This window comes from Amycolatopsis sp. N2S4-7 (assembly GCF_058119595.1).
The window spans coordinates 5,265,742-5,320,508 of sequence record NZ_CP172299.1 but is presented as its reverse complement, the minus strand read 5'-3'; the positions used below and the strand labels follow the sequence as shown (position 1 = coordinate 5,320,508).

The 54,767-nt window shown below is 72.1% G+C and carries 57 protein-coding genes and 1 pseudogene (2 of these 58 only partly in view); 30 read left to right on the top strand and 28 right to left on the bottom strand.

Annotation, left to right across the window (positions count from 1 at the left end):
- Positions 1-34, bottom strand: partial view of a winged helix-turn-helix transcriptional regulator gene (locus tag ACH54P_RS24685; protein WP_489905753.1) — the 5' portion only. The gene continues 326 nt to the left of window position 1, outside the view; the window shows 34 of its 360 coding nt (coding positions 1-34); its start codon is at positions 32-34; its stop codon lies off the left edge, out of view.
- 82 nt (positions 35-116) lie between these two features.
- Between ACH54P_RS24685 and ACH54P_RS24680 the strand changes: the two genes are divergently transcribed.
- Together ACH54P_RS24680 and ACH54P_RS24675 are read left to right on the top strand one after the other, a co-directional pair.
- Entirely contained in the window at positions 117-977 is an 861-nt protein-coding gene (locus ACH54P_RS24680) for an NAD(P)-dependent oxidoreductase (protein ID WP_489905752.1), read from the top strand.
- Positions 974-1,723, top strand: coding sequence for an SDR family oxidoreductase (locus ACH54P_RS24675; protein WP_489905751.1), 750 nt, complete (start codon positions 974-976; stop codon positions 1,721-1,723). Before ACH54P_RS24680 ends, ACH54P_RS24675 begins: the two co-directional genes overlap by 4 nt.
- Here ACH54P_RS24675 and ACH54P_RS24670 read toward each other — a convergent pair.
- Positions 1,707-2,483 carry an NAD(P)H-dependent oxidoreductase gene (locus tag ACH54P_RS24670; protein ID WP_489905750.1) on the bottom strand — a complete coding sequence of 259 codons (777 nt, stop codon included), beginning with the start codon at positions 2,481-2,483 and terminating at the stop codon, positions 1,707-1,709. The two genes, ACH54P_RS24675 and ACH54P_RS24670, sit on opposite strands and share 17 nt — an antisense overlap.
- Before the next feature lie 71 nt (positions 2,484-2,554).
- Here ACH54P_RS24670 and ACH54P_RS24665 point away from each other — a divergent pair, with 71 nt between their 5' ends.
- Both ACH54P_RS24665 and ACH54P_RS24660 read left to right on the top strand, forming a co-directional pair.
- The gene (locus tag ACH54P_RS24665; RefSeq protein WP_489905749.1) at positions 2,555-3,553 is read left to right on the top strand and encodes a GlxA family transcriptional regulator; all 999 of its coding nucleotides are present in this window, start codon (positions 2,555-2,557) and stop codon (positions 3,551-3,553) included.
- Between the two features lie 20 nt (positions 3,554-3,573).
- The gene (locus tag ACH54P_RS24660; RefSeq protein WP_489905748.1) at positions 3,574-4,458 is read left to right on the top strand and encodes a transglutaminase-like domain-containing protein; all 885 of its coding nucleotides are present in this window, start codon (positions 3,574-3,576) and stop codon (positions 4,456-4,458) included.
- Here ACH54P_RS24660 and ACH54P_RS24655 read toward each other — a convergent pair.
- On the bottom strand, positions 4,415-5,314 hold the full coding sequence (locus ACH54P_RS24655; RefSeq protein WP_489905747.1) for a LysR family transcriptional regulator: 900 nt from the start codon (positions 5,312-5,314) through the stop codon (positions 4,415-4,417). The two genes, ACH54P_RS24660 and ACH54P_RS24655, sit on opposite strands and share 44 nt — an antisense overlap.
- 96 nt (positions 5,315-5,410) lie before the next feature.
- Here ACH54P_RS24655 and ACH54P_RS24650 point away from each other — a divergent pair, with 96 nt between their 5' ends.
- Positions 5,411-5,794: a nuclear transport factor 2 family protein gene (locus ACH54P_RS24650; RefSeq protein WP_489905746.1), complete on the top strand. Its 384-nt coding sequence runs from the start codon at positions 5,411-5,413 to the stop codon at positions 5,792-5,794.
- Positions 5,795-6,035: 241 nt separating this feature from the next.
- Here the strand turns inward: ACH54P_RS24650 and ACH54P_RS24645 are convergent, their stop codons facing one another.
- The 3 genes from ACH54P_RS24645 to ACH54P_RS24635 form a co-directional block, all read right to left on the bottom strand.
- Positions 6,036-6,638 (bottom strand): TetR/AcrR family transcriptional regulator, encoded by a 603-nt coding sequence (locus ACH54P_RS24645; RefSeq protein WP_489905745.1) that lies wholly within the window; start codon positions 6,636-6,638, stop codon positions 6,036-6,038.
- A gap of 24 nt (positions 6,639-6,662) precedes the next feature.
- A complete protein-coding gene (locus ACH54P_RS24640; protein ID WP_489905744.1) occupies positions 6,663-7,481 on the bottom strand; it encodes a class I SAM-dependent methyltransferase in 819 nt (272 codons plus the stop codon).
- A 69-nt stretch (positions 7,482-7,550) separates the two neighbouring features.
- Positions 7,551-8,426, bottom strand: coding sequence for a sigma-70 family RNA polymerase sigma factor (locus ACH54P_RS24635; RefSeq protein ID WP_489905743.1), 876 nt, complete (start codon positions 8,424-8,426; stop codon positions 7,551-7,553).
- 65 nt (positions 8,427-8,491) lie between these two features.
- Here ACH54P_RS24635 and ACH54P_RS24630 point away from each other — a divergent pair, with 65 nt between their 5' ends.
- Positions 8,492-9,541, top strand: coding sequence for an alkene reductase (locus ACH54P_RS24630; RefSeq protein ID WP_489905742.1), 1,050 nt, complete (start codon positions 8,492-8,494; stop codon positions 9,539-9,541).
- Here the strand turns inward: ACH54P_RS24630 and ACH54P_RS24625 are convergent.
- Entirely contained in the window at positions 9,499-9,897 is a 399-nt protein-coding gene (locus ACH54P_RS24625) for a nuclear transport factor 2 family protein (RefSeq protein ID WP_489905741.1), read from the bottom strand. The two genes, ACH54P_RS24630 and ACH54P_RS24625, sit on opposite strands and share 43 nt — an antisense overlap.
- 106 nt (positions 9,898-10,003) lie before the next feature.
- Between ACH54P_RS24625 and ACH54P_RS24620 the strand changes: the two are divergent.
- A pseudogene (locus tag ACH54P_RS24620) lies at positions 10,004-10,630 on the top strand (transposase).
- 9 nt (positions 10,631-10,639) lie between these two features.
- Here the strand turns inward: ACH54P_RS24620 and ACH54P_RS24615 are convergent.
- Together ACH54P_RS24615 and ACH54P_RS24610 are read right to left on the bottom strand one after the other, a co-directional pair.
- The gene (locus ACH54P_RS24615) at positions 10,640-10,978 is read right to left on the bottom strand and encodes a VOC family protein (protein WP_489905740.1); all 339 of its coding nucleotides are present in this window, start codon (positions 10,976-10,978) and stop codon (positions 10,640-10,642) included.
- Between the two features lie 10 nt (positions 10,979-10,988).
- A complete protein-coding gene (locus ACH54P_RS24610; protein ID WP_489905739.1) occupies positions 10,989-11,336 on the bottom strand; it encodes a DUF6223 family protein in 348 nt (115 codons plus the stop codon).
- A 192-nt stretch (positions 11,337-11,528) separates the two neighbouring features.
- On the opposite strand from ACH54P_RS24610, the gene ACH54P_RS24605 reads away from it, so the two are divergent.
- Genes ACH54P_RS24605 through ACH54P_RS24595 form a run of 3 tightly spaced genes read left to right on the top strand, consistent with a single transcriptional unit; the run spans position 11,529 to position 13,943 of the window.
- On the top strand, positions 11,529-12,626 hold the full coding sequence (locus ACH54P_RS24605) for a sensor histidine kinase (RefSeq protein ID WP_489905738.1): 1,098 nt from the start codon (positions 11,529-11,531) through the stop codon (positions 12,624-12,626).
- Entirely contained in the window at positions 12,623-13,270 is a 648-nt protein-coding gene (locus tag ACH54P_RS24600; RefSeq protein ID WP_489905737.1) for a response regulator, read from the top strand. Before ACH54P_RS24605 ends, ACH54P_RS24600 begins: the two co-directional genes overlap by 4 nt.
- Before the next feature lies 1 nt (position 13,271).
- Positions 13,272-13,943 (top strand): DNA alkylation repair protein, encoded by a 672-nt coding sequence (locus ACH54P_RS24595; protein WP_489905736.1) that lies wholly within the window; start codon positions 13,272-13,274, stop codon positions 13,941-13,943.
- Positions 13,944-13,948: 5 nt separating this feature from the next.
- Here the strand turns inward: ACH54P_RS24595 and ACH54P_RS24590 are convergent, their stop codons facing one another.
- On the bottom strand, positions 13,949-15,088 hold the full coding sequence (locus ACH54P_RS24590; protein ID WP_489905735.1) for an epoxide hydrolase family protein: 1,140 nt from the start codon (positions 15,086-15,088) through the stop codon (positions 13,949-13,951).
- Positions 15,089-15,140: 52 nt separating this feature from the next.
- On the opposite strand from ACH54P_RS24590, the gene ACH54P_RS24585 reads away from it, so the two are divergent.
- Complete coding sequence (locus tag ACH54P_RS24585; RefSeq protein WP_489905734.1) at positions 15,141-16,118, top strand: helix-turn-helix transcriptional regulator; 978 nt, start codon at positions 15,141-15,143, stop codon at positions 16,116-16,118.
- On the opposite strand, the gene ACH54P_RS24580 is transcribed toward ACH54P_RS24585, so the two are convergent.
- The gene (locus ACH54P_RS24580) at positions 16,091-17,110 is read right to left on the bottom strand and encodes a C40 family peptidase (protein ID WP_489905733.1); all 1,020 of its coding nucleotides are present in this window, start codon (positions 17,108-17,110) and stop codon (positions 16,091-16,093) included. The two genes, ACH54P_RS24585 and ACH54P_RS24580, sit on opposite strands and share 28 nt — an antisense overlap.
- An 81-nt stretch (positions 17,111-17,191) precedes the next feature.
- Here ACH54P_RS24580 and ACH54P_RS24575 point away from each other — a divergent pair, with 81 nt between their 5' ends.
- From ACH54P_RS24575 to ACH54P_RS24555, 5 genes are all read left to right on the top strand, one after another.
- The gene (locus tag ACH54P_RS24575) at positions 17,192-17,989 is read left to right on the top strand and encodes a biotin--[acetyl-CoA-carboxylase] ligase (protein WP_489905732.1); all 798 of its coding nucleotides are present in this window, start codon (positions 17,192-17,194) and stop codon (positions 17,987-17,989) included.
- Between the two features lie 85 nt (positions 17,990-18,074).
- Positions 18,075-18,659 carry a PH domain-containing protein gene (locus tag ACH54P_RS24570; RefSeq protein ID WP_489905731.1) on the top strand — a complete coding sequence of 195 codons (585 nt, stop codon included), beginning with the start codon at positions 18,075-18,077 and terminating at the stop codon, positions 18,657-18,659.
- Positions 18,659-19,588, top strand: a complete 930-nt coding sequence (locus ACH54P_RS24565; protein WP_489905730.1) for a hydroxymethylglutaryl-CoA lyase — start codon at positions 18,659-18,661, stop codon at positions 19,586-19,588. The genes ACH54P_RS24570 and ACH54P_RS24565 overlap by 1 nt, the downstream gene beginning before the upstream one ends.
- Positions 19,589-19,697: 109 nt before the next feature.
- Complete coding sequence (locus ACH54P_RS24560; RefSeq protein WP_489905729.1) at positions 19,698-20,603, top strand: TNT domain-containing protein; 906 nt, start codon at positions 19,698-19,700, stop codon at positions 20,601-20,603.
- Positions 20,603-20,863, top strand: a complete 261-nt coding sequence (locus ACH54P_RS24555) for a hypothetical protein (RefSeq protein WP_003105220.1) — start codon at positions 20,603-20,605, stop codon at positions 20,861-20,863. Before ACH54P_RS24560 ends, ACH54P_RS24555 begins: the two co-directional genes overlap by 1 nt.
- A gap of 119 nt (positions 20,864-20,982) precedes the next feature.
- Here the strand turns inward: ACH54P_RS24555 and ACH54P_RS24550 are convergent, their stop codons facing one another.
- The 3 genes from ACH54P_RS24550 to hisN all read right to left on the bottom strand — a co-directional run bounded on the left by ACH54P_RS24550 (position 20,983) and on the right by hisN (position 25,468).
- Positions 20,983-21,114, bottom strand: coding sequence for a hypothetical protein (locus ACH54P_RS24550; protein ID WP_489905728.1), 132 nt, complete (start codon positions 21,112-21,114; stop codon positions 20,983-20,985).
- A 161-nt stretch (positions 21,115-21,275) separates the two neighbouring features.
- Complete coding sequence (locus tag ACH54P_RS24545) at positions 21,276-24,548, bottom strand: GH92 family glycosyl hydrolase (protein WP_489905727.1); 3,273 nt, start codon at positions 24,546-24,548, stop codon at positions 21,276-21,278.
- A 134-nt stretch (positions 24,549-24,682) separates the two neighbouring features.
- Positions 24,683-25,468 carry a histidinol-phosphatase gene (hisN, locus tag ACH54P_RS24540; protein WP_489905726.1) on the bottom strand — a complete coding sequence of 262 codons (786 nt, stop codon included), beginning with the start codon at positions 25,466-25,468 and terminating at the stop codon, positions 24,683-24,685.
- Positions 25,469-25,510: 42 nt separating this feature from the next.
- Here hisN and ACH54P_RS24535 point away from each other — a divergent pair, with 42 nt between their 5' ends.
- Both ACH54P_RS24535 and ACH54P_RS24530 read left to right on the top strand, forming a co-directional pair.
- A complete protein-coding gene (locus ACH54P_RS24535) occupies positions 25,511-26,206 on the top strand; it encodes a response regulator transcription factor (RefSeq protein ID WP_247063947.1) in 696 nt (231 codons plus the stop codon).
- Positions 26,207-26,218: 12 nt separating this feature from the next.
- Positions 26,219-27,502 (top strand): ATP-binding protein, encoded by a 1,284-nt coding sequence (locus ACH54P_RS24530; RefSeq protein WP_489905725.1) that lies wholly within the window; start codon positions 26,219-26,221, stop codon positions 27,500-27,502.
- Here ACH54P_RS24530 and ACH54P_RS24525 read toward each other — a convergent pair.
- The 8 genes from ACH54P_RS24525 to ACH54P_RS24490 all read right to left on the bottom strand — a co-directional run bounded on the left by ACH54P_RS24525 (position 27,499) and on the right by ACH54P_RS24490 (position 35,046).
- Positions 27,499-27,927 (bottom strand): Pvc16 family protein, encoded by a 429-nt coding sequence (locus tag ACH54P_RS24525; protein ID WP_489905724.1) that lies wholly within the window; start codon positions 27,925-27,927, stop codon positions 27,499-27,501. The two genes, ACH54P_RS24530 and ACH54P_RS24525, sit on opposite strands and share 4 nt — an antisense overlap.
- Before the next feature lie 3 nt (positions 27,928-27,930).
- Positions 27,931-28,563, bottom strand: a complete 633-nt coding sequence (locus tag ACH54P_RS24520; RefSeq protein ID WP_489916610.1) for a response regulator transcription factor — start codon at positions 28,561-28,563, stop codon at positions 27,931-27,933.
- A 119-nt stretch (positions 28,564-28,682) separates the two neighbouring features.
- Positions 28,683-29,336, bottom strand: coding sequence for a response regulator (locus tag ACH54P_RS24515; protein WP_489905723.1), 654 nt, complete (start codon positions 29,334-29,336; stop codon positions 28,683-28,685).
- A gap of 18 nt (positions 29,337-29,354) precedes the next feature.
- Positions 29,355-30,209, bottom strand: coding sequence for an NAD(P)H-binding protein (locus ACH54P_RS24510; protein ID WP_489905722.1), 855 nt, complete (start codon positions 30,207-30,209; stop codon positions 29,355-29,357).
- 14 nt (positions 30,210-30,223) lie between these two features.
- Positions 30,224-31,528, bottom strand: coding sequence for an MFS transporter (locus ACH54P_RS24505; protein WP_489905721.1), 1,305 nt, complete (start codon positions 31,526-31,528; stop codon positions 30,224-30,226).
- A gap of 239 nt (positions 31,529-31,767) precedes the next feature.
- On the bottom strand, positions 31,768-32,295 hold the full coding sequence (locus ACH54P_RS24500) for a GtrA family protein (protein ID WP_489905720.1): 528 nt from the start codon (positions 32,293-32,295) through the stop codon (positions 31,768-31,770).
- A gap of 38 nt (positions 32,296-32,333) precedes the next feature.
- A complete protein-coding gene (locus ACH54P_RS24495; protein WP_489905719.1) occupies positions 32,334-32,834 on the bottom strand; it encodes a GtrA family protein in 501 nt (166 codons plus the stop codon).
- A 10-nt stretch (positions 32,835-32,844) separates the two neighbouring features.
- Positions 32,845-35,046, bottom strand: a complete 2,202-nt coding sequence (locus ACH54P_RS24490; protein ID WP_489905718.1) for a sigma-70 family RNA polymerase sigma factor — start codon at positions 35,044-35,046, stop codon at positions 32,845-32,847.
- 269 nt (positions 35,047-35,315) lie between these two features.
- Between ACH54P_RS24490 and ACH54P_RS24485 the strand changes: the two genes are divergently transcribed.
- The 5 genes from ACH54P_RS24485 to purE all read left to right on the top strand — a co-directional run bounded on the left by ACH54P_RS24485 (position 35,316) and on the right by purE (position 40,608).
- A complete protein-coding gene (locus ACH54P_RS24485) occupies positions 35,316-36,170 on the top strand; it encodes a GGDEF domain-containing protein (protein ID WP_489905717.1) in 855 nt (284 codons plus the stop codon).
- Between the two features lie 72 nt (positions 36,171-36,242).
- Positions 36,243-37,592, top strand: coding sequence for a glycosyltransferase 87 family protein (locus ACH54P_RS24480; protein ID WP_489905716.1), 1,350 nt, complete (start codon positions 36,243-36,245; stop codon positions 37,590-37,592).
- Positions 37,567-38,814: a glycosyltransferase 87 family protein gene (locus ACH54P_RS24475; protein ID WP_489905715.1), complete on the top strand. Its 1,248-nt coding sequence runs from the start codon at positions 37,567-37,569 to the stop codon at positions 38,812-38,814. The genes ACH54P_RS24480 and ACH54P_RS24475 overlap by 26 nt, the downstream gene beginning before the upstream one ends.
- 101 nt (positions 38,815-38,915) lie before the next feature.
- Positions 38,916-40,100, top strand: a complete 1,185-nt coding sequence (locus ACH54P_RS24470; RefSeq protein ID WP_489905714.1) for a 5-(carboxyamino)imidazole ribonucleotide synthase — start codon at positions 38,916-38,918, stop codon at positions 40,098-40,100.
- A 10-nt stretch (positions 40,101-40,110) separates the two neighbouring features.
- Entirely contained in the window at positions 40,111-40,608 is a 498-nt protein-coding gene (purE, locus tag ACH54P_RS24465) for a 5-(carboxyamino)imidazole ribonucleotide mutase (RefSeq protein ID WP_489905713.1), read from the top strand.
- A 265-nt stretch (positions 40,609-40,873) separates the two neighbouring features.
- Here purE and ACH54P_RS24460 read toward each other — a convergent pair whose 3' ends face one another.
- Positions 40,874-42,547, bottom strand: coding sequence for a class I adenylate-forming enzyme family protein (locus ACH54P_RS24460; RefSeq protein WP_489905712.1), 1,674 nt, complete (start codon positions 42,545-42,547; stop codon positions 40,874-40,876).
- 115 nt (positions 42,548-42,662) lie between these two features.
- Here ACH54P_RS24460 and ACH54P_RS24455 point away from each other — a divergent pair, with 115 nt between their 5' ends.
- From ACH54P_RS24455 to ACH54P_RS24445, 3 genes are all read left to right on the top strand, one after another.
- Positions 42,663-43,820 carry an acyl-CoA dehydrogenase family protein gene (locus ACH54P_RS24455; protein ID WP_489905711.1) on the top strand — a complete coding sequence of 386 codons (1,158 nt, stop codon included), beginning with the start codon at positions 42,663-42,665 and terminating at the stop codon, positions 43,818-43,820.
- A gap of 395 nt (positions 43,821-44,215) precedes the next feature.
- On the top strand, positions 44,216-45,157 hold the full coding sequence (locus ACH54P_RS24450) for an esterase/lipase family protein (RefSeq protein WP_489905710.1): 942 nt from the start codon (positions 44,216-44,218) through the stop codon (positions 45,155-45,157).
- 68 nt (positions 45,158-45,225) lie between these two features.
- Positions 45,226-45,651, top strand: coding sequence for a hypothetical protein (locus ACH54P_RS24445; RefSeq protein WP_489905709.1), 426 nt, complete (start codon positions 45,226-45,228; stop codon positions 45,649-45,651).
- A 172-nt stretch (positions 45,652-45,823) separates the two neighbouring features.
- Here the strand turns inward: ACH54P_RS24445 and ACH54P_RS24440 are convergent, their stop codons facing one another.
- The gene (locus ACH54P_RS24440; protein ID WP_489905708.1) at positions 45,824-46,225 is read right to left on the bottom strand and encodes a hypothetical protein; all 402 of its coding nucleotides are present in this window, start codon (positions 46,223-46,225) and stop codon (positions 45,824-45,826) included.
- Positions 46,226-46,305: 80 nt separating this feature from the next.
- Here ACH54P_RS24440 and ACH54P_RS24435 point away from each other — a divergent pair, with 80 nt between their 5' ends.
- Positions 46,306-47,121 carry a DUF1206 domain-containing protein gene (locus ACH54P_RS24435; protein ID WP_489905707.1) on the top strand — a complete coding sequence of 272 codons (816 nt, stop codon included), beginning with the start codon at positions 46,306-46,308 and terminating at the stop codon, positions 47,119-47,121.
- Here the strand turns inward: ACH54P_RS24435 and ACH54P_RS24430 are convergent.
- The gene (locus ACH54P_RS24430) at positions 47,118-48,974 is read right to left on the bottom strand and encodes a GTP-binding protein (protein ID WP_489905706.1); all 1,857 of its coding nucleotides are present in this window, start codon (positions 48,972-48,974) and stop codon (positions 47,118-47,120) included. The two genes, ACH54P_RS24435 and ACH54P_RS24430, sit on opposite strands and share 4 nt — an antisense overlap.
- A gap of 257 nt (positions 48,975-49,231) precedes the next feature.
- Here ACH54P_RS24430 and ACH54P_RS24425 point away from each other — a divergent pair, with 257 nt between their 5' ends.
- A complete protein-coding gene (locus ACH54P_RS24425; protein ID WP_489905705.1) occupies positions 49,232-49,672 on the top strand; it encodes a DoxX family protein in 441 nt (146 codons plus the stop codon).
- 1 nt (position 49,673) lies between these two features.
- On the opposite strand, the gene ACH54P_RS24420 is transcribed toward ACH54P_RS24425, so the two are convergent.
- Positions 49,674-50,384, bottom strand: a complete 711-nt coding sequence (locus tag ACH54P_RS24420) for a TIGR03089 family protein (RefSeq protein WP_489905704.1) — start codon at positions 50,382-50,384, stop codon at positions 49,674-49,676.
- Between the two features lie 107 nt (positions 50,385-50,491).
- On the opposite strand from ACH54P_RS24420, the gene ACH54P_RS24415 reads away from it, so the two are divergent.
- Positions 50,492-51,328, top strand: a complete 837-nt coding sequence (locus tag ACH54P_RS24415; RefSeq protein WP_489905703.1) for an NmrA family NAD(P)-binding protein — start codon at positions 50,492-50,494, stop codon at positions 51,326-51,328.
- On the opposite strand, the gene ACH54P_RS24410 is transcribed toward ACH54P_RS24415, so the two are convergent.
- A complete protein-coding gene (locus ACH54P_RS24410) occupies positions 51,321-52,613 on the bottom strand; it encodes an LCP family protein (protein ID WP_489905702.1) in 1,293 nt (430 codons plus the stop codon). The genes ACH54P_RS24415 and ACH54P_RS24410 overlap by 8 nt on opposite strands.
- Positions 52,614-52,650: 37 nt before the next feature.
- Positions 52,651-54,192: an LCP family protein gene (locus ACH54P_RS24405; protein ID WP_489905701.1), complete on the bottom strand. Its 1,542-nt coding sequence runs from the start codon at positions 54,190-54,192 to the stop codon at positions 52,651-52,653.
- A 188-nt stretch (positions 54,193-54,380) separates the two neighbouring features.
- Here ACH54P_RS24405 and rfbB point away from each other — a divergent pair, with 188 nt between their 5' ends.
- Positions 54,381-54,767: the start of a dTDP-glucose 4,6-dehydratase gene (gene rfbB, locus ACH54P_RS24400; RefSeq protein WP_489905700.1), read on the top strand. Its footprint extends 603 nt past the window's final position; the window shows 387 of its 990 coding nt (coding positions 1-387); the start codon lies at positions 54,381-54,383; its stop codon lies beyond the right edge, outside the window.

Sequence of the window (54,767 nt, the reverse complement as noted above, 5' to 3'; positions counted from 1 at the left end):
CGTCCAGTCCGCAGCGGTACGTCCGAGGCTGCATGCAGGATCCTTACGTTTTGGTGGGTACCTGACTTATTAGTCGGTACTTGTCCAGTGTAAAGCGCGCCCGCAGCATGGAACCCATGGGAGAAAGCAAGAAACAGGTGAGCGTGCTCGGCCTGGGGCGGATGGGTGCCGCCCTCGCCGGAGCGCTCTTGAGGGCGGGACACGACGTCTCGGTGTGGAACCGGTCGCCGCTCAAGGCGGGACCGCTGCTCGACCGTGGGGCGAGGCTCGCCGCCACGCCGGCGGAGGCCGCCGCGTCGGCCGACGTCGTCATCAGCTGCCTGTCCACGTATGACACTCAACAGCCGGTGCTCGACGCCGCTTCGTTGCGGGGCCGGACGCTGGTCAACCTCACGTCCGGGACGCCGGAGCAGGCCCGCGGCGTCGCGAAGTGGGCGGCTTCGGAAGGCGTCGAGTACGTGGACGGCGTCATCATGGCCGTGCCGCAAGGTATCGGGACACCGGAAGCACGGATCCTCTACGGCGGTTCGGAGGCGGCGTTCTCCGCGCACCGCGAGACTCTCTCGGTGCTGGGAGAGCCGGTGTTCCTCGGCGAAGACGCCGGAATGGCGGCGCTGTACGACCTGGCGCTGCTCGGCATCATGTGGTCGACGATGGGCGGCTACCTGCACGCGCTCGCCCTGGTCGGCACCGAGGGCGTCACGCCGGAGCAGTTCACACCCATGGCGCTGGGGTGGCTTTCGGCGGTCGGCGGGTTCCTGCCGGGCATGGGCGCGCAGGTGGCCAGCGGTGACTACGAGACCGACGTGTCCGCATTGGACATCAACGCGGCCGGGCTCGGCCTGCTGGTGGAGACGAGCCGCGCGCAGGGGATCGGCACGGCGGTGCCGTCCGTGCTGCGGGAGTTGTTCGACCGCGCGGTGGCGGCGGGCCACGGCGCGCACGCGATCGCGAGCGTCATCGAGGAGATCCGGTGAAGTACCTGGGGAAGAAGGCCGTCGTCACCGGCGGCACGCACGGCATGGGGCTGGCGGTGGTGCGCGCCCTGCTCGACGGCGGCGCGGAGGTGCTGCTGACCGGCCGGGACGTCTCGCCACTGGCGGGGAAGCTGCCGGGCAAGGCGCACCTGCTGTCGTCGGACGCGGCCCGCCTGGACGACGTCTCCGAGCTGGGCGCGGTGGCCGCGGAAACGCTGGGCGAGCTGGACCTGGTGTTCGTCAACGTCGGGTTCTCGACGCTGACGCCGTACGAGGAGGCGACGCCCGGGCTCTACGACCGGACCTTCGACGTCAACACCAAGGGCGCGTACTTCACGGCGCAGCGGCTGGCCCCGCTGGTCCGGTCCGGTGGTTCGTTCGTGTTCACGACTTCGGTCGCGGCGGAGGCGGGGATCGCCGGCATGGGGCTGTATTCCGCGGCGAAGGCGGCGGTCCGGTCGTTCGCCCGGACGTACGCGGCCGAGCTGGCGCCGCGCGGGATCCGGGTCAACGTGGTCAGCCCCGGGTACACGGACACGCCGACGATGGGCGTGACCGGCGTCCCGGAAGAAGTTCTCGCTTCCTTCAAGGAAACCGGCGACGAGATCACACCGCTGAAGCGCCACGCGACGTCCGAGGAGGTGGCGGCGGCAGTGTTGTTCCTGGCCTTCGAGGCGACGTTCACCACCGGCGCCGACCTCCCCGTCGACGGCGGACTGGGCCAGCGGCTCACAGTGCCCGCGTGAGGTGGGCGGCCAGGCCCGTGACCCCCGGCGCGCGGTCCGGGCGCAGGACGAGGTCGTCGTCGTAGTCGCCGCCGTTCTGGGTGCGGAAGGGGATCGGGTCGGTCGAGTCCAGGGTGCCGAGGCGGGTGCGCAGGTGCTGCCGCGCCTCGGCGAACTGCTCGGCTGACACCCGGTCGGCGCCGCAGACCGCGAACGGCGGCAGGACGGACATCCCCGCGTAGAACAGCGTCCCGTGGTGCAGCGGGAACAGGACGTCGTTCAGCGGGCCGTTCACCCCGCGTGGCCCGAGGGCCGGTTCGCGGGCGCCCGCGGTGAGCACCACCATCGCGCGCTTGCCCGCGAGCCTGCCCTCGCCGTAGCGCAGGGTGCGGCCGTCTTCGGCGCGGACGCCGTAGCCGAATCCCTTGACGAAGACGCGGTCGAACCAGCCCTTGAGGATCGCCGGCAGGCCGTACCACCACAGCGGGAACTGCACGACGACCGCGTCCGCCCAGTCGAGCTTCTCCTGCTCGGCCACGATGTCCGGGCTCAGCTCGCCGCGGGCGTGCGCGCGGGCCGACGTCGCCCCGACGACGAGCCGTTCGTCCCCGGCTTCGCCGCCGAAATCGGCCGCGTCGACCACCGGGTTCCACTTCATCGCGTACAGATCCGACTCCCGGACGTCGTGCCCGAGCTCGCGGAGCGTCCGGAGCCCGTCGTCACGGAGGGCCCCGCTCAGCGAGCGCGGCTCGGGATGCGCGAAAACCCACAACACGTTCATGACCTCGATGATCACGCGGCCGCCGGGCTCGATCGAGTGGCCTGATAGCCAACCTGTGCAAGAATCGAGCCATGGCCGAATTCGTGCACCCGTCCCGGCACCACGTCGCCGTGCTGGTCCGGCACGGCATGCTCGTGATGGAGCTGGGGATCGTCCACCGCCTCTTCGGGCAGGCCCGCTCGGCGTCCGGCGAGCCGCTGTACGAGGTGGTGACCTGCACGCTCGAACCCGGCCCGGTCCGCACCGACGCCGACTTCACCATCCCGGTCGACCGCGGCCCGGAGGTCCTCGCCGAGGCCGACACGGTGATCGTCCCCGCGTCCCTGGCCGAGTACGAGCCGCTGGCGCGCGTGCTGACCCCGCCGTTGGCCGCGGCGCTGAAGCTGATCCCGGCGAGCGCGCGGATCGCGTCGATCTGCACCGGCGCGTTCGTGCTGGCCGCGGCCGGGCTGCTCGACGGCCGCCCGGCCACCACGCACTGGCGCTCGGCCGAGGAGCTGCAGGACCGGTTCCCCGAGGTCGACGTCGACCCGTGCGTGCTCTACACCGACGACGGCGACGTGCTGACCTCCGCGGGCGTCGCCGCCGGCATCGACCTGGTGCTGCACATGATCCGCCGCGACCACGGCGCCGCCGTCGCCAACGAGGTCGCCCGCGGCACGGTGGTGTCCCCGCACCGCGAAGGCGGCCAGGCCCAGTTCGTCCGGCGGCCGGTGCCCGAGCCGCGGACGTCGTCGACGAAGGCGGCCCGGGCCTGGGCCCTGGAGAACCTGCACCGGCCGCTGACGCTGCGCGAACTCGCCGCCCGCGAAGCGATGAGCACCCGCACGTTCACCCGCCGCTTCCGCGAGGAGGTCGGCATCTCGGCGCTGCAATGGCTTACCCAGCAACGGATCGAGCGCGCCCGCCAGCTGCTGGAGGAGTCGGACCTGCCGGTCGACCGCGTCGCCACCGAAGCCGGCTTCGGCACGGCGGCCTCCCTGCGCCAGCACTTCCAGGCGGCCCTGGGGGTGTCGCCGAGCGCGTACCGGTCCACGTTCCGCGGCGAACTGGCGGCGCAGGCCGGATAAATCCCGCTAGCGTGGTGGCCATGGACGACTGCTACGTCAGCCACAGCCGCTTCACCGACCCGGGCGCGCACTCGGACTGGCTCGACGCCACCCCGGGTGACCTCGCGGCCCTGCGCGAAGCGGCGTCCCAGCTCGTGTTCCACTACTGGGCCCACGGCGGCATCACGCAGCACGGCTTCCCGGCCTCGCGCCACGAGGAGATCGACCTGCGGTACGCCTCGGACATGTTCGCGCGCCTGCGCGAGCTCGACCCGGCGCCGCCGGGCAGTCCGCGGCCGCCGCTGCACCGGATCGTCGGGTGCTGCCGCGATTTCACCCTCCTGTTCGTCTCGATGGCGCGTCACCACGGCATCCCGGCCCGCGCCCGCGTCGGTTTCGCGAGCTATCTGCTGCCCGGCTGGTACCTCGACCACGTCGTCGCCGAAATCCACGACGGCGCCGAGTGGCGCCTGGTCGAACCCCAGCTGTCACCGGGGTTCCGCGACCCGGTGGACGGCACGGCGTTCGACCTCCTCGACGTCCCCCGCGACCGGTTCCTGGTCGGCGCGGACGCGTGGACCGCGGCACGCGCGGGCGAGGTCGACCCGGCCCGGCTCGTCGTCTCCCCGGACCTGGACCTGCCCTACCTGCGCGGGCTTCCGTACGCGCGGCACAACCTGGTGCTGGACCTGGCCGCGCTGAACAAGCACGAGATGCTCCAGTGGGACATCTGGGGCGACCTCGACGACGCCGCCTCGCTCACCCCGGCCGCCCTCGACCGCGCCGACGAGCTGGCCGAGCTGATGGCCGACGCCGACCTCGAGCAGCTGCGGAGGGCGTTCGAGGCCGACGACGTCCGGGTGCCGACGACGATCCGTTCGGTCACCCCGCCGGGACGGCTCCCGGCCGAGGTAGTGCTTCGCTGATCTCGACGGCCGTCCGGACGAACCGCGCGATCCGCGCGTCCCGCGCGCCCGATACCCAGCCGAGGGCGAGCGAGTACGGCGTCGCGTCGAGGACCGGCCGGTAGACGACGTCCGCCCGCGAACGCAGTTCGGCGACCGACGCCGGCAGCAGCGCGATCGCCTGGCCGAGCGCGACCGTCTCCAGCAGCTGGGCGCTGTCGTGCACCACCGGCCCCGCCGTCACCGGGCCGCCGGTCACGTCCTGCCCCGACCAGTACGCGCGGTCCGCGGGCGACGATTCCGGCCACAACGGCGTCGGCCGCCCGGCGAAGTCGGCGCAGGTCAAGGCGGGCCGCCGGGCCAGCTCGTGCCCCACCGGCAGCGCGGCGACCCGCGGCTCGGTGAGAAGCACCTCGACGTCCAGGCCGTGGTTGTTGCCGGGGCAGCCGAGCAACGCCACGTCGGCCTGGCCGTCCCGCAGCATCTTCGCCTGCTCGCCGAACCCGCTGACCCGGATCTCGACCGGATCCGGGTGCCGGTCGGCGATCCGCCGCAGCAGATCGGTGGCGACGCCGGGTTTCGCGGTGACGACGAGCGCCGGCGCCTGCTGCGCCGCCCGGCGGGTCCGCCGGACCGCGGCGGTGACCGCGTCCAGGGCCTTCGCCGACTCCGTGAACAGCACGTTCCCGGCCGGGGTCAGCTCGACGTGCCGGCTGGTGCGTTCGAAGAGCTGGACGCCGAGCCGCCGCTCCAGCAACCGGATCGCGCGTGACAGCGGTGGCTGCGCCATCCCGAGCCGCTCGGCGGCGCGGGAGAAGTTCAGCTCCTCGGCGACCGCGCGGAAATAGCGCAGCTCACGGACCTCGACGTCGTCCATACCGGGAGAGTATCGCGGCAGAGTCCATCGGTCTTTCCCTTTCTGTTTCGCGAATGGTGGGCTTGGTGTCGAGAACTCCACAAAGGACGGACACGGATGACGCGACCACAGCACAACAAGGAAGTCGTCCTCGGCTTCCTCCGGCTGGCCTTCACCGAAAAGCGCCCGGCCGACGCCTTCGCCGAATACGCCGGCGAAGACTACGTCCAGCACAACCCCCACGCCCCGGGCAGCGCCGAGGGCTCGGCGCAGCACCTCGCCCGGTTCGTGGCGAGGTTCCCGGAGCTGACCCTGGAGGTGCACCGGGTGATCGCCGAGGACGACCTCGTGTGCACGCACGGCCTGCTCCGCCTGACGCCGGGCTCGCGGGGGAGCGCGGTGGCGGACGTGATGCGGGTGCGGGACGGGCGGATCGTCGAGCACTGGGACGTGGTTCAGGAGGTCCCGGAAACCACGGCCAGCGGCAACCCGATGGTTTAGGGCGCCGAGGTCACGGTCTAGGTGTGATGCCAGGGACGTTGGTCAGCCGGATGACCGGCGGCTTGCCGCCGGTTGAGCTGGGGGGTCGATGATGATTGTAGAAGTGCAGCCAGCCTGGGTAACGCTGCCCGCCGCAGGGTTTCCTCGACAGCTCCACTTCACAACCGGAGGCCTTCCCCTGTCAGCACGACAGGCCGCCACTGGTCACCTCGACTCGGGACAACGTCCTCGGACATCACACCTAGGGCGCGATGCCGTGGAGCACGGCCCTGACCACCGAATCGGGGGTTGGTGGGGCGAGGTGGTCCGTGTGCGGGAAGAACGTGCCCAGCACCGATTCGTGGCAGTAGCCGACCAGCATGGCCGCTGCCGCGTCCACTGGGGACTCCCGGTGCAGCCGGCCGAGTGCGCGCTCCTCCTCGAGGTAGGCCACCAGCCGGTCGCGCCACTGGCCGGACCGCTCGCCGATCTCCGCGAAGCGCCGCAGGACCTCCGGGCGGCCGATCAGGCCGCTGAACGCCGGCACGATCACGCGGTGCAGGGCGAGGCCGTACTCCAGGTGGCGGTGGAGGTTCGCCGCCACCGAGCCTTCGCCCGCCACCGGTAGCTCGCCCAGCGTCCGTTCCGTCGCGCGCACGTGCGCCAGGAGGGCCCTGGCCACCAGCTCCTCCTTGTCGGAGAAGTGGTTGTAGAGCACGCCGTCGGCGACGCCCGCCGTGCGCGCGATCTCGCGCACGGTGAGGTTCGTCGTGCCGTGGCTGGCGATGATCTTCTCGGCGGCTTCGACCAGCAGGTCGTGCAGGGACTGCCCGTCCCGCTGGGCCGCGGCTTTCCTCGGTGACATCACTGCCATCGTACGGCCGCCGTCCTACGCCCTCCTTCCCGTGACCAGCCACGCCGTGCCGCGCAGGCGGACCGCGTCCGGTCCCGCGAACGGCTCGAGCGCTGCCGTGAGGGCTTCGGTCGCCTGGGCCGCCGTCGCGCTGTCGACCAGGCCCAGGTGGTGGCGGACCGGGCCCCAGTCGGCGATGAACCGGGTCGCGTCGGGGACGTCCCGGCCCCAGACCTGGTCGGCTTCGACGTGGGTGCACGCCACGTCCTCGAAGCCGGCTTCGGTCAGCACCGCCCTGGTCCGAGCCGGGTCCGCGAAGGACGTCGGGCCGCTGCCGTCCGGCCCGGTCGGCTGGGGCAGGTACGCCGCCATCGCGCCGAACACCCGGCCGAGATCAGTGCCGGACAGCGCGGTCATGCAGAGGAACGCGAGCCGCCCGCCCGGGCGCAGCGCCCGCCGGACGTTGGCGAACGCGGCCACCGGATCGGCGAAGAACATCACCCCAAACCGGCTGACCGCCAGGTCGAACCCGCCTTCGGCGAACGGGTGGACCTGGACGTCACCCTGCTCGAACGTCGCGTTCGGGAGCTCCGATGCCCGCGCCCGCGCGGCGGCGAGCATCGGCCCGGACAGGTCGACCCCGGTGGCGGACCGGGCCCGTGCCGCGGCGAGCCGCGTCAGCTGGCCGTTGCCGCAGCCGATGTCGAGCACTCGGTCGTCCGCGCCCACCTGGTCGAGCAGGTAGCCGTTGAAGCCGCTGTTCACCGCGTCGTAGCGATCGGCGTGGGTCGCCCAGTGCTCCCCTTCGTAGCCGTTCCACGCCGCGGCCTGTGCGGTGTTGACGATCCCGGTCATCCTCATCCCCTCCGTGGTGAACACGCGTTCATGAACACACGTTCATACTCCGGCAGCCCGGAAGTGCTGTCAAGGCATCCCCGCTTCGATCACCTGTTCGAGTAGTTCGACGCGCAACGCAGCGAGCCGCGCCGGATCGGCGATCACCTCGTAACCCGCCACCCGCTCGCCGTCGACCGTCACCGCGAGGGCGAGCAGCAGCCGTCCACGAGGGGCCACGACGACGCCGACCGCCCCGTCCACCAGGGCGGCTTCCGCGAACCGGGCCCGCTTCCCGAACACCTGCGTCTCCTCCGCCACGGCCCGCGCCCCCCGCACCTCGAGCGCCGCTCCCACCGGCAACGCGGCCGCGTCGGCGCGCCGGACGACGTCCGGGGCCAGCACTTCGAGGAGCGAGGCGAGGTCGCCGCCCCGGGCCGCGGCCAGGAACGCGTCGACCACCCGGCGGTGCCGCGCCAGGTCGGCCGCGGGCAGCGGGGATGTACCCCGCACCCGCTGCCGGGCGCGGCTCGCGAGCTTCTTCGCCGCGACCGGCGTGCGGTCCAGCACCGGGGCGATGCGGTCGAACGGCACCGCGAACAGGTCGTGCAGCACGAACGCGATCCGCTCGGCCGGGCCGAGCGCGCCGAGCACGACGAGCAGCGCCCGGCCCACCGAGTCGGCCAGCTCGACTTCACCGGCCGGATCGGCTTCCGCAGCGGGTTCCGGGACGACCTCGAAAGGGTCCTCGCGGCGCGTCTTCCGCGAGCGCAGCACGTCGAGGCAGACGCGGGAGACGACCGTGGTCAGCCAGGCCGCCAGGTTGTCGACGGAATCCACGCGGTTCAGCCGCAGCCACGCCTCCTGGACGGCGTCGTCCGCCTCGGCCGCCGAGCCGAGCATCCGGAAGGCCAGCCCGCGCAGCCTGCCGCGTTCCGCTTCGAACTCCGCCGCCAGCTCGTCCATCGGTCACCTTCCGCTCGCCGCCACCGTCGCACTCACGACGAATCCCTGCGACCAGAGGTGACCGGATGAGCTTGCTGACCCCTGCCGACCTGGGCGGATGGCGCCTGCCGAACCGCGTGGTGCTGGCCCCGACGACCCGGGCCCGCGTCCCCGGTGGCGTGCCCGGCGAACTCCAAGCCGCCTACTACGCGCAACGCGCGAGCGCCGGGCTGCTCGTCACCGAAGGCACCTGGGTGAGTGACCGGGCCGTCGGCTTCCAGAACGTCCCCGGGGTGCACACCGGGGCGCAGGTCGACGGGTGGCGGCGGGTCGCCGACGTCGTGCACGCACTCGGCGGGCGGATCGTGCTCCAGCTGTGGCACACCGGCGCGGTGTCGCACCCCGACTTCCTCGGTGGGCGGCCGGCCGGGCCGTCGGCGGTGAACCCCGGCGAGACGGTGCACACCGCCGCCGGACGCCGCCCGACGGTCATCCCGCGCGAAATGAGCGTGGCCGAAATCCGGGCCACCGTCGCGGATTACGGTGCGGCGGCGCAGAACGCTCGCCGAGCCGGGTTCGACGGCGTCGAAGTGGCCGCCAACGGCGTCTACCTGCTCGCGCAATTCCTGCACCCGCGGTTGAACCATCGAACGGACGCCTACGGTGGCTCTCCGGTGAACCGCCGCAGGATGCTGACGGAGGTCGTCGAGGCGGCCGCTGAACACGGCCCCGTCGGCGTCCGGCTCTCGCCGTGGTGGACCGGCGGACTGTTCACAGTGGACGAAGCACTCCGCGCCGAGTACGACGCGCTCGTCGCCGAACTCGACGTCGCCTACCTGCACCTCCGAGGGCCGGACAGCGGGCCGGACTTCGCCGCCTTCGCGCGCTACCGGCGGCGGTTCGACGGCCCGTTGATCGTCAACAACGGCTTCGACCGCGACACTGGCAACGCGGTGCTCGAGGCCGGGATCGCCGACGCCGTCTCCTACGCCCGGCACTTCGTCGCGAACCCCGACCTGGTGACGCGGTTCGCGCGCGGCCGGCCGCCGGCACCCGCCGACCCCGCGACCTACTACGGCGGCGGGGCCGCCGGTTACGTCGAGCAGGCGGCCGTGATGGCGGCGGTGTCCCAGTAGAACGGGCGGACTTCGGTGATGCGGCCGCCCGCCACGGTGATCGTCTGCAGGATCGGGAAGGCGAGTTCACGGCCGGTCGCCCGGGCGCGGGCGCGCACGTTCGTCAGCACCACGAGCGGGGACGTGGTGCTGAGGAACGCCTGGTCTCCCAGGTCGAAGACGGCCCACGTGCGGCTCATCGCGGCGAAGAACGCCTCCAGACCTTCGTGACCGCGCCAGAGACCGCCGTACGGCAGTCCTTCGGCTTGGTGCAGCACGAAGTCCGGGGCGAAGAACTGCCGAAGCGGCGCGAAGTCGCCGGTGGTGAAGTACTCGGCTTCGGCGGCGTACATGCCTTCGAGAACGGAGACGCTCATGACGATCACCGTGGCGCACGGGAGGCCCTTGTACTGGCGGGAACCGGACTTCGCGCTAGGGCGTGTCCTCAAAGCTGGTGGGTGACTCCTTTGATCTTGGGTTGTGGTGCGTAGGGATGAGCTGACTGATGAGCAGTGGCCGGTGATCGAGCCGTTGCTGCCCGCTTCGGGGGCGAAGGGACGCCCGCGGGTGGATGACCGGCGGGTGATCAACGGGATGTTGTTCAAGGCCAAGGCCGGGGTGGCCTGGCGGGACCTGCCGGAACGGTATGGGCCGGGAAGCACACCCACCACCAAGATCCCCTCTCGCCTGCGACGGTCACGGACGGCCGTTGTCGGTCGTGCTGACTGGCGGCAACGTCAACGACTGCACCCAGTTCACCGCGGTCATGGCGGGTGTCGAGTTCCGCCGCCCCGGTCCGGGCCGTCCGCCGACGCGGCCGAGCCGGGTGCTGGTGGACAAGGGCTACTCCAGTCGCGCCATCCGCTCCTCCCTGCACCGACGGCACATCCCGGCGACGAACGCCGCGATCAGCAGGCCAACCGGCTACGCCGGGGCCGGGCCGGTGGACGCCCACCCGTCTTCGACCGCACCACCTACCGGCGCCGCAACATCGTCGAACGCTGCGTCAACCGGCTCAAACAGTTCCGTGCCATCGCCACCCGATTCGACAAGACCGCCATCTCCTACCGGGGCCTGATCGACGTGGCCACGCTGCTCATCCGGCTTTGAGGACAGGCCCTAGCTCTCCCGGCACCACACCGCCAGCTCGCTCCCGCCGGGCTCGCGGAAGTGGAACCGCCGCCCGCCGGGGAAGGCGAACGGTTCCGTGGTCACGACGCCGCCCGCCGCCTCCACCGCGGTGCGTGCCGCGGCCAGGTCGTCCGTGCGGATCGTGACCAGTGGGGCGCGGGCCTGCTCGGCCGCGTCCGCCTGGAACCCGAACGTGAGGCCGGGCGCCCGGACGTCCGCGTACTCCGGGCCGTACGGCGTCACCGCCCAGCCGAAGGCGTGCTCGAAGAACCGGCCGGACGCGGTGGCCGACGAGGACGGGAACTCGACGAAATCGACTTCGTACATGCCACCGACGCTAGCGGCGACCACCGACAAAACCGCGACGCGCGCGGGCCAGGACCCACCCGCCGAGACCGGCGGCGAGCAGCCCCACCACCAGAGCCGCGTAGCCCCCGACGATCCCGTAGCCGGTGCCGGGGCCGCCCTTCGCGGCGGCCACGACCACCGCGCCGCCGGCCGCGCCGGCGATCCCCAGCACCGCCGCCGTCATCGCGCTCTTCCGGCCGGCGCCGAACCGGCCGGCCAGGGCCAGCCCGCCGGTGACGACGCCGGCGAGTCCCACCACGGCGGCGAGCACGGACCAGAGCCGCCCGGCGGTCAGGGTGTAGCTGCTGACGGCGGCTTCGAGGTGGTGGACGGACATGAGGTGCTCCTTTGCTCCGACGACTTGCCGGAGAAGCATGTCCAGCGGACCCGCCTCCCGTCGTCGTGCAGCGACAGGCACTTCCCGCTGCCGCGGACGCCGCAGGAACCGCGGAACTACCACGAGCGCGGTAGCCCGGAAATCCTCTTCGTGCGGGAGTCGCCCGCGCTCCTGCCCGGTTAGGGTGCGGGGATGGACCGGGCGCGGATCGTGGACGGGGTGATCGCCGTCGGGGTGGCGGCCGCCCTGCTGGTCGCCGGGCTGTCCGCGCACCACCAGAACGCGCTGGGGTACGCGCTCCTGGTGGCCGGCGGCCTGGCGCTGGTCGTGCGCCGCCGGGCGCCGATCGCCGTGCTGGCCGTGACCGCGTTGTGCGCCTTGGGCTACCAGGCCGCCGGGTTCGAAGTACCCGTCGTCGCGTACCTGTTCGCGGTGTACGCCGCAGTCCGGGAGGGACACCGCGTCGCCGCGGTGGTGGCTTCGGTGCTCATGCTGTTCGCCGTCCCGCTCGCGATCCTGGCCTCGGGACTGAGCGACACCGGCGAAGCGTTCACGCAAGCCCGGGACGTCCTGCAGCTGGCCTGGCTGATCGCCGCCGGGGCCGCGGGGGAGGCGCTGCGCCAAGCCGAGCGCCGGGCCGACGAGGCCGAACGCACCCGCGAGGAGACAGCGCGGCGGCGCGCCGACGAGGAGCGGCTGCACATCGCGCGGGAGCTGCACGATTCGCTCACCCACCAGATCTCCGTCATCAAGGTGCAGGCCGAAGTCGCCGTCCACCTGGCCCGCAAGCGGGGCGAGGACGTGCCGGACGCCCTCCTGGCGATCCGGGACGCCGGGCGCGAAGCGGCCCGGGAACTGCGCGCGACGCTGGAGGCGTTGCGCGACGACGACAAGAACCCGCCGCACGGGCTCGACGACGTCCCGGACCTGGTGGACCGGGCCCGGACCGCCGGCCTCGACGCGCGGCTGACCATCGAGGGCCGCCGCGACGACGTCCCGGCCGCGGTCGACCGGACCGCGTACCGGATCGTCCAGGAGTCCCTGACCAACGTCGCCCGGCACGCCGCCGCGGCCAGCGCGTCCGTCCGCATCGACTACCGGCCGGGCACACTGGTCATCCGGGTCGACGACGACGGGAAGGCCACTGTGGACACCGCACCGGAGCCGGGCGTCGGCCTGCTGGGGATGCGCGAACGCGTGACGGCCCTCGGCGGGCGGCTGAAGGCGGCGCCGCGCAGCGAAGGCGGCTTCAGCGTCCAGGCCGAACTGCCCGTGGACCACCCGGCATGATCCGCGTCCTGCTGGCCGACGACCAGCCGCTCATCCGCAGCGGGTTCCGCGCGCTCCTCGACGTCGAGGACGACATCGAGGTGGTCGCCGAGGCCGCCGACGGCGGTGAAGCCGTCGAACTGGCGCTGAAACACCTGCCGGACATCGCGCTCGTCGACGTCCAGATGCCGGGCGTCGACGGCATCGAGGCGACCCGGCGCATCGCCACGGACCCGGCGCTCGCCGCGGTGCACGTCGTCATCCTGACCAACTACGGCTTGGACGAGTACGTCTTCGAGGCGCTGCGCGCGGGTGCGGCGGGGTTCCTCGTCAAGGACATCCGGCCGGAGGACTTCCTGCACGCCGTGCGCGTCGCCGCACGGGGTGACGCGCTGCTGGCGCCGTCGATCACCCGCAAGCTGATCGACCGGTACGTCACCCAGCCGCCGAACCCGGGCGCCGGGCTGGCCGGGCTGACCAACCGCGAGCGCGAGGCCGTCGCCCTGGTCGCGCGCGGTCTGTCCAACGACGACATCGCCGCGCGGATGGTGATCAGCCCGCTGACCGCCAAGACGCACGTCAACCGGGCCATGGTGAAGCTGCACGCCCGGGACCGCGCCCAGCTCGTGGTGTTCGCCTACGAATCCGGTCTGGTGGGAGGCTGAAATGGCCGAGACGACGGTGGCCGGGGTGCTGGCCGAGCTGGCGGGGCTCGAGGACCCGAAGATCCGCGCGGTGAACGAGAAGCACGGTGACGACCACGGGGTCAACCTCGGCAAGCTGCGTGCGGTGGCGAAGCGGCTGAAGACGCAGCAGGAGCTCGCGCTCGGGCTCTGGGAGACCGGCGACACCGCGGCGAGGCTGCTGGCCCTCCTGATCTGCCGCCCGAAGGCGTTCGACCGCGACGAGCTGGACGCCATGGTGCGCGAGGCCCGCGCTCCCAAGGTGCACGACTGGCTCGTGAACTACGTGGTGAAGAAGAGCCCGCACGCCGAAGAGCTGCGGACGGCGTGGTTCGCCGATCCGGACCCGGTGGTCGCGAGCGCCGGCTGGGCCCTGACCACCGAACGCGTGGTCAAGCGGCCCGAAGGCCTGGACCTCGCCGGGCTCCTCGACGTCATCGAAGCGGAACTGAAGGACGCTCCGGACCGGTTGCAGTGGGCGATGAACAACTGCCTGGCGCAGATCGGGATCGAGCACGCCGGGCTGCGCGACCGGGCGATCGGGATCGGGGAGCGCCTGCAGGTGCTCAAGGACTACCCGACGCCGCCGAACTGCACGTCTCCGTTCGCGCCCGTCTGGATCACGGAGATGGTGCGCCGGCGGGCCGCCGGGTAGCCGGTTCAGCGGAGTTTGGCGAAGAACTCGCGGACGTCGCCGACGAGCAGGTCGGGCGCCTCCATGGCCGCGAAGTGCCCGCCGCGGCCGAATTCCGACCAGTGCACGATGGTGTGTTCGCGGTCGAGGGCGCTGCGGATCGACACGTCCAGCGGGAACACGGCGACCCCGGTCGGCACCGGGGAACGCTCACTCGCGCCCCAGGCGCCGGCGTGCGCGGTCTCGTAGTAGCAGTTGGCCGAGGAGCCGGCCGTGCCGGTCAGCCAGTACAGCATCACGTTGGTGAGCAACAGATCCCGGTCCACGGCGTCCTCCGGCAGCTCGGCGGCCGGGTCGGTCCACTCCTTGAACTTCTCCACGATCCAGGCCAGCTGGCCCACCGGGGAGTCGTGCAGCCCGTGCGCGAGGGTCTGCGGCCGGGTCGTCTGCACCGCCACGTACCCGGACTGCTCGGTTCGCAGGTGCGCGAGCTGCTTCAGCCGCGCCTGCTCGGCCTCGGTCAGCTCGCCGTCCGGCTCGCTGAACGCGGAGAGCCCGTTCGCGTGCACGCCGACGACCTTGTCCGGGTGCAGGCGGCCGAGCCCGGGGGAGATGACCGCGCCGGTGTCGCCGCCCTGCGCGCCGTAGCGGTCGTAGCCGAGCCGGTCCATGAGCTCGGCGAACGCTCTGGTCACGCGGTTGACGTCCCAGCCTGCCTCGCGGGTCGGCCCGGAGAAGCCGCTGCCGGGGATCGACGGGATCACCAGGTGGAAGGCGTCCGCCGGGTCGCCGCCGTGGGCCCCGGGGTCGGTCAGCGGGCCGATGACGTCCAGGAACTCCGCGACCGAGCCGGGCCAGCCGTGGGTCAGGATCAGCGGCAGGGCGTCCGGCTCGGGTGAGCGGACGTGCAGGAAGTGGATGTTCTGCCCGTCGATTTCGGTGGTGAACTGGGGGAACGCGTTGAGCTTGCGCTCGTGTGCGCGCCAGTCGTAGCCGTCGCGCCAGTACCCGGCCAGCCCCTTGAGGTAGCTCACCGGCACCCCGCGGCTCCAGCCGGCGCCGGGCAGGTCGGTCGTCCACCTGGTGCGGGCGAGCCGGTCGCGCAGGTCGTCCAGGTCGGCCTGGGGGACGTCGATGGTGAAAGGCCGAATCTCGTTGTTCGTCATGCTTACGACCGTATAAGGCGCTTAGGTCAACTTCGGTCCTAAGCTGGCGGTCATGTGGGAAACCTCGGCACGCCTGCTGCGCCTGCTCTCGCTGCTGCAGGCCCGGCGCGACTGGTCGGGCGCGGAACTGGCCGAGCGGCTGGAGATCACGCCGCGCACCGTGCGCCGCGACATCGATCGGCTGCGCACCCTCGGCTACCCGGTGCTGGCCACGGCCGGCACCGCCGGCTACCGGCTGGGCGCCGGCGCGGACCTGCCGCCGCTGCTGCTCGACGACGACGAAGCCGTTGCGGTCGCGGTGGGCCTGCGCACGGTGTCTTCCCACGGGTCGATCACCGGCATCGAGGAGACGTCGGTGCGCGCGCTGGCCAAGCTCGAACAGGTGCTGCCGTCGCGGCTGCGCCACCGGATCAACGCCCTGCGGTCGGTGACGGTCCCGATGGCCAACCCCGGCCCCACCACCGACCCGGACACGCTCACCGCGATCGCCGCCGCCTGCCGCGACTCGCTGCGCCTGCGCTTCGACTACCGCGCCCACGACGGAACGGCCGGTGTGCGCACGACCGAGCCGCACCGGCTGGTCCACACGGGACGGCGCTGGTACCTGATCGGCTGGGACGTCGACCGCGAGGACTGGCGCACCTACCGCGTGGACCGCCTCGAACCGCGGACGCCCACCGGCCCCCGGTTCACCCCGCGCACCCCGCCGGACCCCGACCTCGGCGGCTACACCTCACGGGCGATCTCCACGTCGGCGTACCGGTACCAGGCCCGGTTCACGCTGTTCGTCAGCGCCGAGACCGCGGGGGAGCGCATCGCCCCCACCACCGGCGCGCTCGAACCGATCGACGCGCACAGCTGCAGCCTGCGGGCGGGGTCCGATTCACTGGACGAGCTGGCGATCTACGTGGCAGGCAAGGGGTTCGCCTTCGAGGTGCACGAGCCGCCGGAGCTGGTCGAGCACGTCCGCGCGTTGGCGGTTCGGTTGGCCGACGCGGTGGGTCAGGCCGGGCGGCCCGCGCCGGCGTAGTCGTCGCCCTTGGAGTGGTACGTGTGGATCTGGATGGCCTGGCCCTCGGTGGGTGCGTTGATCATCAGGCCGTTGCCGAGGTACAGGCCGACGTGGTGGATGCGCGTCGACGGGCTGCCGTAGAACACCAGGTCGCCCAGGCGCGGCTCCTGCGTGGCCGGCACGGGTGGGAGCGCGCGGAACTGGCTGTCCGCCGTGCGCGGCAGGGCGACGCCCGCGCTGTCGTACGACGCCTTCGTCAGGCCGGAGCAGTCGAAGCCGGCCGCGCCCGCGTCCGGGCCGTTGCCGCCCCAGACGTACGGGAGGCCGAGCTGGCCGAGGGCGAACCGGGTCGCGCGGACCCGCGGCGACGAGGCCGACGCCGGGTCCAGCGAGAGCGTCGCGTACAGCTGGGCCATGCCGAGCACGCGCTGGCGGAACAGCTCCGTCTCGCTGCCCGGGTGGTACGCCGCGACGGCCTTCCACCAGCCCGGTCCGGCGCCGAGGTCGGTGCCGCCCGCGCACAGCGCGCGCCCGGCCGCGACCGGCGCCTCGCCGCCGTACTTCTTGGCCTGGGCCGCCGACAGCCCCAGCAGGTTCTCGCCGCCGCGGCCGTGGTTCGACGCCGCCGCGCCGACCCCCGCCAGGGTGACCCACGAAAGGTGGCACGACGGCTGTTCGCTCCGCAGCGCGAGTTCGCCGTTCGCGTAGCCGATCAACGCGTCCGCCGGGATGTCCAGGGGGCCGGACAGCTGGTCGGCCCACTGCTGCAGCGGACTCTTGCCGCCCTGGCCGGACGCGCCCTGGCCCGGCTCCTGCGCCTTCACGGGTGCGCTGACTTCGAGGACCGACGGCCCGGACGCGGCCACGGGGACCGGCACGGGGGCGGGCGCGGGCTCCGGCGACCGGTCGGCCAGCAGCCAGCCGGCCGCGACCAGCCCCGCGACGAGCGGCAGCGCGACGAGGCCGCGCAGCGCCGCCCCGCGGGCCCACGAACTCGGCTTCGTCGTCACAGGTTCCAACTTAGAAGAGCGCACCTGTATGTGAACGAGTGAACGGCTTGCACGTTAGGGGGACTCCCATATGGTGGGCACATGCCCGAGATCGACGTTGCCCGGCTGACCGAGGCGCTCCAGGGCCGGTACGCGAAGATCGACGTCGTCGAGCGCACCGGCTCCACCAACGCTGACCTGCGAAAAGCGGTCGAAGACGGCGCCGCCGACCGGACCGTTCTGCTCGCCGAGGAGCAGACCGCCGGGGTGGGGCGCCGCGCGCGGCCGTGGAGCTCGCCGAAGGGCGCCGGGCTGTACCTGAGCGTCGCGCTCCGGCCGGGCGTCCCGTTCTCCGCGCTCGGCTCGCTGTCCATCGTCGCCGGGCTGGCCGTCCGGGCGGCGGCCGCCTCCGTCGGGGTCGACGCCGTGCTCAAGTGGCCCAACGACGTCCTCGTCGACGGCGCCAAGTGCGCCGGCATCCTCGCCGAGGCCGTCGCCGGGGACAGCCCGTCGATCGTGCTCGGCATCGGCCTCAACGTCCTGCCGCTCGGCGAGGTCCCGCCCGGGCCCGGCGGGCTGCCCGCGACGTCGCTGGCCGAGCACGGCGCCACGAACACCGACCGCACCGACGTCGCCGCCGCGCTGCTCACCGAGTTCGACGAGCTGGAGCGCCGCTGGCGGCCGGCGGGCGGCGACCTCACCGAGGCGGGGCTGCTCGGCGACTACCGCGCCCACTGCGCGACCCTCGGCCAGGACGTCGAGGTGCAGCTGCCGGACGGCACGTCCCTGACCGGTCGCGCGGCCGGCATCGACGCCGCCGGGCAGCTGCAGGTCGACATGGCGGGCGGCCAGCGGCACACCGTGTTCGCGGGTGACGTGGTCCACGTCCGGCCCGCCTGATTCTTCGGGGCGTTGCCCGTACCGGCGGGGCGTCTCGCCGGTACGGTGGGACGACACCGCCGCACCGACCTTGGGAGCGTCCGCCGTGGCTTATCCGGACGATTTGCTCAGCGAGCAAGAGCACGTCGTGGTGCACAGTCACCCGCACTTCAAGATGCTGATCTTCCCGACGCTCGCGCTGCTGGTCACCCTCGGCGCGGGCACCTGGCTCGCGATCCTCGCGAAGGACGCGGGCTCGCCCTGGAACACGGTCGGGCTGATCGCCGTCGGCGTGGTGGCCCTGGTGCTCGTGGTGTGGCTGTTCCTGGCCCCGTTCGTCCGCTGGCGCACCACCCACTTCATCGTGACGACCGACCGCCTCATCGCCCGCGAAGGCGTGCTCAAGCGCACCGGCATCGACATCCCGATGGGCCGGATCAACAGCGTCCAGTTCGAGCACGGCCTGCTGGACCGGGTGTTCGGCTGCGGCACGCTGATCATCGAGTCGGCTTCCGACGAGCCGCTGCGGTTCGAGGACATCCCGCACGTCGAGAAGGTGCACACGGTGATCTACCGCGAGGTCAACGACAACCCGTACGACGACTACCGGCCGGGCGCCCCGCAGCAGCCGCAGCAGACCCAGCCGCTGCCGCCCCAGGGCGGGCACCCGCCGCGCGGCGAACGACGCTGATGGGCACGCGCGAACTGGGCCTGCCGGAGCGGGTCCCCGCCACGGGGGAGCTGCCGGACCGGGTCACCATCTGGGAGGTCGGCCCGCGCGACGGGCTGCAGAACGAGAAGGCGATCGTTCCGGTCGAGGTCAAGCTGGAGTTCCTCGACCGGCTCGCGGGCGCCGGCCTCACGACGCTGGAGGCGACCAGCTTCGTGCACCCCAAGTGGGTGCCGCAGCTGGCCGACGCCGAGCAGCTGCTGGCCCGGCTCGACCGCCGCGAAGGCGTCCGGTACCCGGTGCTGGTGCCGAACGAGAAGGGCCTGAACCGGGCCCTCGAAGCCGGCGTCGAACACATCGCGATCTTCGCCAGTGCGACGGAGACGTTCGCGCGCAAGAACCTCAACTCGTCGCTGGACGAGCAGTTCGCGATGTTCGAACCGGTCGTCACCCGGGCCCGGGAGGCAGGTCTGGAGGTGCGCGGCTACCTCTCGATGTGCTTCGGCGACCCGTGGGAGGGCGTCGTCCCGGCGAAGCAGGTCGCCGACGCCGGCCGCCGCCTGCTGGACATGGGGTGCTCGCAGCTTTCGCTGGGCGACACCATCGGCGTCGCGACCGCGGGGCAGGTCGAAACGCTGATCGGGCTGTTCGGCGATGCCGGTACTTTGGCCGTGCACTTCCACGACACCTACGGTCAGGCTCTGGCGAACACGCTCGCGGCGCTCCGATGTGGAGTGTCCACTGTGGATTCATCGGCGGGCGGGCTTGGCGGCTGCCCGTACGCCGAGTCGGCCACGGGCAACCTGGCCACCGAGGACCTGGTGTGGATGCTGGACGGACTGGGCGTCGAGCACGGCGTCGACTTGGGCGCGCTGGTGGCGGCCAGCGCGTGGATGGCGGGACAGCTCGGCCGCCCGAGCCCGTCCCGGGTGGTCGCCGCGTTGAGCTGACCTCGCCGCCACCGCTCTGGGCGGGGTGCGGTATCAAGGGGGACCGGCAGCGCCGCGGCCGCGTCGAACTGCGTGTGCCCGCGGGCACCGACCGAGCCGGAGGATGGGTGTGACCGAGCCTTCCGAGGCGGGCTCCGAACCGGTCGAGGCCGACCTCGACACGGGGCCGGTGCGCCTGCCCGGTTACGGCGGCGCCGACGACGCCCCGACGCCGCCCTCGGGCAACCCGGCCGCCTGGCCGCACGCCGTGTCGCCGCTGCTGCCGCCGTTCCCGCTGCCCCCGGCTCCGCCCGCCCCGCCGGTGGCGCCGCCGATCTCGCCCGCGCCGCTGCCGCCGCTGGGTTCGCCACGCCTGGAACGGGAAAGCGTTGTAGCGCTGTTCCTGGTGCACATGTTCCCGATCGGGCACCTCCCGGTGGCCATGGACCGGCCGGCGCTGCAGCTGCCGCTGCCGGACGACCCGGACGGTTTCGGCCCGAACGACCACCCGGACGCCCGGCTGATCTTCGACGACCAGGCGCTGACCAACGTCACCGCGGGCTTCCGCCGCTCGCCGACCGCGCCGTCGCGGCCGGTGCCGCGGCACCTGACCGACGGCTACGTCCCGTACGCGCGGGCGACGCAGGCCGTGTGGATCCGGCGGTTCGTCGTCGGGCACAGCGAGCTGGGCCCCGAGTACGCGTGGCCACCGGGCGAGACGTTCCCCGAGGGCGGCATCGATCCGGCCGAGCCGGTGATGGTGCCGGCCGACACCGTGCTCGACCGCTTCGGCCCGGCGTACGGGCGGGTGTTCTTCGCCGACGGCACGCCGTTCGCGGAACGCTCGTTGCCGCCCGGGATGCTGGACGCCGAGTACCGCCGGTACGTCGTGGTACGCGCGGTGCCGATGTGGCGGTCGGAGACCGCGAACTGGTTCGGCCAGGTCGGCGGCGGCACCCGGTACCGTGCGCTGCTGGCGGCCGACGAACTGGTGACCCTCGGCTACCTCGCCGAGGCCAAGGGGGATGAGGACTGATGAACACCCAGTCGATCCAGCGCTGGCTCGGCGTCCTGGGCGTGCCGCCGGAGGTCGTCTCGCTCGGCGCCGAGGTCGACAACGCCTGGTGCCTGATGCAGGGCGAAGACGAGGCGTGGGAAGTGTTCTGGCGGGAGCAGGGCAACCGCTACGACTGGGCGCGCTTCACCAGCGAGCAGGTGGCGTGCCACTACCTCTTCGGCCGGCTGGCCTGGGCCCAGGTGGCCCGCGGCGCCGTCGGCCTGCTGCCCGGTTCCTGAGCGGAAAGAAGTGGCTTCCGCGCCCGTGGGCGCGGAAGCCACCCGGGCCGGGTTCGTGTCGCACCGTCACACGCGTCCTGGTTCATCGCTCCACCAGCCTGGGGGTCGCTGGGAGCGACCTACAGGACGCCTGCCTGGCTCAGCAGGTGCACCACCCTACTCACCACGATCAAGGCGACGAAAAAATCCGTGACGGCCAAGGCTGTCACCGGCGTTTTCCGGTCACGCTTGTTCTTTTTCCGGTGCGACACGGGTTCTCCTCATGGGCCATGGGTCGCTGCCGCGACCCGACCGGCCCCTGGGTTTCCCCAGGGGCTCCGGGCGTGGTGCCCGGAGTCGACGGGGAGAATTCAGCCGCTCACCGAGGGTACCGGCGGCGGCCGGTTCGGGGAAGCCCGGCCGCCGCCGCGCCTCAGCTCACCGCGTAGGTGAACACGTGCGCCGCGCCCGCGCCGGTCGACGTGGGCAGGGTAATGCTGCGGACCTGTTTCGCCGGGTCCAGAGCGATCGGCGCCGTCGCGAACAGGTACGACGTGTACGGCCGCTGCAAGCGGAACATGTACCTGGGGAACGCCGAATTCACGTACGGCACCTTCGCGACGACGGTGTTCCCGAACTGCGGCGTCTCCTCGCCGCCCTTCAGCAGCCACTCCGACAGGCCCAGCGAGGCGTGCTGCGTCGAGCCGTCGGTGTAGGTCACCGTCACCGTGCCCTGGGCGTCGGAGCCGGTCGCCGCGCCGAGGAACGACAGCTTGGTCGCGCCCGCCGGAGCCGAGACCGCAAGCGTTTGCCCCGCCGCGATCACGTTGTCCGGCGATCCGGTCGGGCTCGACGGCCACGTGAACTGCTGCCCGTTCACCGTCACCGTCCCGCCCGGCGTGATGCCGTTCGCGGCGAACCCCTGCGCGGAGTAGGAGAACGCGAACCCGCCGGGGTAGAGGTCGGTTTCGCCGAAGTCGCCGTACTGGACGAACCTGTCGTCCGTGACGCCGACGTTCGTGTTCGCCGCGTGCAGCGTCCCGGGCTTCCCGACCGTCACCGGCAGCTGAGCGGGCACCTGCCCGGCGAACTCGACGGGCACGCTCGTGTACGCGTCCGCCGTCCCGGCTGCGGCCGTGACCGCGATCTGCTGCGACGCCGAGCCGTTCGGGCCCACCGTGAGCGTGCCGCTCGACGGCGTCACCGTGATCCCCGCCGGCGGCTTCGCCCGCCACGACACCGTGCCCGCGCCCGTGATGCCCTCGGCGATCACCGTGGCGGTCGCCGCCGGGCCGCCGGGTGCGGCGACGATCCGGCCCGGGCCGACGTGGCCGCGCACCGGCACCTCGCCGTCCCGGAACGACGGCGGGACGTCCGCGGCGCCGGAGCCCCACGACGTCGGCGACGTGCCGAGCGTGAAGTCGAGCCGTCCACCGTTCACCGCGAACGACTCCGGCAGCCACGGCTTCGTGCTCGGCTTGCCGTTCATGCGAAGGCTCCGCACGTACTTCACCGAGCTGGACGCGCCGGGTGCGGTGATCGTGATCCGCTGCCCGGTCGCGCGGGTGAGCGTGATCTTCGGGAACATCGGGCTGGCCAGCACCATTTCGGCGCGCCCGGGCGCCTCCGGGTACATGCCGAGCGCGGCGAAGACGTACCACGCCGACGTCGCGCCGAGGTCGTCGTTGCCGGGCAGGCCGTCCTCGGTGGGCTTGAACAGAAGTTCCGCCGAGCGGCGCACGATGTCCTGCGTCTTCGCCGGCGCTCCCGCGTAGGCGTACTCCCACGGCACCTCGAACGACGGCTCGTTCGACATGAACGCGTACGGCGAACTGGCGTCGCTGTTCAGCTTCGTGAAGAAGAAGTCGAGACGCTTCTTCACGGCGTCGTCGCCGCCCATCGCGTCGAAGAGCCCGCGGACGTTGTACGGCACCATCCACGTGTACTGCGCCGCGTTCCCTTCCTGGTAGCGCATTTCCTGGTACTGCGCGGGATCGAACGGCGAGAGGAACTGGCCGTCGCGCATGCGGGTCTGCAGGTAGCCGGTGGCCGGGTTGTAGACGTTCTCCCAATACTGGGCCCGCGCCATGAACTGCCGGTACGTCTTCGGATCGCCGAGCCGCTGGGCCAGCTGCGCGATGCCGAAGTCCGCGGTCGTCTCCTCGAGCATGTCCGAGACGTTGTTGGGGTGGTAGCCCAACGTCAGGTAATCGGAGAGGCCCGGCCGTTCGAGGGCGCGTTCGCCCGCCTGCTGGACGCGGGTGGCGCCGTTGACCATCGACTTCAGCGCCTGGGACGCGTCGAAGTCCGTCGCGCCGAAGGCGTACGTGCTGGCGATGATCGAGTGGTACGGGTCGCCGCCCATCACGCCCATGAAGTCGTTGTTCTGCGACCAGCGGTCCCAGATCCCGCCGGCCTGGTTCGCCTGGTTGAGCATCGACTGCGCCATGTCGGCGGCTTCGTGCGGGGCGAGCATCGACAGCAGTTGCACCTCGTCGCGGTAGGTGTCCCAGCCGGAGAAGTTGGCGTACTGCGCGTGACCCGGGTTCGCGCGGTGGATCGCCTTGTCGAAGCCGGCGTACCGACCGTCCACATCGGAGAAGACGTTCGGCTGGAGGAGCGTGTGGTAGAGCGCGGTGTAGAACGTCCTCGTGGCCGCGTCCGTGCCGCCTTCGACGGTGATCTGCCGCAGCCGGTCGTTCCAGGCCCTGCGCGCGTTGCCCTTCACCGTGTCGAACGAGTCGTGCCGCTGCTCGACGGCGGCGTTCAGCCGCGCGCCGTCGAGGTCCACATAGGACAGGCCGACGCGCACCTGGACCGGCCGCGCCGGGTCGAAGGTGAGGTAGGCGCCGGAGCCGCCGTCGGCGGTGACGACCTGCTTGTCCCAGGTCGTCTTGCTCAGGTCGCCGCCGCGGGCGCTGGCGCCGCCGGGCGTCACGGTGGCGTCCTGCCAGGTCCCGGACGTCTTGAACGGCTGGTCGAAGGTGGCCTGGAAGTAGACCTTGTAGGTGTTCGGGCCGCGGCAGAAGTGGCCGCTGGAGACCCAGCCTTCGACGGTCCGCCGCGCCGGGTCGATCGTGACGGCGGCGTCGTCGCTGCCCATCGCGGACTGCGCGACGTCGATCAGCAGCGTGGCCGGGGTGTCCTTCGGAAAGGTGAACCGGCCCAGTCCGGAGCGCTGGGTCGCGGTCAGCTCGGTGGTGATGCCGGAGTCGGTGGTCACCTTGTAGTAGCCGGGGGACGCGGATTCGCTCGCGTGGCTGAAGGTGGGGAAGTATCGGGTGGAGTCCACGGCAGGGGACGTGGTCAGGTTCCCGGCGAACGGCAGGAACGGAACGTCGCCCGCCGCGCCGCCGCAGCCGGCGCCGTTGAAGTGGGTGAGGCTGAAGCCGCGGAGCCGGTTCTCTTCCCAGGCGTAGCCGCCGTCGCGGTCACGGGCGTAGTACCGGCCCTGCCCGGCGGGCGGCTTGGGCTGCAGGGGAGTGTCGGGACTCCACTGCACCATGCCGAAGGGGACGTCGGCGCCGGGGAAGGTGTCGCCGGCGTAGGTATTGGTTTCGGGGGTGTCGCCGGCCTTCGCGCCGACGAACGGGTTGACGTAGGCGGCGAGGTCGCGGTTCTGGACCTCGGCGTTCGCGGGTGTGGGGCCGGTCAGGGCGACGGTGGCGAGGGGGACGATCAAAGCCGCGGTGACGACTCTGCGCATGCTCTTCCTCCCGGGGTGAGCGGGCCGTCCCGGTTGACAACGTTGTCAGAAGACCGGGTGACCCGGCGAGCACTGGGAGTGAACCACCGGTGGTTCAGACCGGTCAAGAAGTTCCCGCCGAGCGGCCCACCCGGTTACCGCTTGAGGATCCCCAGCGCTTCGTCGTGCACCCGGCCGTTGGTCGACAGGGCGCTGCCGTTGTCGTACCGCTCGACGCCGTCGAGGTCGCTGAACCGGCCGCCGGCTTCGGTGACGATCACCTGGGCCGCCGCGACGTCCCACGGGTTCACGATGCACTCCGCCGCCACGTCCAGCGCGCCCTCCGCCACCAGCACGTGGTGCCAGAAGTCGCCGAACGCGCGGGACTCCCAGCACGCGTTCACCAGGTCCAGGTACTTCTCGCGGGAGTGGTACTCGACCCACGAGTTCAGGTCCGTTGTGGACAGATAGGCGTCCGAAAGGGAAGAAACCCCGGAAACCGACAACCGCCGCGTCCCGGCCGAATCGCTCGAGAACGCCCCCGATCCCGCAGCCGCCCACCAGCGACGGCCCAGCAGCGGGGCGCTGATCATGCCGACGACCGGGTCGCCGTCGGACACGAGCGCGATGAGCGTCGCCCAAACGGGTACTCCGCGGAGGAAGTTCTTGGTGCCGTCGATGGGGTCGAGCACCCACGCCCGGCCGGTCGCGGCCGACCCGCCGCGCTCCTCGCCGAGCACCGCATCGGCCGGGCGCTCGGCCGCCAGCAGCGCGCGGATCGCGTCCTCGACCGCGGTGTCCGCGTCGGTCACCGGGGTGCGGTCGGGCTTGCGCTCCACCGCCAGATCCAGCGCGCGGAAGCGGTCGGTCGTGATGGCGTCGGCGGCGTCAGCCAGCCGGGTGGCGAGAGCCAGATCATCTTCGTAGCCAGGCACGGTCACGATGGTTTCACGCCCCCGCGCCGTAGAGTTGGCCAGGTGAGCATGGTCCTACTCGCCGAAGACGATCCGGCTATCGCCGAACCGCTCTCCCGCGCCCTCGAACGTGAGGGATACGAGATCCACGTCGTCACCGACGGCCCTTCGGTGCTCGACGCCACCGCCGCCCAGCGCGTCGACCTGCTCGTGCTCGACCTCGGCCTGCCCGGGATGGACGGGCTCGAGGTGTGCCGCCGCCTGCGCGCGAACGGCACCGAGCTGCCCGTCCTGATGCTCACCGCCCGCACCGACGAGGTCGACTTCGTCGTCGGCCTGGACGCGGGCGCCGACGACTACGTCGCCAAGCCGTTCCGGCTCGCCGAGCTGCTGGCCCGGATCCGCGCGCTGCTGCGGCGCCGGGTGCCCGAGGTGCTCGAGGCCGGCGGCGTGCGGATGGACCTCGGGGCCCGCCTGGTCACGGTCGACCTGCACGAGGTCCAGCTGGCCAACAAGGAGTTCGAGCTGCTGCGCGTGCTGATGACCCGCGCCGGGCAGGTCGTCAGCCGCGACGAGATCCTCGCCGAGGTCTGGAACGACCTCGAGTCGAAGACGTCCAAGACGCTCGACATGCACATGTCGTGGCTGCGCCGGAAGCTCGCCATCGCCGCCGACGAGGCCGCCGGCCGGACCAGCAAGACCCACGACGGCGAACGGCGGATCGCGACCGTCCGCGGCGTCGGCTTCCGCTTCAACGCCGAATAGCCGCCGACCACCGTGCGCCGCCGCATCCTGCTGGCCATCCTGCTCGCCGTCGCCGTCACCGCGGCGGTCCTCGGCATCCCGCTGGGCATCGTGGCGAGCTGGCAGATCGAGTCGAGCTACCGCGAAACCCTCGCCGAAAACGCCCGGGCGGCGGCCGCGATCCTCGACACCGAGATCGCCAACGGCCAGGAGATCGACCTCGACCAGGTGCGCGCCGCGGTCCCGGCGAACGGGCTGCTCACCGTGCGGGCCAGTGGCCAGCAGGAGAAGCGCTACGGCAGCGACCCCGGCGCCGACACCGTCACCGAGACGGCCGACCTGGCCCGCGACGGCAAGGTCGAGATCGCCGTCCCGGCCGGCCCGATGCACGAGCGGCAGACGACGGTGACGCTCGTCGTCGTGCTGCTGGTGCTGCTGTCGATCGGCACCGGCGCGGTGGTGGCGATCGCGACGGCGCGGCGGCTGGCGAAGCCGCTGCGGCACGTCGCCGAACGCGCGGCCCGCCTCGGTGGCGGCGACTTCCGGCCCGATCCGAGCCGCTACGGCGTCGGCGAGCTCGACATGGTCGCCGAGGCGCTGGACGCGTCCGGCACCGCGCTCGCCCAGCTCGTGCAGCGGGAACGCCAGCTCGTCGGCGACGTCTCGCACCAGCTGCGCAGCCGGCTGACGGCGTTGCAGCTGCGGCTGGAACCGCTCACCGTGCACCCGGACGACGAGGTGGCCGACGAATCGAAAGCCGCCCAGGAGCAGGCCGACCGGCTCGCCGAGGCGCTCGACGAGCTGCTGGCGGCGGCGCGCGCGGCCCGCGAGGTCGGGGCCGAGCCGATGGACCTGCCGACGCAGCTGCCCGCGATGGCGCAGGAGTGGCGCGAGCTGCTCCGCTCGGAGGGCCGCAACCTGCGGATGCGGGTGGCCGACGGGCTGATGGCGCGGGCGACCCCCGGCCGGCTCCGCGAGGTCATCGGGGTGCTGCTGGACAACGCGCTGCGCCACGGCTCGGGCACGGTGAACCTGGTCGCCCGCCGCGGCGACGCCGAGGGCACCGTGGTGATCGAGGTCAGCGACACCGGCTCCGGGGTACCCGACGAGCTCGCCCCGCACATCTTCGAACGCGGCTTCTCCGGCGGCGGCTCCACCGGCGTCGGGCTGGCGCTGGCCCGGGCACTGGTCGAGGCCGACGGCGGCCGCCTGGAGCTGTCGAACCGCCGTCCGGCCGTGTTCAGCCTGTTCCTCAAGGTGCCGCGGCCCACCGACGTCCCCGAGGTGCGCTGGCCCGCCGAACGCGTCCCGCGCTAAGCGGCTTCGGGATCGCCCGTGACGAGCAGGACGAACCCGGCCCGCGCGGGCATGCCCAGGCTCGTCCACAGGCTCGACGGATCGGTCCGGGCCAGGCGCAGCCGCAGCGGCGGGCCGCCCGCCGGGAGCCGGTCGGCGGCGAGCACCGCGCGCAACGCGGCGTCGAGCAGATCGTGTTCCTCGCGGACCTCCCGGCCCCGCGCGGTGACGAGGTAGGAAAGCGCGCAGCGCTGGGCCGCGCGCTTCCCTTCCCCCTCGTCTCCTTCGCCGACGGCGTCGTGCAGCGCGAAGAGGAACAGCTCCACGCTCCGCACCGGTGACTCCGTCTGCCAGGCCGGCTTCGGCGGATCGAGCCGGAGCTGCGTCCCCGCCGGCAGGCAGGGCCGCAGCAGCCGGCACAGTGCCTCGTCGACCTGGGCGATCATGGGTCAGATCAACCCTTCACGCAGGGCGTACGCGACCGCGTGCGATCGGTTGCGCAGCTGGAACCGGTTCGTCACGTCGTGCAGGATGCTCTTCACCGTGCGCTGCGAGTAGCACAGCTGGTCGGCGATCTCCTGCGTCGAAAACCCCGACGCGACGAGCCGGAGCACTTCGGTTTCCCGGTTGCTCATGCCGCCCAGGTGCAGGCCGCGCGGCTCGAGCACCTGGCGCTGCAGGCGGGAAACCCGGTTCAGCAGCCGCCCGAGCAGGTCGGGCGGCAGTGCGCCCTCCCCGGCCGCGGCGGCCTTGATCAGCCGGACGAGAACCTCCGGCCCGGCGTCGGCGCGGCGGGCGACCGCGCAGACCCCGTGCTCGACGGCGTTGAGGATCTCGTTGTCGTCGACCTCGCCCGCGACCAGCACGATGCGGGTGAAGCCCTGGTGGTGCAGCGCGGACAGCAGCTGGGTCATCGTCTCGTCGAGCCGGTCGGCGACCAGCAGCACGACGACGTCCGCGTCGGCGGACTCCTCGTCCACCACCCGGACGTCGTCTCGTGAACGCAGTGCCATGCAGACGCCGTTGTGCAGGATCGGATCGGTGGCGCGAACCACCACCGGCGTCCGGTCGGTTTCGAACATCGTCACCCATTCCCCTCGAACGGTGCGAGAGTCCCACCCCTCACCGTGACCACCCTGCCCGCCGAGGTGTCCCGGGCACATGGGACCGGCGTCCCGATGTTGCCCGGACGGTCTGCCCGTCAGGACCGGCCGAGTCCGGCGTCGCGGGCGCGGACGATCGCCTCCGCCCGGTCGGCGACGTGGAGCTTGGCGAAGACGTTCGAGATGTGGTTGCGCACGGTCTTGGGGCTCAGGCACAGCGAATGCGCGATGACGCTGTTGCTGTGGCCGGCCGCGATCAGCGCGAGCACCTCCCGCTCGCGCCCGGTCAGCTCCGGGAACACCGGCTCGCTGGCGGCCGGCGGCGGCTGGTTGAAGAAACCGAGCACGCGGTTCGCGATGTCCGGGCCGAAGATGGCTTCGCGCCGGGCGACCGCCTGGACGGCGCGGATGATCTCGTCCGGCTCGGCGTCCTTGAGCAGGTAGCCCCGGGCACCGGCACGCATCGCCGCGAAGACCGACTCGCTCTCGTCGGCCATCGTCAGCATCAGCACGCCGGTGTCCGGGCTCGCCGTCACGATGTGCCGGGTCGCCTGGATCCCGGACAGGTCGGGCAGGTGCAGGTCCATGACCACGACGTCCGGGCGCAGCGCGGCCGCGGCGTCGACCGCGTTCGCGCCGCTGGCAGCCTCGCCGACAACCTCGATGCCGGGTTCGGCGGCCAGCAGGGTGCACACGCCGAACCGGAACAGGGGGTGGTCGTCCACGACGAGGACGCGCAGGCCGTCGGCCATCCGGTCACCTCCCCGTCGTCACCCCCGGTAATGGTAGGTGAACGCGGCCGTATTCTCACGCGCCCAATCGGCGAAGGTCAGCGGCGGCCTGCCGAGCAGCCGCTCGACGGTGTCGAACACGACGTGTTCGTGCGCGGCCGACTCGCGCTTCAGCGCGAAGAAGCCGTCGATGGCCTGCGCGGGCCAGCCGTACTGCCGCGTCATGCGGTCACGAGTCGCGCTTTCGGGTTCTTCGACGTGCTTCAGCGGACGGCCGAGGGCTTCGGACAGGATCTCGACCTGCTGCGCCGTGGTGAGGGCTTCGCCGCCGGTCAGCTCGTAGGTCGCGCCTTCGTGGCCGGACGTCGTGAGCGCGAGCGTCGCGACCGCGGCGATGTCCCGGACGTGGACCAGCGCGGACGCCGGGTCGCCTTCGGGCACGTACACGGCGTTCTCTTCGCGGACCGAGCCCAGCCAGGCGAACCGGTTGTCCATGAACGCGCCGGGCCGCAGGATCGTCCAGGCGGGCCCGGCTTCGCGGATCGCCTGCTCGGCTTCGGCGTGGGCGCGGGTGATCGGGTCGTTCTGTCCGAAGTGGACACCCGTGGTGGACAGTTTGACGAGGTGGGCGACGCCGGCCTGGGCCGCCGCCTGCGCCACGGCGGCTTCGCGGCCGGCACTGGCGCCTTGGGTCAGCACGAACACGCGGTCCGCGCCGTCGAGCAGCGCGGGCAGGTCCGCGGTGTCGAGGTCACCTCGGACGGTTTCGGCTCGCGGATCGATCCGGGCCTTCGCCGGGTCGCGGGTCAGGGCGCGGACGGCGGCGCCGGCGTCCAGGAGGGCGGGGACGAGGGCGCGGCCGACCTTGCCGGTGGCGCCGAGGACGAAGATCATCGTGGTTCTCCTGATCAGTGGTGGGTGCGGAGCGGCACGTGCGGCAGCGCGAACGCCGTGACGAGGGCGAGCGCGAGCACGGGCAGCAGGGTGAGGAACACGCCGTGGGTGCCGGAACCGGCGGTGTACACGGCGCCGAGCGCGACCGGGCCGAGTGCCGAGCCGAGCGCGCGGGCGAGGTTGACGCCGGCGGCGACCGCGCCGCGGTCCGCCGGTGGCGCGGTGTTCTGCGTGGCCATGGCGAGGACCTGCAGGTTCAGCCCGGCGGCGAGCCCGAAGACGACGAGGCAGCCGAGGACCTGCGGCAGCTCGTCGAAGACCGTCAGGCCGAGCACCGCGAGCAGGCCGAGCGCCATGCTCGTCCGCGGCGCCCAGCGGTAGGCGCCGGTGCGGGCGATGACCTTGCTCGCGACGACGGACGAGAGCGACACGGCGAGCGTCATCGGCACCAGCCGCAGCCCGCCTTCCGCCGGGCCGGCGTCGGCCTGCAGGTAGACCGCGATGTAGTTGACCGAGCCCAGGAACGCGAACCCGGCCAGCACGCTGAGCAGCACGGACACGGTGAACGTCCGGTCGCGGAACAGCTTCGGCGGCAGCACGGGCGCCGCGGCCCGTCGTTCGACGAGGACGAAGGCGACGGCGGCCGCAGTGCCGAGGCCGATCGACCACGGCGTGAGCAGCGTGAACCCGGTGATGGCCACGCCGAGCAGGGCCACGCCGGCGAAGTCGAACGGCGCTTCGCGGCGCCGGACCGGCAGGTCGAGGCAGCGGACCAAGACGACCATCGCGGCCAGCCCGAGCGGCAGGTTGACCAGGAAGATCGACCGCCACCCGGCGAGGCCGGTGAGCAGGCCGCCGACGACCGGACCGGCGAGCGAAGCGACGGCGAAGCAGATCGAGAACCACCCGAAGTACTTCGCGCCTTCGCGAGGCGTGAACATTTCGCCCAGCGAAGCGCCGACGGAGACGAAGAGGCCGCCGGAGCCGGCGCCCTGCAGCACGCGTCCGGCGATCAGCAACGCCGCCGACGGCGCGAGTCCGCAGGCGAGCGAGCCGAGCAGGAAGAGGGCGAGGGCGCCCAGGAGCACGCGTTTGCGGCCGAAGACGTCACCGAGCTTGCCGTAGAGCGGCGCGGTGACGCTGCCGGCGAGCAGGTAGGCGGTGGTGACCCAGGCGTAGGCCCCGGTCCCGCCGAACTCGGCGGCGATCCGCGGCAGCGCGGTGGCGACGACCTGGGCGTCGAGCATCGCGAGGAAGACGGACAGGAACAGGCCCGCGAGGGCAGGGTTGAGGGCGCGCGAAGGCGCGGTTGTGGTCAAGAAGAGTCCTCGTGAAGAAGGGACGAGAGAAGGCGGACGTGCTCAGGGCACGTCCCGTCGAGTCGGGAAAAGGCTCCATCGTCATCCGCGGACGGATGCGACCTCTTCGCGCTCGGAAACCACCTCGAATCGTCCCGCTCGCCCGGCCGAACCCGGACGGCGTCCTCACGAAGGAACACTGACGAGGATGACTGTAGACAACTACATGTCAGAAGACAAGTAGTTTGCCGGAACCCGGTTCAGCGCAGGCGGGTGACCTGGTCGTTGTCCCGCCGCCGCTGGCCCAGCTCGTCCGGGAACACCCACTTCTTGAAGCCCCAGAACCGGAAGAACATCGCCAGCAGCATGCCGATGATCGACCCGCTCGCGAAGTCGGCCACCTCCTGCACCAGCCGCGTCACGTGCGGGACCTCGAGGTCGAGGACGTACCGCGAGACGTACAGCGGGATCAGGTTGACCACGACCGCGATCCCGCTGATCACGAAGAACAGCGTGGCCTCGTGCGCCCGCTCCCGGCCGCCGCGGGTGCGGAACGACCACTCGCGGTTGAGGATGTAGGACACGATGGTCGCGACGATGATCGCGATGGCCTTGGCGGTGGTCGGCTTCGACTCCAGCACCGAGAGCTTGAGCAGGTACCAGACCCCGTTGTCGACCAGGAACGTCGTGCCGCCCACGATCGCGAACTTCAGCAGCTCCCGGTGCTTGATCAGCACCGAACGCAGTGGTTCCGGCGTGCGCTTGAGCACGGTTTCCACAACGGTCACACCACGCAGTCTAGGAGCACATCGCGTTGACCTGTGGCTCAGGCGGCTTTCCGGTCCTGAATGTCCGGATCCTCCGCCGGCGCGGCGAGGTCACGGGCCGCTTCCTCCGGGAAAACCCACTTCTTGAAGGCCCACCAGCGGAACAGCGTGCCCAGCAGCGTGCCGATGACGATGCCGCTGACGAAGTCGGCCACCTCGACCCCGAACGGCGAGAGCCGCGGCGCCTGCAGGTCCAGCACGTACCGCGAGAACCACTGCGGCAGCGCGTTCAGGCCCAGTGCGATGCCGCTGAACAGGAAGAACAGTGCTGCCTCGTGGGCCCGCTCCCGGCCGCCGCGGGTGCGGAACGACCACTCGCGGTTGGCGACGTAGGAGAAGATCGTCGCGACGAGGACCCCGAGGATCAGCGCCGTCACCGGGTGGGTCCGCAGCACGGTGAACTTCAGGCCGTAGTTGACGGACATCGTGATCACGAAGCTGATCCCGCCGACAACGGCGAAGCGGAGGAGCTCGCGATGCTTTTTCAGCAGCTCGCGCACCGCGCGGACGCTACCCGGTCAGCCAGCCGAAAGCCCTTTCGGGGGTGACGGTGGGCTGCTGGGCCGCCGGTTTGCTGCTGGGCCGTGGCGGCGCGCTCGTGGTGGTCGTCGACTTCGGGGGCGTCGTCGACGGCTTGGTCTTCGTCGTCGCCGGCGGGGTGGCCGACGGCTTCGACGGGGCCGGCTTCGAGGGCTTCGACGGCGTCGTCGAGGACGTGGTCGTCGGTACGGGGTCCTTGCCGCACCAGTGGTGCCAGCACCCGAAGTCCACGGTCACCGGCGGCGCCGACGCCTTGCCGAGCCGCCCGGTGATCGTCACGCGCCCGTCGTCGGGACGGCCCTTCAGCCGCACCCACAGGTTGACGTGCTGGCCGGGCGCGAGCGCGTTCTTCGTCGTGCAGGTCGCGCCACCGGACGTCGTCGTGCAGGGGAAGCCGCGCAGGCTCCACCACTGCCACAGCGGGTGGTCGAAGGTGACCGTGACCGGCTTGGTCGTCTCGCCGGTGTTGCGGACCCGCACGTAGACCAGCGGGTTGCGGGTCCAGGGGAACGCCGAGAGCCCGTCGCCCTGGGCTTCCAGGACCACGGCGTCCGGCGGCTGCTTCACGGTGACCTTGACGCTCACCGCGACGTTGATCTTCACACCGGCGGTGACCGACCCGGTGACCGTGCCGCCCTCGGCGGTCGCGTCGGCGGCCAGCCGGAAGTTCAGCGTCGCGCTCTCGCCCGGCTGCAGCCCGGCGCCGGTCTTGCAGGTGACCGTGCCGCTGCCGCCCGGGCAGTCGACCGTGATCGGCCCGGTGGCCTGCGCGAGTGCCATCGGCGCGCCGCCGCCGCCCGCGCCGACCGCGTGCACGCCCGGCGGCAGTTTCAGCGCGACGGCCACCGGCTCGGACGGGCTGCCGCCGTTGTTCCGCACGGTGATCGGCAGGTTCGCCGCGGAGCCGGGGCTGAGTTCGAGGCCGTCCGGCGGGGTCGTCGCGGACATCGACGGCGGCGCCGGGGTGGGCGGGGCCGGCGTGGGGGCCGGGGTCGGCTGCGGCGCCGGCGCGGGTGGTGCGACCGGCGGCGGCGCGGGCTCGACCGACGGAGCCGGGGGCGGGGCGGGCGGCTGCGGCGGCGCGGGGGGAGCCGGCGGCTGGGGTTTCGGCGCGGGCGGCTCGACCGGCTGGGTGGCGGGGGGCGGCACCTGGGCCGCGACGGGGATGTCCTGCGCCCCGCCCCCGGCGGTGAGCGCGATGACGACGGCCGCGACGACCGCCGTGCCGGCGGCGGCGAGCCCGGCGAACTGGCGGGGTCCCGTGGCGGCGGCCCCCGCGGCCGCGCCGGCCTTGCCCCCGGCCGCGGCGGCACCGGCGGCGGCCGCTCCGGCCGCCGCCGCGGTGGCCGCGCTCGCCTTCGCGGCGCCGATCGTGGCGAGGTAGCCGAGCGCCGCGCCGCCCAGGACGATCGGGGCGATGATCGCGCGCAGGCCGCCGTTGACGTCGGCGAGCTCCGCGGCCAGCGCCCGGCAGCTCTCGCACTCGTCGAGGTGGTTCTCGACCTGGGCGCGTTCGCGCTTGGACAGCCCGTCGCGGGTCCACGCGCCGAGCCGCTCGGCGCAGGCGCGGCAGCGTTCCTCGGCGTTCTCCTGCAGGTGGACCTGCAGGTACGCCTGGCGCAGCCCTTCGCGGGCGCGGTAGGCCAGCGCCGACACGCCGTTCGCGGTCAGCCCCAGCAGCGGCGCGACCTCGGCGGGGCTCTGCTGCTCGATCTCGGTGTGCCAGAGCACCGCCTGCCAGCGTTCGGGCAGCCGCGCGAAGGCCTTCGCGGCCATCGTCCGCTCGAGCCCGGCGACGGCGGTGTCGGAGAACGGCACGGTCAGCGCCTCGGCCGCGGCGCCGCCGACCTCGGTCATGTCCTCGTTGAGGTCGACCCGGCGTTCCTTGCGGGTGCGGTCGTACGCGGTGTGACGCAGGGCGGTCAGCAGGTACGCCCGGAAGGCTGTGTCCGGGCCCTTGCCACCACGGAGCGTGTCGAGCACCTTCGCGAACGCCTCGGACACGAGGTCGTCGGCTTCGGAGCTCGAGCGGGCCAGCTGACGGGCCAGGTTGTGGGCCGCACCGGTGTGCCGTTCGTAGAGCGCCCCGTACGACGCGATCTTCCCGGCACGGACGTCCGCGATCAGTTCGGCGTCACTCTTTCCGCTGAGATCGGCGGGAACGGTGGACACGGCACTCCTCGGTCAGCTAGGGCCATGACCTGCCATTACGGGCCGGTCCGTGGCGCGAGACCAGTGTGACTGACCCACCCCGGGTGGTCACGTCGTGGTCGGGGTGTTGACTCCGTCGGCGGAGCAAAATCACCCACCCTCGGGTGGCGGGGGTGAAAAAGCTCCGGAAACAAATCTCGCCAGTACGCGTCACGGGGTCCGCCGAGGGACGTCCTCACCGTGAAGCACCGGCAAGATCGACACGACCGGACGGAAGGAGCGGGTGGCCAGTGGATGTTCCGGCAACCGGTACGCGCTCCGGCTCCGGTGACGTTCCGTCCGCTCCCCAGGCCGAACGTGACCGCTCGCTCCGCGCGCTGCGGGCCCGCTGGCGCACGGCCAGCCTGGCCGCGGGCTGGCGCTTCCCGAGCGACTGGGCCCTGCCCGAGGTCGACGCCGTCTGCGCGGCCGTGATGACCAAGGGCCGCGTCGAAGCCGCCGAAACCGCGCTGGCCGGGCTGGCCAGGGCGCGGGCGGCGGCCGGTGCGGGGCTCGCCGAGACGCTCACCGACCTCGCCGCGCTGCACGCGGTGCTCGACCACGGCGGCGACGGCTTCGTCTCGCCCGACGTCGACGCCACGCCGGCCCGGCTGCTGCGGACCACCGCGCTGGCCTGGGCCGACGTCGCCACCGACCAGCTCGTGCACACCGAGGTTACCGACCCGCTGACCGGCCTGCCCTCGGCCGCCTACCTGCGCACCCGGCTCGTGGAGGTCTACCGCGCGGCCACCGCGCGCGAGCGGCCTGCGGCGGAGGACCACGTGCTGCTGGTCGTCTCGCTCGACCTCAGCGCCGTCGCCGGGTTCCCGCGGCTGACCGGGATGATCCTGGTCGCCGACGCGCTGCGGGCGGTGTTCGACAGCGGCCAGAGCGTCGCTTCGCTCGGGCCGTCCGTCGTCGCCGCCCTCGTGCCGAAGGACGAGAGGGTCGCTTCGCACGGCGTCGCGCTGCGAAGGGCGTTGCACGAGCGGCTGTCGGTCGACTCCCAGCTCGCGGACGTCGGCCGGCCCCGGGTCTCCGCGGTCCGGCTGCCGGCCACCCACGAGCTGGCCTGTGACCTGCTGGCCCACCTGGGACGGGCGTAGAACGGGCGAAAAGTCCGGTTCCCGCCGGACCCTTCCTGACCTGGACCGGACCGGTCATGATTTCCTGGTGCGGTGACCCCGACCGTAACCTCCGACGTCGACGGCGAAGTCGCGGCCAGATCCCAGCACCGCCTGGCCCTGCGGAAGTCACTCGCCCGCCTGTCCGTCCGCCCGCGGTCGATCCTGATCCTGTCGGTGATCCCGCTGGTCGCGATCGGGTACGGCATCTGGGGCTGGCAGCACGACTGGGTGCTCGGCGTCGACAGCGCGGTCTACCGGGCGGGCGCGCTGACGCTGCTGCACGGCGACTCCCTCTACGACGCGAACACCCTGGCCGACGAGCCGTGGTGGGCGCTGCTGCCGTTCACCTACCCCCCGACGGCGGCGCTGATCTTCATCCCGCTCGCCGCCTTCCCGACGCAGATCTCGTGGGGCCTGATCACCGCCGTCTCCCTGATGGCGATGGCCCTGTCGATCCGGATCGCGATCGGGGCACTGCCCCGCCCGGCCGCGGACGGGCCGCGCTGGTGGGCCTCGCCCGCCCGCTCGACCATCGTGTTCTTCCTGGTCTTCCTCGCCCTCGAACCGGTGTGGCGGACGATCTTCCTCGGCCAGATCAACCTGATCCTGATGGCCATGATCCTGCTGGACATGCTGGTCATCGGCGCCCGCGGCAGCCGGTGGGGCGGGGTGCTGGTGGGCGTCGCGGCGGCGATCAAGCTCACGCCGCTGGTGTTCCTCGGGCACCTGTTCATCACCGGCCGCCGCAAGGACGCGCTGCGCGGCCTCGCGACGTTCGTCGTGCTCCAGGGCCTGATGTTCCTGATCAACGCGCACGACGCGGCCAAGTACTGGACCATCACGCTGCCGGACACCGGCCGGATCGGGCCGGTGCACTGGGCGGGCAACCAGTCGCTCAACGCCCTGATGAACCGGGCCACCGACCTCGCGCCGTGGGCGTCGAAGGCCGCGATGGGCATCGGGTTCCTGCTCGCCATCCCGGCGCTGTGGCTGCTGGTCCGGTTCCACCGCAAGGGCCAGGCGCTGGCCGCGCTGCTCGTCACCGCGTTCTGGACGCTGCTGATCTCGCCGATCTCGTGGACCCACCACTGGGTCTGGGTGGTCCCGCTGATCGTGCTGCTCGTGTCGCGGCTGCCGAAGACCACGCCGGCCACGGCGTGGCGGCGCTGGGTCGGGACCGGCCTGGTGGCCTTCGTGTTCGTCAGCTGCGTGCTGCTGATCCTGCCGAACGGCCGCAACGTCGAGCTGCACTGGAAGGTGTGGCAGAACATCCTGGGGGACGCGTACATCCTCATGCCGCTGGTGCTGGCCGCGGCGCTGATCCTGCGCTGGGGCCTGCAGCGGCGGGCCCGGAAGAAGGCGGCTTCGGACGAGCATGTCGACGTCGCGACCGGCGGCTGAGGCGCGGACCGGCTGGGTTCTCGCCGGGGGGATCGCGCTTCTCGTCTTCGTTCTCGGGGTGGTCGCCTGGCTGGCCGGCTGGCACCTGGGCGCGGACAGCGCCGTGTACCGCGCCGGCGCGCTGACGCTGCTGCACGGCGACCCGCTCTACACGCGGGACGTGCTGACGGCGTTGCCGGACTGGGTGCGGCTGCCGTTCACCTACACGCCGGCCGCCGCGCCGCTGTTCCTGCCGCTCGCGCTGGTGCCGTCGGGCCTGGTCTGGGGCGTGATCGCGGTTTTGTCGGTGGTCGCCCTTATCGTCGTCATCACGGTGGTTTCGTCGTCGCCGGGGCGCTCACCCGCGTGGTGGGCGCTGCCGGCGGGAACGGCCGCCGCGCTGGCGCTGGAACCGGTGTGGAAGACGCTGTTCCTGGGCCAGATCAACTTGATACTGATGGCGTTCGTGGTGCTGGACGTCCTGGTGCTGTCGGCGCGCGACAGTGCTGATGGGCCCTCAGCGGGAAAGCGTGCTCCGGGCCGCCGCTGGGCGGGCGTGCTGATCGGCGTGGCGGCGGCGATCAAGCTGACCCCGCTGATCTTCGTGCCGCACCTGTTCTTCACGGGCCGGTGGAAGGACGGGCTGCGGGCGGTGGGCACGTTCGTGGCGCTCGAGGCGGTGATGTTCGCGGTCATCCCGGTCGACGCGGCGCGGTTCTGGCGGGATTCGGCGACCGACCCGAGCCGGGTCGGCTCGGTGCACTGGATCTTCAACCAGTCGCTCAACGGGCTGGTCAACCGGGCTTCGGAGCTGGCCCCCTGGTCGCTGGCGGTGGCGGTCGGCGTGGCGGTGGTGCTCGCCGTGCCCGCGGTGTGGCTGGTCGTGCGGCTGCACCGGCGTGGCGAGGACGCGGCCGCGCTGCTGGTCACGGCGTTCTACGGGCTGCTGCTGTCGCCCGTGTCGTGGTCGCACCACTGGGTCTGGTGCGTGCCGTTGCTCACGCTGCTGGTGGTGAAGGCGCGGTGGTGGGCCGCGGCGGCGGTCGCGCTGCTGTTCGTCTCGCAGATCGTGATGCTGGTGCCCAACGGCGGCGACACGGAGTTCGGCTGGGGCCTGGGCTGGTCGGTCCTCGGCAACCTCTACGTGCTCGCGGCGGCGGGCGGGATCCTCGGGCTCGCGGCGCGTGAGCTACGTCTGGCCCGGCGGTCACCGCAGGTCGTCACCATGTGCCAATCCGGCTGAAAGCAGGCGGACACGCACCGGAGCCGGCCCGCTCACGGCACCCGTTCCGCCGTGACTGCCAGCCGGATTGGCAAAAGTCGACACAGTAGGCTGAGCGCGCTATGGACAAACACACCGGTCTGCCCGTCGTGGGCATGGTGGGCGGCGGCCAGCTCGCCCGGATGACCCACCAGGCGGCGATCTCCCTCGGTCAGTCCCTGCGCGTGCTCGCCGCGGGCGAGAACGAAGCCGCGGGGCTCGTCGCGGGCGACGTCGTGCTCGGCCACCACACCGACCTCGAGGCGCTGCGTTCGTTCGCGGCCTCCGTCGACGTCCTCACGTTCGACCACGAGCACGTGCCGGGTGAGCACCTGCTGACGCTGGCGATGGAGGGCTACGTCATCCGGCCGGCGCCGGCCGCGCTGGGCTTCGCGCAGAACAAGCTGGTGATGCGCGAGATGATGGCCGGCCTCGGCGTGCCGGGTCCTGCCTTCGCCGAGGTGTCCACTGTGGACGACGTGCTGGCGTTCGGCGGCGAGCACGGCTGGCCGGTGGTGCTCAAGGCGTCGACCGGCGGCTACGACGGCCGCGGCGTCTGGATGCTGGACACCGCGCGGCACGCCCGCGAGACCGTGCCGGAGCTCCTGGAAGCGGGCACCGCCCTGCTGGTCGAGGAGAAGGTGGCGATGCGGCGGGAGCTGTCCGCGCTCGTCGCCCGCTCGCCCTTCGGCCAGGGCGCGGCGTACCCGGTGGTCGAGACGGTCCAGACCGGCGGCATCAACACCGAGGTGCTGGCCCCGGCGCCGGGGCTGTCGCCGGAGCGGGTGCACGAGGCCCACGACCTGGCGCTGCGGATCGCGTCGACGCTGGACGTCACCGGCCTGCTGGCGGTCGAGCTGTTCGAGACCGACACCGGGCTGCTGGTCAACGAGCTCGCGATGCGTCCCCACAACTCCGGGCACTGGACCATGGACGGCGCGCGCACGTCGCAGTTCGAGCAGCACCTGCGGGCGGTGCTCGACTACCCGCTGGGCCGGACGGACCTGATCGCGCCCGCGTGCGTGATGGCGAACGTGCTGGGTGCGCCGGTGCTGCCCGAGATGGGGCCGGACGAGCGGCTGCACCACCTGTTCGCGCGGTACCCGGAGGCGCGGGTGCACCTCTACGGCAAGGAGGAGCGGCCGGGGCGCAAGCTCGGGCACGTGAACTTCACCGGCGAGCGCATGGAGGACCTGCGCGACCGCGCGCTGCTTTCGGCGCACTGGCTGTCCCACGCCGTCTGGCTCGACGGCTACGAAATCCACTAGGAGATCAGGTATGGCGCCGCAGGTGGGCGTGATCATGGGCAGCGACTCGGACTGGCCGGTGCTGGAGGCGGCCGGCGCGGCGCTGGACGAGTTCGGCGTCGAGTACGAGGTCGGCGTCTACTCGGCGCACCGCACGCCGCAGCGCATGCTGGACTACGCGACATCGGCGGCCACGCGCGGCCTGAAGGTGATCATCGCGGGTGCAGGCGGCGCGGCGCACCTGCCGGGCATGGTCGCCTCGGCGACGGTGCTCCCGGTGATCGGCGTCCCGGTGCCGCTGAAGTACCTCGACGGCATGGACTCGCTGCTGTCGATCGTCCAGATGCCGGCGGGCGTCCCGGTGGCCACGGTCTCGGTGGGCGGCGCGCGCAACGCGGGCCTCCTGGCGGTCCGCATCCTGGCGGCCGCCGACGAAGACCTGCGCGCGAAGATGGCGCGGTTCCAGGCGGACCTGGAGAAGCTGGTCCTGGACAAGGACGCGGCACTGCGCGAGAAGACGGGCCACTAGCCGGACCGGCCGCGCGGGAGCGGCGGGCGTTCGGCGCCACCGCGCGGGGGCTGCCCGGCGTCGGCGCCTCCGCGCGGGGGCTGCCCGGAGTTCGGCGCCCCTGGCGGGAGTTGCCCGGCGTTGGGTGCTCCCCGGCGGGAGCCGCCTGACGTTGGCGCTCCCCGGCGGGAGCCGCCTGGCGTTCGGCAGTTCGGCACCCCCCCCGCGGCGGCCAGGCGCCCCGAGGTGGCGTTGCGTCCAGCGCCACCTCGGGCATCCGAACCGGCTAGTCCAGCTTGCCGGTCAGCTGCTGGCGCAGCTCGCGCTTGAGCACCTTGCCCGCCGCCGATACCGGGATCTGCTCGACCACGTGCACCTCGCGCAACCGCTTGTACGGCAGCACCTTCTCGTTCACCGCGGCCATCAGCTCGTCGGCGTCCAGCTCGCCGCGGGGCACCACGAACGCCACCGGCAGCTCGCCGACCTCGGTGTCGGGGCGGCCCACCACCGCGGCCGCCGCGACGCCCGGCATCGTGATGAGCAGCTCCTCCAGCTCGCGCGGGAAGACGTTGTACCCCTTGTACAGCAGCATGTCCTTCTTGCGGTCCACAATGGACAGATAGCCGTCGGTGTCGAGGATGCCGATGTCGCCCGTGTGGAGCCAGCCGTCGACCAGGGCGGCCGCCGTCTCCTCGGGGCGGTTCCGGTAGCCGAGCATGATCTGCGGCCCGCGCAGGCAGACCTCGCCCTTCTCGCCCGCCGGGAGCGGGTCTTCGCCGCCCTCGGCGGGGACGATCTTGACCTCCGTGTCGAAGATCGGGACACCCACCGAGCCGACCTTCCGCGTGCCCGAGCGGTACGTCGGCGAGATCACCGCGCCCATCGTCGCCTCGGTGAGGCCGTAGCCCTCGCTGACCACCACGTCCGGGAAGCGCTCGCGCAGCGCGTTGATCATCGCGTGGTTCATCGGCGCCGCACCGGAGCCGATCGCCTTCACCGACGAGAGGTCCGCCGTGCGGAACGACGGCGTCGCGAGCAGCGCGGCGAACAGCGCGGGCGCGCCGCCGATGCCGGTGATGCGCAGCCGTTCGGCGTCGGCGACGTACGCCGCCGGGTCGAAGCGGGAGTGCAGGACGATCGTCGTCCCCGCGAGCACCGCCGCGTTGAGCCCGCCGATGATGCCCATCGCGTGGAACCACGGCGTCAGGTTGATCGCGACGCCGGTGCCGAGCCGCGTCGGCCACTCGTCCTCGCTGCCGATCTGGTCGATCGTGACGTCGCCGCGCTCGTCGAGCGCGGGCACCGAGCCGCTGCCCCAGCAGGCGTGCTGGAGGGTGTTGACCACGACGTTGCGGTGCGACAGCCGCACGCCCTTCGACCGGCCGGTGGTGCCGCCGGTGTAGGCGAGGTGGGCCAGGTCCTCGTGGATGTCCACGTCGACGTCGGGACGCGTCTCCGGCTGCCCGGCGTGGAAGGCCTGGAACTCGACCTGGCCGTCGAGCAGGTCGCCGGCCGGCTGGACGACGACGGCGAACCGCGCCGGGACCCGGTCGGCGACGCTCGCGAGCGCGCCCGCTACCGGCCCGAACGTGACGACCGCCGCGGCCTCGCAGTCGGTGAGCTGGAAGGCCAGGTCGTCCGGCGGCAGCAGCGGGTTGGCCGGGCTGAAAGTGGCCCCGGCCAGCAGCGTCCCGTAGTAGGCGATCGGGAAGGCCAGGCAGTTGGGTAGGTGCAGCGCGACGACGTCGCCGCGGCCGATGCCGCGGGCCCGGAGCGCGTGCGCGAACCGGCACGCGGCCCGGTACGTCTCGGCGAAGGTGAGGCTGTGGCCGTCGTGGGCGAAGGCCGTCCGGTCGCCCCAGCGCGCGGCACCCGCGGCGAGGAGGGAACCGACCGGGACTTCGGGGTAGTCGAGGGAGGCGGGCAAACCGGGCGGCGTCGTCGGCGCGGTGAGCGGCATCACCCGACCATACGAATTCTGCGGTCAAGGACACAAGGACGAGGTAGGACGGAGCCAGTGAACGAGCGCTAACATCGACAGAACTCTCCCGACGTTGCAGAGAAGGTGACCGGAAGTGACCGAAGGCCTGTACCAGCTTGCCGAGGAGCACGAGGAGCTGCGGGCCGCGGTCCGGGCACTCGCCGAGAAGGAGATCGCGCCGTACGCGGCCGAGGTCGACGAAAACGAGCGTTACCCGGTCGAGGCGTACAACGCGCTGGTCAAGTCCGGCTTCAACGCCGTCCACATCGGCGAGGAGTACGACGGCCAGGGCGCGGACGCCGTCGGCGCCTGCATCGTCATCGAAGAGGTCGCCCGGGTCGACGCGTCGGCGTCGCTGATCCCGGCCGTGAACAAGCTCGGCACGCAGCCGATCATCCTGTCGGCGTCGGAGGACCTGAAGAAGCTGGTGCTGCCCTCGATCGCGTCGGGCGAGGCTTCGGCGTCGTACGCGCTTTCGGAGCGCGAAGCGGGCTCGGACACCGCGTCGATGCGCGCCCGCGCCCGGCTCGACGGCGACCACTGGGTGCTCAACGGCACCAAGTGCTGGATCACCAACGCGGGCGAGTCGTCCTGGTACACGGTGATGGCCGTGACCGACCCGGACGCGGAGAAGAAGGCCAACGGCATCTCGGCGTTCGTCGTGCACAAGGACGACCCGGGCTTCTCGGTGGGCCCGAAGGAGAAGAAGCTCGGCATCAAGGGCTCCCCGACCCGCGAGATCTACTTCGAGAACTGCACGATCCCGGCGGACCGCATCATCGGCGAGCCCGGCACCGGCCTCAAGACGGCGCTGCGCACGCTGGACCACACCCGCCCGACCATCGGCGCGCAGGCGCTGGGCATCGCCCAGGGCGCGCTCGACGCGGCGATCGCGTACGTGAAGGACCGCAAGCAGTTCGGCAAGTCGATCGCCGAATTCCAGGGCGTCCAGTTCATGCTGGCCGACATGGGCACCAAGATCGAAGCGGCCCGCCACCTAGTGTACGCCTCCGCGGCGGCCAGCGAGCGCGGCGACAAGCGCGCGAGCTTCATGGCCTCGGCGGCGAAGGCGTACGCGTCGGACATCGCGATGGAGGTGACGACGGACGCGGTCCAGCTCTTCGGCGGCGCCGGCTACACCCGCGACTTCCCGGTGGAGCGCATGATGCGCGACGCCAAGATCACCCAGATCTACGAAGGCACGAACCAGATCCAGAAGGTCGTCATGGCCCGGGCCCTGCTCAAGGGCTGACCCCGCGAACGACCAACGGCCCCCGGTGTGGATCCGCACCGGGGGCCGCTGTGTGCCGGCAACCGCTGGATAACCACGTCAAGTGCCCCCGTTCCCCGTGAGGGGAGCGGCCACCAAGCCGCAGGCCGGGAAGCGGCCGCACAAAACCTGGCTACCCGGATCGATCTTCCCGGAGGTCGGCACCGGGTGGCAAGACTGCGTCCGGAGGTGACGCGCCCGCCTCAGCGGGCGCGTTTTGTCATGCCGGTGAGTGCCGCCCACGGCGACTACCAGCCTCCTTACCAGCCAAAACGCCGCCGGAAAATGACCCACAAGGGGGAGTGTCCGAACAAGTTACCCGCGCGTTAAGCCATCGGTGACGCGGATCACCATCGGTTCACAGAGAGGTGAAACGGATGGGCGCAACGACGCGCAGGTGGCTCACGGCGGCCGCCGCCACGGTGGCGGTGCTCGTGTTGGGGGCCGGGACGGTCCAGGCGGCCGAACGGGAACCCACCGGGCCGGTGCAGCCCAACATCCTCACGGCGGCCCTCTACTCGCTCGGCGCGCCGACCATCGCGCCGCCGGGGGCGAACGACTGGAACTGCAAGCCCACGGACAAGCACCCCAACCCGGTGCTGCTCTCCAACGGGACCACCGCCAACGCCTACGAGAACTGGGCCCACCTGTCCCAGACGCTCGCGGACGCCGGGTACTGCGTCTTCGCCGGCAACTTCGGGGGCACGCCCGGGACCTTCCTGCAGACCGTCGGGCCGATCGCCGACACCACGAAGGCCCTGGCCGCCTTCGGGGACAAGATCCTGCGGGCGACCGGCGCGTCGAAACTGGACGTCGTCGGGCACTCGCAGGGCGGGATGAACATCCGGTACTGGATCAAGTACCTCGGCGGCGCGGACAAGATCAGCCGGCTCGTCGGGCTGTCGCCGTCCAACCACGGCACCGACCTCTTCGGCCTGCTGAGCACCCTCGAGATGATCCCCGGCGTGCCGGCCGCGCTCGGCACCGTCTGCCAGGCGTGCAACGAGCAGGCCGTCGGCTCGGACTTCCTCACCGACCTCAACGCCGGCGGCGAAACCGTCCCCGGCATCCAGTACACCGTGATCCAGACCCGCTACGACGACGTCGTGACGCCGTACACGAGCGCGTTCCTGGCCCCGGCGCCGAACGTGAAGAACATCCTGCTGCAGAACGTCTGCGGGCTCGACTTCACCGACCACCTCGGCATCACCTACGACCCGGTCGCGCAGGGGCTCGTGCTCAACGCCCTGGACCCGGCGCACGCGAAGACGCCGCCGTGCGTGCTGGTGCCGCCCGTGATCAGCGGCGAGGTCGGCTGAGTTTCGCCACATGAGACATAACCCACCGCCGGGGCGGATTTCCGCTCCGGCGGTGTCACGCTCGAAGGATGTACTGGCCGGTTCCGGCGTCCTGGACGCCCCACGACGAAGCCGAGCTGGTCGCCGGCTGGCGGCTGTGGCTCGAACTGTCCGACCGCGCCTGGCCGACGGCCGCCTGGGACGGCACCCCGGCCGGCGCCGTCCGCCAGCTGCGGGAACTGCTGGCCGCGTGCGACGAGATCGAGACGGCCTACCGCGCGGCCGCCGACGAGCCGTCGCCCGGGTTCCTGAGCCTGACGCAGGGGCTCGCCGTCACGGCGGGCTCGGCGATCGGGCTGTGGTTCGACGACTTCGACCAGCTCGACGGCGAACGCGCGGCCCTGCTGCACGACGACCTCGCGCGGTTCGCCGAGCAGGCGGAACAGGTGCTCACCCTCCTGGCGGTCAACGGCGGCTGGACCGGCCTCGACGCGGTGCGCCGCCGCCCGGCCTAGGGTCCCGCCGGCGCCTGGGTGGGATCGGCGACGGGCAGGAACCGCCGCCTAGGGCTTCGCCAGGGTGGAGGTCGGCACCGCCCGTCGGCGCCGGGCAGGAACCGGCGCCTAGGGCTGCGCCAGCGCCAGGGTCGGGTCGGTGCCGCCGTCGGCGACGGGCAGGAACCGGCGCCTAGGGCTGCGCCAGGGTCGGGTCGGTGCCGCCGTCGGCGACGGGCAGGAACTGTGTGCCGCCGAGGGTGTCGTCCAGTGGGCGGTCCAGGGTCAGCTTCGGACCCGGCTCGAGCGTCCACGCCAGCTCGACCAGCGTGTCGACGTGCTCCCACTCCTCGGCCCGGTGCGTGACCGCCGGGCCGTCCACCGACCACGAGCCGTCGACCGTCAAGCGCAGGCGGGCGGTCAGCCGTCCCGGCGACGGGACGTGCCAGCCGAACCGGTGGACCACGAACGCCGTGCTCCAGCTCGACCAGTACAGCCAGCCCGACCCGTCCGCCCGGAAGCCGAGCTCGGTGTACTCGGTCGAGCCGGGGTGCACCTCCGACTCCGACCAGTAGCCGATCAGTCGCGTATCCATGTCCGGATCGTCCCATTGCCGCGCTGAATTGGGCCGCTCAGCCCAGCGGATCGCGGTCCGGACTGGGTATCTCTTCAGGCATGAACCGGACAGAGGCCACCGCCGAAAGAGGCGAGAAGAGCAACACCGCGCAGTACCTCGGCCGGATCGGCATGGCCTGCTACGGCGTCGTGCACCTCGTCGTCGCCTACCTCGCCCTGCAGGTCGCCTTGGGCAGCAATGAGCAGGCGGACCAGAAGGGCGCGCTGGAGCAGGTCGGGTCGACGGCGTTCGGGCAGATCCTCCTGTGGGTGCTCGCCATCGGGCTGGCCCTCTTCGGGCTCTGGCAGTTCATGATGGCGGCCACCGGCTACGAGTGGGTCAGCGGCGGCAAGCGGACGCGCAAGCGGATCGGGGCGGCCGCCCGCGGGGTCGTCGTGCTCGTGCTCGGGTTCACCGCCTTCCGGCTCGCCACCGGCAGCGGCAGCGGCAAGTCGAGCAGCCAGAGCCAGCAGGAGTTCACCGCGAAGCTGCTGTCGCTGCCGGCCGGGCCGGTGCTGGTGGTCCTCGCCGCGGTGGCCGTCCTCGGCGTCGCGATCGCCGCCGCGGTCAAGGGCGTGAAGCAGAAGTTCCTCGAAGACCTCAACGCGACCGAGCTGCCCGGGCGGACCAAGCGCTGGGTCGGCTGGCTGGGCACCACCGGGTACCTCGCCAAGGCCGTCGTGTTCACCGTGGTCGCCATCCTGCTGGCCATCGCCGGGTTCAACTCGGACGCGCACAAGGCCGGCGGGCTGGACGCCGCGCTCAAGACGCTCGCCGCCCAGCCCTTCGGCACCGTGCTGCTCATCGTGGTGGCGCTCGGCCTCGCCGCGTTCGGCGTCTACGCCTTCGCCGCGGCCTGGGCCCACAAGCGCTAACGCCGGGCCACCTGCGCGAGGTACTCCTTGCGGTCCAAGGGGTTGTCGCCGGTCCGCGGCCGGGCCGGCGGCGGACCGGGGTACGGCCGGTAGTCCTGGAACTCGCTGAGGAACACGCCTTCGCCCTGGCTGAGCGCCGGCAGCGCCTGCTCGAACTCGTGGACGCGCCCCGCCGGGATGGTGCCGTGCAGCGTGCACGACGTCGTCCCGGCGACCGGTTCGCCGGGCACCGCGCGCAGCTCCGCGAGCTTGAGCAGCACCGCGCTGACGGCGGTCACCGGGATCTCCAGCTCGAAGCGGTGCACCGGCTCGTGCACCCGCGTGCCGGCCTCCTTCAGCGCCGCCATCAGCACCAGCGGCGTCATCTTGCGGAAGTCGCCCGCGGCGCTGAGCGGGCTGAAGTACGCCGTGTGCGTCAGCGTGACGGCGATGTCCAGCACCTCCCAGCCGTGCAGCCCCTGCTCGAGCGTGGTGCGGACGGTTTCCTCGATCGCCTTGTGGAACGCCGGCGGCAGTGAGCCGAGCTCGACCGAGAGGCCGAACGTCACGCCCGGACCGGGCTCCACCCGCAGCCCGACCGTCGCGAAGAAGTACAGCCGCTGCTCCGGATCCAGGCCCTCGACAGCCTCTCCGCGGCCGACCGGCTTCTCGACGTACAGCGTGCGCGTCGGCTCGAACGTGACGTCGATGCCGGCGCTGTCGGCCAGCATCGAGCGCAGGACTTCCTTCTGCACCTCGCCGTAGAGCCGCACCGAAACGTCGTGGCCGCGGCGGCGGACGTCGATCAGCGGGTCCTCTTCGGACAGCCGGGTCAGCGCCGTGAACAGCGCCGCCGCCTGCTCGGGCCGGACCGGCCGCACCACCGTCTCCAGGCTCGGCGGCGCGAACACGCCGTCGCGAGCGGTGCCCGGCGCGCCCAGCCGGTCGCCGATGCGGATGTCACGCAGCCCCCGCACCCGGGCGACGTCGCCGGCGAGCGCCACGTCGTCGCCGGTGACCTCGATCGCGGACACCCGGCCGGTGAACTCGGTTTCGCCGCGGTAGAAGGAAATCCGCTGCCGCGCGGCCAAGGAGCCGGAGTGCAGCCGGGCGTAGGCGATCTTCTCCCCGGCGCGGCCGCGATCGATCTTGAACACCGTCGCGGCCAGCGGCCCGTCGGCGGTGCGCTCGGTGGCCGGGAGCAGCTCGGCCATCGCCGTCACGAGGTCCGCGACGCCGGCGCCGGTGATCGCCGAGCCGGCCAGCACCGGGTGGGCCGTGCCGCCCGCCACCTGCCGGGCGAGCTCGGCGCGGCAGGCCGCCTCGTCGACCCGCTTGTCCACATAGGACTCCAGGAACGCGTCGTCGCCGTCGGCCAGGAACTCGCCCAGTTCGCCGGGCGACGTGGCGGCGGTCAGCGCGAACGCTCGCGGCGTCAGCTTCGCGCGGATATCGCCGAGCTGGTCGCGGGCGCCCGTCCGGTCGATCTTGTTGACGAAGACCAGCACCGGGAGCCCGAGCCGGCGCAGCGTGCGCATCAGCACCCGGGTCTGGGCCTGGACGCCTTCGACGGCCGACACCACCAGGACGGCGCCGTCGAGCACGCGCAGCGCGCGCTCGACCTCGGCGATGAAGTCCGAGTGACCCGGGGTGTCGATCAGCGTGATCCGGGTGTCGCCGGTCACGAAGGAGACCACCGCGGAGCGGATGGTGATGCCGCGACGGCGTTCGAGCTCGAGGGAGTCGGTCTGGGTGTCACCGCGGTCGACGCTGCCGAGGCGGTCGATGGCGCCCGCCTCGAAGAGCAGGCGCTCGGTGAGGCTGGTCTTACCGGCGTCGACGTGCGCGAGAATGCCGATGTTCAGGGTTTTCACGGTCGTGGGAGATCCTCTGCGATGCGGGGGACAGGCCGGGTCGGACGGTCTGTCGGCGCATCGGGGTCTCCTCACGGTCGTGGACACGGGTCAGGGCGAAGGTAGCGCCGCGGCGTCCGCCGCGAAACCGCTTTTCCGCCGCTGTCGTCCCTGTCGGTTCCCTGTCGATCACCCTCCGGAGCTTCGGGTCAGGGTGCCGGGTGCCCTACTTTGGGTCGGGTCAGTTGAAATTTCACCTACCGGGGAGCTGAAACCGGATGTTCGGACGATTCAAGGACGTGGCCCTGTTGCTGGGGAGGATCGGCGTCGCGGTCGTCTTCCTCGCGCACGGGCTCCAGAAGTGGAACAACGGCATCGACGGCACGGCGAAGTTCTTCTCGATGACGGGCATCCCGCTGCCCACGGTCGCGGCGATCTTCGCGATGACCGTCGAGATCCTCGGCTCCATCGCGTTCATCGTCGGCTTCCTGCTGCCGCTGGTCGGCGTCGGCTACGTCGTGATCTCGGTCGGTGCGCTGCTCTCGGTGCACATCGACAACGGCCTGACCGGCCAGGGCGGCTACGAGCTGGTCCTGGTGCTGGCGCTCGCCGGGCTCGCCCTCGGCCTCAACGGCGGGCGGCTCTCGCTCGACCACCTCCTGTGGGGCCGCAAGCGCGCCCGCCGCGACGCCGACGTCGGCGAACTCCAGAACGCCTGATTCAGGCCGGCAGGTCCGCCGTGGTGCGTTCCGCATCGCGGCGGGCCGCCAGCTTCGCCGGGTCCGCGTTGCTCACGTGGACCAGGTGCGCGCCGGCGGCCAGGGGGACGAGCAGGCCGTCGAGGATCCCCTCCGGTCCGCTCCAGTCCCGCGTGGACAGCACGCGGTCGTCCGCGCCGATGCCGAGTTTCGCCGCGCGGACCCTGGCTTCGGCCAGAATTTCGTCCACAGTGGACTCGAACAGCGCGGCCGTGTCGCCGGGAACGGGGAAGAGCGGGCTGTACTGGTCGCCCGCCGTCCGCGCCTCGGTCAGGTAGTCGAACGCGCCGCCGCCCGGCGGTTCGTCGAGGCCGCGGCCCATCGGGTCCAGCGTCACGACGGCGGTCGACGCCGCGCCGGTCGGCTCCGGGTCGTCCGGCCCGACGAACGCCACCCGCGCGCCGGCGCCCTCGGTCACCACGCGCGCCCCGCACCACCACGCCCCGAGCAGCACGCCGGCGGTCTGCCAGTGCGCCGGGAGCTGCACCGCCACGGCGTCGCCCGGTTCGACGTCGAACTCCTCGGTCAGCCAGTTCGCGGTCTTCGCCGCCCAGTTGGCGGTGGTCGCCACGGACAGCTCGACACGGCTGCCCAGCTGGTCGTCGTAATGGGTGATCAACGGTTTGGCGGGCGAGGCCAGCAGCGGGCGCAGCAGCTCGTCGGTCAGGCTCATGGGGACAGGCTAAAGCGCGGACCACGCGCTTCGCCGGTTGACACCGGAGGCGCGTCCTCAGTAGCTTTGCTTTGCAAGCAAAGCTATCTGCAGAACTGGGGACATCCATGACCATCCTCGTCACCGGCGCCCGCGGACACGTCGGGAGCGCCGTGCTCGGCGCCCTCGTCGCCGCAGGTCAGGACGTACGCGCGTCGAGCCGCGACGCCACCACGCTCGACGTCCCGGACGGCGTCGCGAAGGTGCGCGCCGACCTGGAGGACCCGTCGACGCTGGAGGCCGCCCTCGACGGCGTCGAGTCGGTCTTCCTCTACACGCAGCGGCAGGGGATCGACGGCTTCGTGAAGGCGGCCGAAGCGGCCGGCGTGCGGCACGTCGTGCTGCTGTCGTCGGGCGCGATCCTCGAACCGGAGTCCGGGCAGAGCCGGATCGCGGCGCTCCACCGGGCGGTGGAACAGGCGCTGATCGCGGCGCCGTTCGGCGAGACGGTGCTCAACCCGGGCGCGTTCGCGACCAACACCCTGGGCTGGCGGGCGGACGTCGCCGAGGGGGTGGTCCGCACGGCGTACGCGGACTCGCGCGTCGGCGCGATCCACGAGCAGGACATCGGCGACGTGGCGGCGAAGATCCTCGTCGACGGGTCGCACGTCGGGAAGGCGCTGCAGCTGAGCGGACCGGAGCCGATCAGCTTCCGGGAACAGGCCGAGGTGCTCGCCGACGTCCTCGGCCGGCCACTGCGGGTCGAGGAGCTGACGCCGGAGCAGGCCGCCGAGCGGATGGTCGCGCTCGGCTGGCCGCCGGAGGTGCCGCCGGAGGTCCTGCGGGCCTGGGCGCGCACCGTGGGCGAGCCGTCGGTGGTGACCGACGTGGTGCGCGAGGTGACCGGCCGCGCGCCGAGGACGTACCGGCAGTGGGCGGAGGACCACCGCGCCGACTTCAGTTGACGCAGGTGACCCCGGGGGAGGCTTGGAGCAGCGGCGCCGCGGCGGGGGCGGCGCCGCCGCCCGAGCCGCCGCCACCGCCGGGGGCCTTGGCCGCCGCCGGCGCGGGACGTCCCGCCAGGGCCGCCACGAACTCGCGGACCGCCTTCGGGTCGATCTGCACGATGCTCTGACCGTCTTCGCTGCGGCCGTTCGCGGTGATCACCGGGATCGTCTCGAACGCCAGGTTGCCCGACGCGATGCCCTTCGCCTGCTGCGCGAACTGCAGCAGGTCGAGGCCCGGGTCGAGGGTCAGCGACCGGTGGACGGCGTCCATCAGGTCGTTCAGCGTGCCGGGGCTGGTCAGCGTCCCCGCCGAGAGCACCTGGTGCAGTGCCGACGACAGGAACGCCTGCTGCCGCACGATCCGGTCGAGGTCGCCGCGGGGGAGGTTCTTGCGCTGCCGGACGAACGACAGCGCCTCGCCGCCGGACACCGTCTGTTCGCCGCGGCGGAAGTCCGCTCCCGAGTCCTTGTCCTCGGTCGCGTGGTTCAGGCACACCTTGACGCCGCCGAGCGCCTCGGTGAGCAGGTAGAAGCCGAGCAGGTTGACCTCGGCGTAGTGGTCGATCCGCACCTGCGTGAGGTCCTGCACCGTCTGCACCAGGACCCGGCGGCCCTCGGTGTCGGAGTCGCGCTCGATCTTGGCCTGGTCGTGCTCGCCCTGCGCGCGCAGCTGCTGGGCGAAGTGCGCCTTGGCGATGCCGTACGCCGAGTTGATCTTCGCCTTGCCCCGGCCGGGGATGTCGGTCCACGTGTCGCGCGGGACCGAGACCGCCGACGGCTTCGCGCCGTTCTTCGGCACCCGCAGCAGGATCACCGTGTCGGTGTTCACCGCGCCGTTGTTGGCTTCGGTGCGCAGCTGCCGCAGCACCCGCGCCGGCAGCGCGTTGCCCTGCGCGTCCGTCCGCGCGTCGCTGCCGACGAGCAGGATGTCGTCCGCCCCGTCGTCCGCGGGCGGCGGGGCGGGCTCGCCGGCCCGCGGGGTGAGCGCGTCGGTCGTCGGGACGTTCTGCTGCAGCTGGTCCTTGGTGACGTAGGCGTAGCCGCTGGCGCCGAGCGCGAGCAGCGAAACGAGCCCGAGGGCGATCCGGCGCGTCACCCGGCCGGCGCGCCGCGCGCGGGACGACGTCTCGGCCACCGGTTCGGAAGCGGTCTCTCTCGGGAAGGGCGACGGCTTCCAGTCCGGGTCGTCGCGCTGCGTCACCGGCTCGACGGCCGGTTCCGGCCGTTCCTGGTCGTCTTCCACTCTGGTCTACCTCCCCCGAACACCCTGCGTACTCAGTCTAGTTGACGCAGGGAACGTCGCCCGCCGTGATCGGCGGTGCGGCGGGGGCGGAGCTCGCCGACGTCGACGGGGTGGACGGCTTCGCGGCCGTGGACGTCGGCGCGCCGCCCGGGCCGGCCGCCGGGTTCCGGAAGTCCTTGCCCAGCAGCACGCGCACGTGCCCGGCGGTGACGTCCCGGTCCGGCTCGGCCTGGACCGTCGTGCCCAGCGCCTGCTTGACCAGGTCCAGGGCCGTGGCGTCGGCCGGGTTGTACCGGACCACGGTGGTGTTGCGGGTGCTCAGCTTCTGGTCGGCGGCGAGCGTGAAGCCCTTGTTCTGCAGCGCCGTGTGCGTCTGGCCGGCCAGGGTCGGCGAGCCCGAGCCGTCGAACAGCTCGATCGTGACGGCCTGCGCCCCGGGCAGCTGCGCCGGTGTCGGCGTCGCCGGGGTGTCGCCGTCCGAGGTCAGCCGCGTCACCTCGGCCTGGACGGTGGCCTGGTCGACCTTCAGCACGTCGGCGCCGCCGATCACGGCGTTGCCCAGGGTGGGGATGGTGTGGAACTCGATGTTGCCGCCGGTCAGCCCGCGCATCTGCTCGGCGAACTCCGTCAGGTCCCAGCCCTGCGACAGCACGACGGACTTCTTCACCGCCGAGACGAGGTCGGCGATCTTCGTCGGGCTGGTGAGCACGTCGGTGGAGATGACCTTGCGGGCCAGCCCGGAGAGGAACGCCTGCTGGCGGGCGATCCGGTCGAGGTCGTAGTTCGGCAGCTCGTAGCGCTGGCGGACGAACGCGAGCGCCTGCACGCCCTCGATCGTCTGGCGGCCGCCCGGGAGGTCCACGCCGGACTTCGCCTCCTTCACCGGCCCCTTGAGGCAGACCTCGACGCCGCCGATCGACTTGGTGATCTCGTAGAAGCTCGCCAGGTTGACTTCGGCGTAGCGGTCGATCATGCCCGGCTTGCCGATGAACTTCTCGATGGTGGCGATCAGGTTCTTCCGCCCGGCGACCTTCGCCTGCGCGTCGGCCTCCTTGAGGTCGGTCATGCCCTGCCGCTGCAACGTCTTGTAAGTGTCCGTGTACGCGTAGACGAACGCGCTGTTGAGCTTGTGCTTTCCGTAGCCGCCGGCCAGCTCGACCCAGGAATCGCGGGGGAACGAGATCGCGATCGCGTGCTTCCCGTTCTGCGGGATGTGCACGAGGATCATCGTGTCGGTGTTCAGCTCGCCGTCCGAGACGCCGGCGTGCAGCATGTTCAGCACTTCGCGGGGCAGCGGGTTGCCCTGCGCGTCGGTGCGGCTGTCCTGCCCGACCAGGAGGATGTCGATGGCGCCGTCGAGCGGTTTCGCGTGCGCCTCGGTGTCGGCGAAGACGTTCGTCGTGGTCAGGCCGGTGTTGGGGTCACCGATGAAGTGCCAGCCGTACCAGGTCAGGGCCAGGATGGCGACGGACAGCAGGGACACGACGACCTTGCCGCCGCGCCGGGCGAACACCGCGGCGCCGTGGCTCGTGTCGTGCCTCCGGCCCGCCGGGACGGTCGGCGCAGGCCATTCGGTCACGCGCTTCCTCCCCTGTGAAACCCCGTGCTTCCCCCAGGGCACCCCTGTGCCTCCATGATGACTCTACTGAGACTGCGTTAGTGAACGGTGAGGACCTGGCAGAACGACCGCGGGTTCGCGGAGGTCACGGCGGGCCTCCGTAGGCTGGGGGCCGATCGCCCCGGGCGGGGCCGAGGAAAGGCGGGAAAATGCGGGTCCTGGTCACCGGTGGCGCGGGCTTCATCGGGTCGCACTACGTCCGGCAGGTGCTGACCGGCGCCTACCCGTCGTTGCGTGACGCCGAGGTGGTCGTGCTGGACAAGCTCACCTACGCCGGCAACGAGGCCAACCTGGCCCCGGTCGCCGCGGACCCGCGGCTGCGGTTCGTCCGCGGCGACATCTGCGACACGGCGCTGGTCACCGAGCTCATGCGCGGTGTCGGCCTGGTCGTGCACTTCGCCGCCGAGTCGCATGTGGACCGCTCGATCCTCGGTTCCGCCGACTTCGTGCTGACGAACGTGCTCGGCACGCAGAACCTGCTGCAGGCGGCCTTGGAGGCCGGTGTCGGCAAGTTCGTGCACGTGTCCACCGACGAG

Coding starts and splice junctions, on each gene's coding strand:
- ACH54P_RS24425 (WP_489905705.1), top strand. CDS start 49,232: ATGTTCGGACGATTCAAGGACGTGGCCCTGTTGCTGGGGAGGATCGGC.
- ACH54P_RS24520 (WP_489916610.1), bottom strand. CDS start 28,563: ATGTTCGAAACCGACCGGACGCCGGTGGTGGTTCGCGCCACCGATCCG.
- ACH54P_RS24565 (WP_489905730.1), top strand. CDS start 18,659: ATGGGCACGCGCGAACTGGGCCTGCCGGAGCGGGTCCCCGCCACGGGG.
- ACH54P_RS24640 (WP_489905744.1), bottom strand. CDS start 7,481: ATGACCGGGATCGTCAACACCGCACAGGCCGCGGCGTGGAACGGCTAC.
- ACH54P_RS24655 (WP_489905747.1), bottom strand. CDS start 5,314: ATGGACGACGTCGAGGTCCGTGAGCTGCGCTATTTCCGCGCGGTCGCC.
- ACH54P_RS24510 (WP_489905722.1), bottom strand. CDS start 30,209: ATGATCTTCGTCCTCGGCGCCACCGGCAAGGTCGGCCGCGCCCTCGTC.
- ACH54P_RS24575 (WP_489905732.1), top strand. CDS start 17,192: ATGCCCGAGATCGACGTTGCCCGGCTGACCGAGGCGCTCCAGGGCCGG.
- ACH54P_RS24615 (WP_489905740.1), bottom strand. CDS start 10,978: ATGTACGAAGTCGATTTCGTCGAGTTCCCGTCCTCGTCGGCCACCGCG.
- ACH54P_RS24545 (WP_489905727.1), bottom strand. CDS start 24,548: ATGCGCAGAGTCGTCACCGCGGCTTTGATCGTCCCCCTCGCCACCGTC.
- ACH54P_RS24475 (WP_489905715.1), top strand. CDS start 37,567: ATGTCGACGTCGCGACCGGCGGCTGAGGCGCGGACCGGCTGGGTTCTC.
- ACH54P_RS24625 (WP_489905741.1), bottom strand. CDS start 9,897: ATGAGCGTCTCCGTTCTCGAAGGCATGTACGCCGCCGAAGCCGAGTAC.
- ACH54P_RS24610 (WP_489905739.1), bottom strand. CDS start 11,336: ATGTCCGTCCACCACCTCGAAGCCGCCGTCAGCAGCTACACCCTGACC.
- ACH54P_RS24515 (WP_489905723.1), bottom strand. CDS start 29,336: ATGGCCGACGGCCTGCGCGTCCTCGTCGTGGACGACCACCCCCTGTTC.
- purE (WP_489905713.1), top strand. CDS start 40,111: ATGGCGCCGCAGGTGGGCGTGATCATGGGCAGCGACTCGGACTGGCCG.
- ACH54P_RS24445 (WP_489905709.1), top strand. CDS start 45,226: ATGTACTGGCCGGTTCCGGCGTCCTGGACGCCCCACGACGAAGCCGAG.
- ACH54P_RS24435 (WP_489905707.1), top strand. CDS start 46,306: ATGAACCGGACAGAGGCCACCGCCGAAAGAGGCGAGAAGAGCAACACC.
- ACH54P_RS24605 (WP_489905738.1), top strand. CDS start 11,529: ATGGACCGGGCGCGGATCGTGGACGGGGTGATCGCCGTCGGGGTGGCG.
- ACH54P_RS24450 (WP_489905710.1), top strand. CDS start 44,216: ATGGGCGCAACGACGCGCAGGTGGCTCACGGCGGCCGCCGCCACGGTG.
- ACH54P_RS24660 (WP_489905748.1), top strand. CDS start 3,574: ATGGACGACTGCTACGTCAGCCACAGCCGCTTCACCGACCCGGGCGCG.
- ACH54P_RS24525 (WP_489905724.1), bottom strand. CDS start 27,927: ATGATCGCCCAGGTCGACGAGGCACTGTGCCGGCTGCTGCGGCCCTGC.
- ACH54P_RS24440 (WP_489905708.1), bottom strand. CDS start 46,225: ATGGATACGCGACTGATCGGCTACTGGTCGGAGTCGGAGGTGCACCCC.
- ACH54P_RS24665 (WP_489905749.1), top strand. CDS start 2,555: ATGGCCGAATTCGTGCACCCGTCCCGGCACCACGTCGCCGTGCTGGTC.
- ACH54P_RS24650 (WP_489905746.1), top strand. CDS start 5,411: ATGACGCGACCACAGCACAACAAGGAAGTCGTCCTCGGCTTCCTCCGG.
- ACH54P_RS24635 (WP_489905743.1), bottom strand. CDS start 8,426: ATGGACGAGCTGGCGGCGGAGTTCGAAGCGGAACGCGGCAGGCTGCGC.
- ACH54P_RS24420 (WP_489905704.1), bottom strand. CDS start 50,384: ATGAGCCTGACCGACGAGCTGCTGCGCCCGCTGCTGGCCTCGCCCGCC.
- ACH54P_RS24460 (WP_489905712.1), bottom strand. CDS start 42,547: ATGCCGCTCACCGCGCCGACGACGCCGCCCGGTTTGCCCGCCTCCCTC.
- ACH54P_RS24595 (WP_489905736.1), top strand. CDS start 13,272: ATGGCCGAGACGACGGTGGCCGGGGTGCTGGCCGAGCTGGCGGGGCTC.
- ACH54P_RS24680 (WP_489905752.1), top strand. CDS start 117: ATGGGAGAAAGCAAGAAACAGGTGAGCGTGCTCGGCCTGGGGCGGATG.
- ACH54P_RS24535 (WP_247063947.1), top strand. CDS start 25,511: ATGGTCCTACTCGCCGAAGACGATCCGGCTATCGCCGAACCGCTCTCC.
- ACH54P_RS24470 (WP_489905714.1), top strand. CDS start 38,916: ATGGACAAACACACCGGTCTGCCCGTCGTGGGCATGGTGGGCGGCGGC.
- ACH54P_RS24600 (WP_489905737.1), top strand. CDS start 12,623: ATGATCCGCGTCCTGCTGGCCGACGACCAGCCGCTCATCCGCAGCGGG.
- ACH54P_RS24645 (WP_489905745.1), bottom strand. CDS start 6,638: ATGTCACCGAGGAAAGCCGCGGCCCAGCGGGACGGGCAGTCCCTGCAC.
- ACH54P_RS24415 (WP_489905703.1), top strand. CDS start 50,492: ATGACCATCCTCGTCACCGGCGCCCGCGGACACGTCGGGAGCGCCGTG.
- ACH54P_RS24590 (WP_489905735.1), bottom strand. CDS start 15,088: ATGACGAACAACGAGATTCGGCCTTTCACCATCGACGTCCCCCAGGCC.
- ACH54P_RS24555 (WP_003105220.1), top strand. CDS start 20,603: ATGAACACCCAGTCGATCCAGCGCTGGCTCGGCGTCCTGGGCGTGCCG.
- ACH54P_RS24585 (WP_489905734.1), top strand. CDS start 15,141: ATGTGGGAAACCTCGGCACGCCTGCTGCGCCTGCTCTCGCTGCTGCAG.
- ACH54P_RS24670 (WP_489905750.1), bottom strand. CDS start 2,483: ATGAACGTGTTGTGGGTTTTCGCGCATCCCGAGCCGCGCTCGCTGAGC.
- ACH54P_RS24630 (WP_489905742.1), top strand. CDS start 8,492: ATGAGCTTGCTGACCCCTGCCGACCTGGGCGGATGGCGCCTGCCGAAC.